General features: G+C 67.5%; 52 protein-coding genes (1 of these 52 only partly in view). 11 read left to right on the plus strand and 41 right to left on the minus strand.

The genetic code is table 11. The annotated features are described in order from the left end of the window. The first annotated feature begins 745 nt into the window (after window positions 1-745). On the plus strand, window positions 746-1,693 hold the full coding sequence (locus BM345_RS20895) for a fasciclin domain-containing protein (protein ID WP_093383101.1): 948 nt from the start codon (window positions 746-748) through the stop codon (window positions 1,691-1,693). A 337-nt stretch (window positions 1,694-2,030) separates the two neighbouring features. Here the strand turns inward: BM345_RS20895 and BM345_RS20900 are convergent, their stop codons facing one another. From BM345_RS20900 to BM345_RS20910, 3 genes are all read right to left on the minus strand, one after another. Then, complete coding sequence (locus tag BM345_RS20900) at window positions 2,031-3,086, minus strand: alpha/beta fold hydrolase (protein WP_093383104.1); 1,056 nt, start codon at window positions 3,084-3,086, stop codon at window positions 2,031-2,033. Between the two features lie 50 nt (window positions 3,087-3,136). Beyond that, complete coding sequence (locus BM345_RS20905; protein WP_093383107.1) at window positions 3,137-3,577, minus strand: DUF7673 family protein; 441 nt, start codon at window positions 3,575-3,577, stop codon at window positions 3,137-3,139. Between the two features lie 183 nt (window positions 3,578-3,760). Beyond that, on the minus strand, window positions 3,761-4,477 hold the full coding sequence (locus BM345_RS20910; protein ID WP_139237573.1) for a hypothetical protein: 717 nt from the start codon (window positions 4,475-4,477) through the stop codon (window positions 3,761-3,763). 110 nt (window positions 4,478-4,587) lie between these two features. On the opposite strand from BM345_RS20910, the gene BM345_RS20915 reads away from it, so the two are divergent. From BM345_RS20915 to BM345_RS20925, 3 genes are all read left to right on the plus strand, one after another. Then, window positions 4,588-4,836, plus strand: coding sequence for a hypothetical protein (locus BM345_RS20915; protein WP_093383112.1), 249 nt, complete (start codon window positions 4,588-4,590; stop codon window positions 4,834-4,836). Window positions 4,837-4,942: 106 nt separating this feature from the next. Next, on the plus strand, window positions 4,943-6,025 hold the full coding sequence (locus tag BM345_RS20920; protein ID WP_254789865.1) for a DnaJ C-terminal domain-containing protein: 1,083 nt from the start codon (window positions 4,943-4,945) through the stop codon (window positions 6,023-6,025). A 34-nt stretch (window positions 6,026-6,059) separates the two neighbouring features. Further along, window positions 6,060-6,707 carry an ABC transporter ATP-binding protein gene (locus BM345_RS20925; RefSeq protein WP_093383115.1) on the plus strand — a complete coding sequence of 216 codons (648 nt, stop codon included), beginning with the start codon at window positions 6,060-6,062 and terminating at the stop codon, window positions 6,705-6,707. 60 nt (window positions 6,708-6,767) lie between these two features. On the opposite strand, the gene BM345_RS20930 is transcribed toward BM345_RS20925, so the two are convergent. The 9 genes from BM345_RS20930 to pyrC form a co-directional block, all read right to left on the minus strand. Continuing rightward, the gene (locus tag BM345_RS20930) at window positions 6,768-7,469 is read right to left on the minus strand and encodes a glutathione S-transferase family protein (protein WP_093383118.1); all 702 of its coding nucleotides are present in this window, start codon (window positions 7,467-7,469) and stop codon (window positions 6,768-6,770) included. Window positions 7,470-7,577: 108 nt separating this feature from the next. Then, a complete protein-coding gene (locus BM345_RS20935) occupies window positions 7,578-8,594 on the minus strand; it encodes an RNA polymerase subunit sigma-70 (protein ID WP_254789867.1) in 1,017 nt (338 codons plus the stop codon). An 8-nt stretch (window positions 8,595-8,602) separates the two neighbouring features. Continuing rightward, a complete protein-coding gene (locus tag BM345_RS20940; protein ID WP_217654016.1) occupies window positions 8,603-10,189 on the minus strand; it encodes a long-chain-fatty-acid--CoA ligase in 1,587 nt (528 codons plus the stop codon). Window positions 10,190-10,323: 134 nt separating this feature from the next. Further along, a complete protein-coding gene (locus BM345_RS20945; protein WP_093383124.1) occupies window positions 10,324-11,055 on the minus strand; it encodes an alpha/beta hydrolase in 732 nt (243 codons plus the stop codon). Next, the gene (locus tag BM345_RS20950) at window positions 11,052-12,716 is read right to left on the minus strand and encodes an ATP-binding protein (RefSeq protein ID WP_093383127.1); all 1,665 of its coding nucleotides are present in this window, start codon (window positions 12,714-12,716) and stop codon (window positions 11,052-11,054) included. Before BM345_RS20950 ends, BM345_RS20945 begins: the two co-directional genes overlap by 4 nt. A gap of 200 nt (window positions 12,717-12,916) precedes the next feature. Continuing rightward, on the minus strand, window positions 12,917-13,792 hold the full coding sequence (htpX, locus tag BM345_RS20955; RefSeq protein ID WP_093383131.1) for a protease HtpX: 876 nt from the start codon (window positions 13,790-13,792) through the stop codon (window positions 12,917-12,919). A 33-nt stretch (window positions 13,793-13,825) separates the two neighbouring features. Beyond that, window positions 13,826-14,656, minus strand: a complete 831-nt coding sequence (locus tag BM345_RS20960; RefSeq protein ID WP_093383134.1) for a DUF3025 domain-containing protein — start codon at window positions 14,654-14,656, stop codon at window positions 13,826-13,828. Then, window positions 14,653-15,444, minus strand: coding sequence for an NYN domain-containing protein (locus BM345_RS20965; protein ID WP_254789869.1), 792 nt, complete (start codon window positions 15,442-15,444; stop codon window positions 14,653-14,655). The genes BM345_RS20960 and BM345_RS20965 overlap by 4 nt, the downstream gene beginning before the upstream one ends. After that, window positions 15,441-16,475 (minus strand): dihydroorotase, encoded by a 1,035-nt coding sequence (gene pyrC / locus BM345_RS20970; RefSeq protein ID WP_093383138.1) that lies wholly within the window; start codon window positions 16,473-16,475, stop codon window positions 15,441-15,443. The genes BM345_RS20965 and pyrC overlap by 4 nt, the downstream gene beginning before the upstream one ends. 216 nt (window positions 16,476-16,691) lie before the next feature. On the opposite strand from pyrC, the gene BM345_RS20975 reads away from it, so the two are divergent. The 3 genes from BM345_RS20975 to BM345_RS20985 are packed head-to-tail and all read left to right on the plus strand — an operon-like array spanning window position 16,692 to window position 19,625. Beyond that, window positions 16,692-17,258, plus strand: coding sequence for a TRAP transporter small permease (locus BM345_RS20975; protein WP_093383141.1), 567 nt, complete (start codon window positions 16,692-16,694; stop codon window positions 17,256-17,258). After that, a complete protein-coding gene (locus BM345_RS20980) occupies window positions 17,255-18,553 on the plus strand; it encodes a TRAP transporter large permease (protein WP_093383144.1) in 1,299 nt (432 codons plus the stop codon). The genes BM345_RS20975 and BM345_RS20980 overlap by 4 nt, the downstream gene beginning before the upstream one ends. A gap of 34 nt (window positions 18,554-18,587) precedes the next feature. Next, window positions 18,588-19,625: a DctP family TRAP transporter solute-binding subunit gene (locus BM345_RS20985; RefSeq protein WP_093383147.1), complete on the plus strand. Its 1,038-nt coding sequence runs from the start codon at window positions 18,588-18,590 to the stop codon at window positions 19,623-19,625. Between the two features lie 75 nt (window positions 19,626-19,700). Here BM345_RS20985 and BM345_RS20990 read toward each other — a convergent pair whose 3' ends face one another. The 6 genes from BM345_RS20990 to BM345_RS21015 all read right to left on the minus strand — a co-directional run bounded on the left by BM345_RS20990 (window position 19,701) and on the right by BM345_RS21015 (window position 28,927). Then, the gene (locus BM345_RS20990; protein WP_093383150.1) at window positions 19,701-20,177 is read right to left on the minus strand and encodes a VOC family protein; all 477 of its coding nucleotides are present in this window, start codon (window positions 20,175-20,177) and stop codon (window positions 19,701-19,703) included. A gap of 222 nt (window positions 20,178-20,399) precedes the next feature. Beyond that, a complete protein-coding gene (gene gdhA, locus BM345_RS20995; protein WP_093383153.1) occupies window positions 20,400-21,746 on the minus strand; it encodes an NADP-specific glutamate dehydrogenase in 1,347 nt (448 codons plus the stop codon). 108 nt (window positions 21,747-21,854) lie between these two features. Next, window positions 21,855-23,336 carry an efflux transporter outer membrane subunit gene (locus tag BM345_RS21000; RefSeq protein WP_093383156.1) on the minus strand — a complete coding sequence of 494 codons (1,482 nt, stop codon included), beginning with the start codon at window positions 23,334-23,336 and terminating at the stop codon, window positions 21,855-21,857. Next, on the minus strand, window positions 23,333-26,605 hold the full coding sequence (locus BM345_RS21005; RefSeq protein WP_093383159.1) for an efflux RND transporter permease subunit: 3,273 nt from the start codon (window positions 26,603-26,605) through the stop codon (window positions 23,333-23,335). Before BM345_RS21005 ends, BM345_RS21000 begins: the two co-directional genes overlap by 4 nt. A 91-nt stretch (window positions 26,606-26,696) precedes the next feature. Continuing rightward, window positions 26,697-27,923, minus strand: coding sequence for an efflux RND transporter periplasmic adaptor subunit (locus tag BM345_RS21010; protein ID WP_093383162.1), 1,227 nt, complete (start codon window positions 27,921-27,923; stop codon window positions 26,697-26,699). Window positions 27,924-28,060: 137 nt separating this feature from the next. Continuing rightward, window positions 28,061-28,927, minus strand: coding sequence for an alpha/beta hydrolase (locus tag BM345_RS21015; RefSeq protein WP_093383164.1), 867 nt, complete (start codon window positions 28,925-28,927; stop codon window positions 28,061-28,063). Window positions 28,928-29,118: 191 nt separating this feature from the next. Between BM345_RS21015 and BM345_RS21020 the strand changes: the two genes are divergently transcribed. After that, window positions 29,119-30,033 carry a LysR family transcriptional regulator gene (locus tag BM345_RS21020; RefSeq protein WP_093383167.1) on the plus strand — a complete coding sequence of 305 codons (915 nt, stop codon included), beginning with the start codon at window positions 29,119-29,121 and terminating at the stop codon, window positions 30,031-30,033. A gap of 19 nt (window positions 30,034-30,052) precedes the next feature. Here the strand turns inward: BM345_RS21020 and BM345_RS21025 are convergent, their stop codons facing one another. From BM345_RS21025 to BM345_RS21055, 7 genes are all read right to left on the minus strand, one after another. Continuing rightward, the gene (locus BM345_RS21025; RefSeq protein ID WP_093383170.1) at window positions 30,053-31,093 is read right to left on the minus strand and encodes an L-idonate 5-dehydrogenase; all 1,041 of its coding nucleotides are present in this window, start codon (window positions 31,091-31,093) and stop codon (window positions 30,053-30,055) included. Between the two features lie 19 nt (window positions 31,094-31,112). Beyond that, on the minus strand, window positions 31,113-32,393 hold the full coding sequence (locus BM345_RS21030) for a TRAP transporter large permease (RefSeq protein WP_093383173.1): 1,281 nt from the start codon (window positions 32,391-32,393) through the stop codon (window positions 31,113-31,115). Then, window positions 32,390-32,971, minus strand: coding sequence for a TRAP transporter small permease (locus tag BM345_RS21035; protein WP_093383176.1), 582 nt, complete (start codon window positions 32,969-32,971; stop codon window positions 32,390-32,392). The genes BM345_RS21030 and BM345_RS21035 overlap by 4 nt, the downstream gene beginning before the upstream one ends. An 89-nt stretch (window positions 32,972-33,060) precedes the next feature. Continuing rightward, the gene (locus BM345_RS21040; protein WP_093383179.1) at window positions 33,061-34,083 is read right to left on the minus strand and encodes a TRAP transporter substrate-binding protein; all 1,023 of its coding nucleotides are present in this window, start codon (window positions 34,081-34,083) and stop codon (window positions 33,061-33,063) included. Between the two features lie 79 nt (window positions 34,084-34,162). After that, window positions 34,163-35,311 (minus strand): galactonate dehydratase, encoded by a 1,149-nt coding sequence (gene dgoD, locus BM345_RS21045; protein ID WP_093383182.1) that lies wholly within the window; start codon window positions 35,309-35,311, stop codon window positions 34,163-34,165. Between the two features lie 13 nt (window positions 35,312-35,324). Beyond that, the gene (locus BM345_RS21050; protein ID WP_093383185.1) at window positions 35,325-36,575 is read right to left on the minus strand and encodes an enolase C-terminal domain-like protein; all 1,251 of its coding nucleotides are present in this window, start codon (window positions 36,573-36,575) and stop codon (window positions 35,325-35,327) included. 23 nt (window positions 36,576-36,598) lie between these two features. Beyond that, window positions 36,599-37,369 (minus strand): SDR family oxidoreductase, encoded by a 771-nt coding sequence (locus BM345_RS21055; RefSeq protein ID WP_093383188.1) that lies wholly within the window; start codon window positions 37,367-37,369, stop codon window positions 36,599-36,601. Between the two features lie 273 nt (window positions 37,370-37,642). On the opposite strand from BM345_RS21055, the gene BM345_RS21060 reads away from it, so the two are divergent. Continuing rightward, window positions 37,643-38,476 (plus strand): GntR family transcriptional regulator, encoded by an 834-nt coding sequence (locus BM345_RS21060; protein ID WP_093383191.1) that lies wholly within the window; start codon window positions 37,643-37,645, stop codon window positions 38,474-38,476. Window positions 38,477-38,500: 24 nt separating this feature from the next. Here BM345_RS21060 and BM345_RS30620 read toward each other — a convergent pair whose 3' ends face one another. The 10 genes from BM345_RS30620 to BM345_RS21105 form a co-directional block, all read right to left on the minus strand. Further along, a complete protein-coding gene (locus BM345_RS30620) occupies window positions 38,501-38,881 on the minus strand; it encodes an alpha/beta fold hydrolase (RefSeq protein WP_254789871.1) in 381 nt (126 codons plus the stop codon). Then, on the minus strand, window positions 38,881-39,456 hold the full coding sequence (locus BM345_RS30625) for an alpha/beta fold hydrolase (RefSeq protein WP_254789873.1): 576 nt from the start codon (window positions 39,454-39,456) through the stop codon (window positions 38,881-38,883). Before BM345_RS30625 ends, BM345_RS30620 begins: the two co-directional genes overlap by 1 nt. 13 nt (window positions 39,457-39,469) lie before the next feature. After that, window positions 39,470-40,207 (minus strand): amino acid ABC transporter ATP-binding protein, encoded by a 738-nt coding sequence (locus tag BM345_RS21070; RefSeq protein ID WP_093383195.1) that lies wholly within the window; start codon window positions 40,205-40,207, stop codon window positions 39,470-39,472. A 24-nt stretch (window positions 40,208-40,231) separates the two neighbouring features. Continuing rightward, window positions 40,232-40,900, minus strand: a complete 669-nt coding sequence (locus BM345_RS21075) for an amino acid ABC transporter permease (RefSeq protein WP_175545099.1) — start codon at window positions 40,898-40,900, stop codon at window positions 40,232-40,234. 1 nt (window position 40,901) lies between these two features. Beyond that, a complete protein-coding gene (locus tag BM345_RS21080) occupies window positions 40,902-41,657 on the minus strand; it encodes an amino acid ABC transporter permease (protein ID WP_093383197.1) in 756 nt (251 codons plus the stop codon). An 84-nt stretch (window positions 41,658-41,741) separates the two neighbouring features. Beyond that, window positions 41,742-42,638: a transporter substrate-binding domain-containing protein gene (locus BM345_RS21085; RefSeq protein ID WP_093383200.1), complete on the minus strand. Its 897-nt coding sequence runs from the start codon at window positions 42,636-42,638 to the stop codon at window positions 41,742-41,744. Window positions 42,639-42,813: 175 nt separating this feature from the next. After that, entirely contained in the window at window positions 42,814-44,265 is a 1,452-nt protein-coding gene (aspA, locus tag BM345_RS21090; RefSeq protein ID WP_093383203.1) for an aspartate ammonia-lyase, read from the minus strand. Between the two features lie 181 nt (window positions 44,266-44,446). Continuing rightward, the gene (locus tag BM345_RS21095; protein ID WP_093383206.1) at window positions 44,447-45,406 is read right to left on the minus strand and encodes a LysR substrate-binding domain-containing protein; all 960 of its coding nucleotides are present in this window, start codon (window positions 45,404-45,406) and stop codon (window positions 44,447-44,449) included. A 787-nt stretch (window positions 45,407-46,193) separates the two neighbouring features. Further along, on the minus strand, window positions 46,194-47,135 hold the full coding sequence (locus tag BM345_RS21100; protein ID WP_093383209.1) for a 2-hydroxyacid dehydrogenase: 942 nt from the start codon (window positions 47,133-47,135) through the stop codon (window positions 46,194-46,196). A gap of 17 nt (window positions 47,136-47,152) precedes the next feature. Further along, window positions 47,153-48,997 carry an ABCB family ABC transporter ATP-binding protein/permease gene (locus BM345_RS21105; protein WP_093383212.1) on the minus strand — a complete coding sequence of 615 codons (1,845 nt, stop codon included), beginning with the start codon at window positions 48,995-48,997 and terminating at the stop codon, window positions 47,153-47,155. A 41-nt stretch (window positions 48,998-49,038) separates the two neighbouring features. On the opposite strand from BM345_RS21105, the gene BM345_RS21110 reads away from it, so the two are divergent. Further along, a complete protein-coding gene (locus tag BM345_RS21110; protein ID WP_093383215.1) occupies window positions 49,039-49,461 on the plus strand; it encodes an acyl-CoA thioesterase in 423 nt (140 codons plus the stop codon). A 3-nt stretch (window positions 49,462-49,464) separates the two neighbouring features. After that, window positions 49,465-50,748: an alpha/beta hydrolase family protein gene (locus BM345_RS21115; RefSeq protein ID WP_093383218.1), complete on the plus strand. Its 1,284-nt coding sequence runs from the start codon at window positions 49,465-49,467 to the stop codon at window positions 50,746-50,748. Window positions 50,749-50,776: 28 nt separating this feature from the next. Here the strand turns inward: BM345_RS21115 and BM345_RS21120 are convergent, their stop codons facing one another. The 6 genes in view from BM345_RS21120 to BM345_RS21145 are tightly spaced (at most 30 nt apart) and all read right to left on the minus strand, a layout consistent with a single transcriptional unit that may run on beyond the window. Beyond that, window positions 50,777-51,541, minus strand: coding sequence for an enoyl-CoA hydratase (locus tag BM345_RS21120; protein ID WP_093383221.1), 765 nt, complete (start codon window positions 51,539-51,541; stop codon window positions 50,777-50,779). After that, window positions 51,538-52,152 (minus strand): 2-hydroxychromene-2-carboxylate isomerase, encoded by a 615-nt coding sequence (locus BM345_RS21125; RefSeq protein WP_093383224.1) that lies wholly within the window; start codon window positions 52,150-52,152, stop codon window positions 51,538-51,540. The genes BM345_RS21120 and BM345_RS21125 overlap by 4 nt, the downstream gene beginning before the upstream one ends. A 23-nt stretch (window positions 52,153-52,175) precedes the next feature. Next, window positions 52,176-52,925: an SDR family oxidoreductase gene (locus BM345_RS21130; protein ID WP_093383227.1), complete on the minus strand. Its 750-nt coding sequence runs from the start codon at window positions 52,923-52,925 to the stop codon at window positions 52,176-52,178. A gap of 30 nt (window positions 52,926-52,955) precedes the next feature. Then, window positions 52,956-53,774: an acyl-CoA thioesterase gene (locus BM345_RS21135; RefSeq protein WP_093383230.1), complete on the minus strand. Its 819-nt coding sequence runs from the start codon at window positions 53,772-53,774 to the stop codon at window positions 52,956-52,958. Between the two features lie 28 nt (window positions 53,775-53,802). Then, entirely contained in the window at window positions 53,803-54,699 is an 897-nt protein-coding gene (locus tag BM345_RS21140) for an alpha/beta hydrolase family protein (RefSeq protein ID WP_093383233.1), read from the minus strand. Between the two features lie 15 nt (window positions 54,700-54,714). After that, on the minus strand, window positions 54,715-55,875 hold the 3' portion of the coding sequence (locus BM345_RS21145) for an acetyl-CoA C-acyltransferase (protein WP_093383236.1). The gene runs 39 nt beyond the window's last position; 1,161 of the gene's 1,200 nt are visible here — the last part of the coding sequence; its start codon lies beyond the right edge, outside the window; its stop codon occupies window positions 54,715-54,717.

A 55,875-nucleotide genomic window follows, 5' to 3' on the forward strand; every position in this document is an offset into this window, starting at 1 on the left:
CAGGCAAGCCAGCCGCCCAGAACAGCCAAGCTGCTCATCTCCGTGCTCCTGCTCTTGCTGTCCCCGTAGGGAGGGAGGCATCCATTACATCTCCTGGGTGGCATGGAACGACAAAGGAATCTCTACGACCAGCAGCGTGCCGCCGCCGGGCGGCGCGAGAAAGCGATGACTGCCGCCGAGATGGCGCTCCTCCCGAGCGGTCAGAAACTGCTCTTGCTGCTCCGAACACGGATAAGGCCCTGCCCGAGCGCCTTTGCGTAAAGCTGCTTCGACAGACAGATAGCCGCAGACTGGCTTAGTCCGACCGATCCGTCAGAGGCTCGACCAGCGTTTGCTGCAGCGAGTCTTGATAGGCACTGGCGTCCAGCCGGACTCGATCACCAGCTTCTGATAGATCTCGCGGCTGGTCGTCCTCCAAAGCAAGGCTGCTGCGGCCGTTCGGATGAGACCTTGCGGGCGCGCTTCGCGGAGAACAGCGCATCGATCCGATTCTCCAGCATCTTTCGACGGCGATCTTCAAACGGCACGCCCCTCAAGCGCCCTGCGCACCAAGGATTGGCTCAACACGAACCGCCTCGCGGGAGCCTAGCGAAAAAGCGAGACCCTGAAGTCACCGCAAGCGCGGTGCGACGCCTTGCAGACTGTTACGTCCAGCGAAGTGATCTTCGCGAAATGGCGCTGCGTAAGAACCGCGCGACAGCTTGCGGCCCGAACTTTCCTTAACCACCACCCGAGGAGCTTTGCGATGAAAAAGACGATGAATCGTCGAGACCTGATCCTGTCGGCTACCGCGTTGGCAAGTGCCGTCGTACTGCCTGGATGCGGCGGAAGCGACGACATCGAGAATCGCCAGGACGTGGTCGATCTAGCGGCGTCCAAACCAGAGTTAAGCATCTTCGTCGAGGCCGTCGGCGCCGCCGGGTTGACCGCCACGCTCAAGGGCTCGGGGCCATTCACAGTGTTCGCGCCCAACAACGATGCCTTCGTGGCGCTGCTGGGCGAACTGGGCACCACCAAGGATGCCCTGTTTGCCGACAAGGCAACACTCACCGCCGTGCTGAAGTTCCACGTCCTGGATAAGCTGGTGGCCCGCGCCAACATTCCCTCGGGCAAGGCGATCGAGCCCATTAGCGGCGGATTCTTCAAGATCGACAAAGTGGGCGACGCCTACAACACGCAAGACGGGCGCAATCGCGCCGGACATGTTGTCGCCACCGATTCCTTCGCGCTCAACGGCGTGCTGCACGTGGTGGACCGCGTGCTCCTGCCAGCCAACAAAGACATCGTTCAGACGGCCCAGGGCACCCCGAGCCTGAGCATCCTGGTCGCCGCAGTGGCGGCTGCAGGCCTAGTGGACACGCTCAAGGGCTCCGGCCCATTCACCGTCTTCGCACCGACCAACGACGCGTTCGCAGCGCTGCTTACAGAACTGGGCGTCACCCAGGAAGCGCTGCTGGCCGACAAAGCAATGCTGACCAAGGTGCTGACCTACCACGTGGTGCCCAGCCGCGTGCTGAAGGCCGAGATTCCATTCGATACATCCATCGCGACCGTGCAAGGCTCGGCCATACGCATCAATAGCAATTTCCAGATCACCGACCAGCGCAACCGGGTGTCCAACATCACGGGCGCCGATGTGTTCGCGACCAATGGGGTGGTTCATGTCATCGGAAAGGTCCTCCTGCCCGCCTGACCGTCTACCTGCGAATACGACCAGGTGCAGTTGGATGTTGCGCAGGTCCTGCACCGTGGCCGAGTCAGGCGAGCGGTGCAGACGCCCGAAGCGGCCCCCGAAGTGATCGTGTCCATGATGGCGGCTGCGTTGATGGCGAGGCGGGATTGCCTCGCCATCAAGGGTGGCGCCAACCGGGTCACGGCATGTCTATGGGGTGCGCGAAGCGCCTACCGCGAGAGCGGGTTCGTTCGTCGCTGCGAGGCCGCCGAACATAGATACGTCGAGATGCAAAACCATCGGCGCGCCGTCGGCGATGCTCCGACCCGCCAAACGCCAAACGCCAAGCGCCCCCGGGCTACCGACGCTCACTCGCCTGCATGAACTCCTGCAGTTGCGTCTTCCAGAACCGGGCCATCCCGGTGGTCCCGTGGCCGCGGGTTTCGTCGCTTGCCGCAATGAGGAACAGGCGCCCGTCCTTCACCCGCTTCAGTTCGCGTTCCATGATGCCAAGCTCAGGCGGGTTGCGTTCGTCGTCAGCCGCATTGATCGCCAGCAGCGGGGCCCGGATGCGCTCCAGCCCGGGCGAGGCGTTGTAGTCGCGCGAGGAGTCCCACTGATAGAGGAAGTCGTTCGCGTCGGCCGTGAAGGGCGCGTTCATGCGCTGCTCGACCAGCTTGTCGGCCGCCTCGCGAGTCGGCGCCTGCTTCTGGTAGGCGAGCGTGCCGCCGATCGTCGTGATGCCGAAGAACACGTTCGCATAGCGCACCGCCTTCGGCTGCGTCGTGTAGTTGCCGCCGTTGTAGTCCGGGTCGTTGCGAATCGAGTCGACCAGCATCCGCCGCGTCATCCAGTTTCGCCCGGCCATCTCGGTCGGCTGGCAGGCCATCGGCACAAGCGCGTCCATCGAGTCGGGGTACTTCACGCCCCACAGCCAGGTGTGCATGCCGCCCATCGAGTTGCCGATGACAAGGCGCAGGCGCTTGATGCCCAGGCCTTCGGTGACCAGGCGGTGCTGCGCCGCCACCATGTCGTCGTAGTTGTAGCGCGGGAACTTCGCGCGCTGGCCATCCGACGGCTTTGCGGATTTCCCGTGGCCGATCGCGTCCGGAAGGATGATGAAATAGCGCTTCGCGTCCAGCGGCTGCCCTGCGCCGAAGAGCTCGCCCGCAAACTGCGGGTTGAGCATGGACGCCCCTGAGCCCGAAGTGCCGTGCAGCACCAGAACGGGCTCTCCGGACGGATCGCCGATGGTGGTGTAGTGGATGCGCATGTCCGCGATGACTTCCCCATTGGCGAAGCGAAAATCGCGTGCGATCCAGTCAGCTTCCTTCGGGGCGGGGTAGTCGGCGGCGATGGCGAGGCCCGCCGCCAGCGCAAGCACCAAACCGGCAAGCGGCTTCCAAAATGCCATGGTTGTCTCCTTTGTGGTTGTTAGAGATATGCAGGCCTGCGGCGAATTGCCTACGTCTGGTGTCCCTGCCAGACCCGCAGCGCCCGCGCCAGCCGTATGCCACCGCCATCGACCTGGTCGGCAAGCGACAGGCGGGCATGGCGGAAGGCGTCGATTACCGCCACCATGTCGTCACCCAGACCGAGCTCCAGTCCGCGCAGCCTGCGCAGGGACAGAGGCTCATCGCGCCAGACCGCCGCCAGCAGCTCGGCGGCAGCGCGCGCATGCGGGCTTTCGGGGAGTTCTGCCAGTTGCAGCAGTCGCTCGAAGGCTGCCAGGCCCCGTTCGGTCGCCTCGTGGGCGCATATTTCCTCGTCGAGCATGCGGGCTCGCTCGATCGTGGTTCCTTCATGGTCGACATGCGCGAAGTCGCCGGTGCCGGTGACCCGCTGCATGCGATTGATCTGCTCCAGCCTCGCCTGGTGCTGCAGCCTTCGCTCGCCCTGGTTCATGGCTTTGTCTCCTCGCGGCCTCCCGAGCAGGCCGCAGGATCGTGCTTTTACTCCAGCTCGGCCCCGGCGGTAAGAGGGTATTCCGCGCAGGCGCTGCTCATCTTGCGAAGCAGCCAGCCGACCGAGCCGAAGTCGGGATTGCAGTCTTGCCCAGGAATCTGCCTGATGGTTCCGGCGATCTGCCTACCCGCGCTTGGCATGACCAAGCAAACCCTTTGCGGCTTCTATCCGCAAAGCCATAGGCACCGATTCGTCGTTCATGACGGCTCTTAGAAAGCGCTCCGCGTCGGCTCCCCCTTGTTCGGAGGTGGGCATGTCGGGCAAGCCGGACAGCTTCAAGTCAGTTGGCACTTCTTCCATGACGCCAAGCTGGCTCAACGCGGCTTCGAAGGCAACTTGCCGGATCGGCTCGAGCGCGCGCAGAAGCGATGCCTGGCCTTCGCAGGTGGGAGGAAGATCCAGCCACGGCGTATCGGCGAACACCGAAGCCAAGTCGGGAGCGACGAACGCCGACCATCGATCCGGGCTGGTCTCCAGGGGCGGCGCGGACGGGAGTTGCGCCGCGTCGGCGATCAGACGCACGCGCGTCGCTGCTGTTTGCGGCAGATACCGTGCACGGAGGCCCTGCAGGAAAAGTTCGCCAGCACTCGGCATAGTCGGCGATGCGAGGGAGAACCACAGCTGCAGTGCGTCGACTCCTGAGACCGCGATGGCCGGCGGAGGAAGGCCGAGGTCCGATTGGACGCCCGTCCAGACCGAGGAAAGCTCGGCCCACCCCCCAGGTGGCCTCAGCTCCAACACCAGGACTCGAACGCCCTGGGCGGCCGCCGGAGCAGCGTCGTGCGCGGCGCTCGCACCCAAGCCGTACAGGCGATCGAGTTCCAACTGCAATGGCTTCATGCCGACATGCTAGTCGACCAGCCTCGCCCGATGTTTGGGAGTGCCCCGGCTTCCGGCGCCTTGGCCTGAGTCAGAGCAAGTCCGGCCTGCTTGGCAATGGACCGCCTCCGATGAACTGGGTGAGCATGGCGACGCCCCCGGGCGCCAACCTGTGGCTCTACTTCCGCTCGGTGAACGAGGCCGGGTTGCCCAAGCGCGCGACGACGAGCGACACCTGGGAGACCCAGGTGCAGGCGTGCTACGGCGGGCGTTGCCTCGTGCCCGGCACGTACAGCGCTCAGGTCCATTTCCGCTATGCGCCGGTCGGCGGCCCCGTCTACGAGATCTACTACCCGATCGTCATGGACGTCGTGCCCTGATACGCGGCTCACGCGCCACCCCCTCGGATAAAATTCATGGTTGATTCAGGCCGCCGCCTCCACGGGCTTCCTCGTGGACGGTGTCCCCTGGACGAAGTCTTTGGATTTGGACACCGACAACGCTTTCGCTGAACTGGGATTGGCGCCTGACGCGACCGAGCGCGAGGTGAAAGCGGCATGGCGTCGGCTTGCCTCGCAATGGCATCCGGACCGCAACGAGAGCGCCGGAGCCGTCGCCAGGATGCAGCGCATCAATCAGGCATTCGAGGAGATCCGCCGGGCCGGCTTCGCTGACCGGGCGAGCAGCGACGCCGACGCGCCTGCCGACACACCGGAGGGCAACACCCCCGACAAATCCAACGCCGATCAAGGCACAGCGGCATCCGGCGCGTCCGGCACGCAGCGGCGGGGCCGGACCCTGCACCGCAAAGTCAGGCTGACCCTGGAGCAGGCGGCCAGCGGTTGCATCAAGGTGCTGCGGGGCAAGCTGACCGACAACTGCGCCAGTTGCCACGGCGCCGGGCATCAGGTGCTGGGCGGAAACTGCGCCCGCTGCGGCGGGTCCGGTGCAATTCCCAAGCGCTCCTTCTTCGGCTGGCCCACCGGCGTGGCCGAGTGCGAGGCCTGCCTGGGCGGCGGCATCGCGAGGCAGGCTTGCGCGGCCTGCGCAGGCGTCGGAAAGATGGCGCCGCGCGACTACAAGATCAACGTTCGCATTCCGCCCGGCGTGCGCAATGGCGATCTGCTCCATGTCGACGGTCGGCGCGTGAGCGCCGAAGGCCCTCCGGCAGACGTCGAGATCCGCATCGAGGTGTCCAGCCACGCATTCTTCGAACTGGACGACGACGGCACCATCCGATGCGAGATGCCGATCGATGGATTCGCATGGATCGCCAATCGGCAGATCAAGGTGCCGACTGTCACCGGCTTCCAGGCGCTGCAGTTGAGTCGCGACCGGCTGTCCTACCGCTTGAAGGGCATGGGTTTCCCGGTGCAGTGCCGCGGCCCGAGTGCTGACCACCTGGTCACGCTCGTCCCGATCTTTCCGCAGCAGCTCAGCACCGATCAGCAGATCCTGCTCGACCAACTCTCGGCCACCACCTTGGGCGCCGGCGAGGAAGCCTTGGACGACCGCCTTCGCGCGTGGAACCGTGGGCTGCGCGGCTGGAAAGGCGGCAACGGGTCCTGACCGCCGGTGCGCGGAGTTGCTGTAGGGTTGCGACATGAACCCTTCGGCTTCCGCTTCCATTCTCGTGGTCGACGACCTGAGCTTCGCCTACCCGGGCCAGCCACCGATCGCATCCAGATGGAGCGCTTCGATTGGCGCCGGAGTGAGCCTGCTGTACGGCGACGACGGCAGCGGAAAGTCCACCATTCTTCGGATGCTTGCGGCCAATCAACCTGCCGGAGGGGGCCGGCTGACGCTGGCCGGTGCACGTCTTGATGCCGAGCCTGACGTCTACAAGCGGAAGGTGTTCTTCGTGGACCCGGAGACCGACGCATTCGACGCGGTCACGGCGGTGGAGTGTGCGTCGACGCTCAAGGCTGGTGATGCGCGCTTCAGCGAAGCAAGTTGGCAAGCGCTCGTCGATGGCTTCGCTCTGGCCCCGCATCTTGGCAAGCAGATGCACATGCTGTCGACCGGGTCGAGACGCAAGGTTTGGTTGGCGGCCGCGCTCGCTTCAGGACGCCCGCTGACATTGCTTGATGAGCCGACCGCCGCCCTGGACAGCGCGTCGATCCGATTCCTGTGGCGCGCGTTGGCTGAAATCGCCGAGGAGCGCACCCGTGCCATCGTGATTGCAAGCGCTGCGCGAATCGACTCGGTCCCGCTTTCCGGCTCGCTTGAGCTGCCACTTCGCTCGACATGACGCACCGGCCTGCGTAACAGGCGCGGCGGCCTTCGAACAATGGCCCCTCCTCCAGCGCATCTAGGCTCGGACGTCTGCTGCCCCGAAGTGTGCCAATTGGTCTTGATGCGCGCGGACGAAGCATGGTCGTGCCGTCGCACGCTCCAGGTAGTCGCGGCATGCGGGGAGCTTCGCCAACCCGTCGAACCGATCGACCAGCCGCAGCACGTCGGCCATCAGGATGTCGGCCACGGAAAAACTCCCCGCTAGCCAGGCGCACCCTGACAACACCGCCTCCATGTGCTGGAGGCGGGCATCGAGGAATGCCTGCAGCATCTTCAGTTCCTGCGATGCACCGCCCTCGCCCGCAAGCTTGAAGATCGACCATGGCAGGCTGGCCATCTCGACCGAGTTGAGCGCGGCAAACAGCCACTCCATGACGCTGCTTCTGGCTTGGCGATCGGCCGGCATCAGCGCCTCGCTGTATTGGCCAAGGTGAAGAAGGATCGCGCCGCTCTCGAATATCGAGAGGCTCCCGTCAGTCAGCCACGGCACCTGTCCAAACGGCTGATGCGAAAAGTGCCCGGGGCCGCGAGGGCCGAATGGCACGCTCTTCACCCGGTACGGCAACCCGGCCTCCTCCAATGCCCAACGCACGCGGATGTCGCGCACGTAGCCGCGTGGTGTTTCGGGAACCCAGTCGAAGGTGGTGAGGATCAACTCGCCGGGTCCGGTGCACTTGTCCTCGACGGAGGCCGGGCTGGCTTCATTGCGCGTGGTCATGGTGTTTCGTCTTTCTCTTGGGTGTTCCGCCGCCGCCGCGAAATGCGGGTTGCGCCGTACCGTCTTAGAGACAAGGCGAAGCCAAAACTCATCGCTGGGTCTGGCTGATCAGGTCACCTCCGACGACAAGTCGAACCGGCGATGGACAGCCGGATCCAGGAACGAGTGGATGCCGGCAATGCGGCCTGCCTTGAACGCAAGCACATTGACGGCGCCAAGCTGGAAGACCTCGGTTCCCGGGTGTTGCATGTAGCAGGCCAGACCGGGCTGGCCGTTCGCCCGGAGCCGGCGCAGGCGCCAGGGCGTCGCGAACATGCGCTCGGAGATGAACCTGGCCACCGATTCCCGCCCATCGAACCAGGCGGGCAGCGGCGGCATCGTGAAGCGCACATCTTCGGTGAGCAGGCTCACGAAGCCGGCCACGTCCCGCCTTTCCCAGGCGTCGATCAAGTCGCGCAGCAACTGGTCCACGCCGGTCGATTCGAGGGCCCCCAGCTCAACTGCCTGGGAGCTTTCAGGCATCTTGTCTTTCACCGACTTCTGCGCACGCTGGAGCGCGCTGTTCACCGATGCCGCCGTGGTTCCCAGCATGCGCGCCGTCTCGGCGGCCGAATACTCCAGAACCTCGCGCAACAGCAGCACGGCTCGCTGGGTGCCCGGAAGATGCTGCAGCGCTGCGATGAACGCGAGTGCCACGCTTTGTCGCAGCGCCGTGGTGTGACCGGGCTCTTCGTGCATGGCCTCTGCAAGCCACTCCCCGTCGGGCAACGGCTCGACCCATACCGGCCCGCCGAGCACTTGCCCAAGATCGGCGGTGCCGGCCAGCGGTGGGGAATGATCGGCAGACAGGAGCCGTCTCGGCCGCTGCGCGATGAAGCGCAGGCAAACGCGGGTGCTGATCTGATAGAGCCAGGTGCTCAGCGCGCTGCGTCCTTCGAAAGAGCCGATGCCACGCCAGGCCGCCAGCAAGCTCTCCTGGACGGCATCGTCCGCGTCCTGCGGCGATCCCAGCATTCGATAGCAGTGGACGTGCAGTCGTCGCCGCTGTGGCCTGATCAGTTCGTCGAAAGCAGAGGTGTCGCCTGCGCGAGCGCGCGCCAGGAGATCAGCTTCGCCGGCGTCCAATGGGCCGCTCAGACAATCTGGCGCTCTCGGCCGGCCCAATAGGGTTTGCGCAAGTCCTTCTTCAGGACCTTACCGGTCGGGTTTCGGGGCAAGGCGGCAACGACGTCGATGGACTTCGGGCACTTGAACGGCGCCAAGCGCTCGCGGCAGTAGGCAAGGACTTGCTCGACGTCGATGGCACTTCCAGGTGCCGCGACGGCCACCGCCTTGGGCACCTCGCCCCATTTCTCGTCCGGCACACCAATCACGGCGACATCGTCGATGGATGGATGCTCGGCGAGCACGCGTTCGATCTCGGCTGGATAGATGTTCTCGCCACCGCTGATGATCATGTCCTTGATGCGATCGGTGACGTAGATGTAGCCGTCGGCGTCCATGTGGCCACCATCGCCCGAGCGCAGCCAGCCGTCCGCCGTGAAAGCCGCGGCGGTGGCGTCCGGCTTTCCCCAATAGCCGCCCATGCGTTGTTCGCTTCGCACCCAGATCTCCCCTGGCTCGCCGGGCGCGACGGACTCGCCGGTGCCGGGGTCGCAGATCTTGATCTCGACACCATGGATCGGCTTGCCCGCCGATACCAGCCGGTGGGCGACGGTCGGGTCCGTGTGATCCTCCACCCCGAGCACGCTGACCACGCCGCATTCCTCGGTCATGCCGTAGACCTGCTGCATCACGCCGGGGAAGAGTGCGAGGGATGCCCGCATCACCGGCAGCGGCATCGGCGAGGCCCCGTACGACAGCGCCTTCAAGGCCGAGTAGTCGCGGTCGGCCGCGCCGGGGACCTTGTTCACCATGGCCATCAGTGCGGGCACCAGGAAGGTGTGCGTGATCTTCTCGGCTTCGAGCATCTCGAGCACGGCCGCCGGGTCGGGCAGCCGGAGCATCGCGATCCGGGCGCCCTGGCAGATCGCCACCAGGGAGTAGCTGGTGCCGCCCACGTGGTACAGCGGCATCGCGACCTGCACCCTTGCGTGCGGCCCCATGTCCTGGTCGACCGCGACGTTGTGCGCGTGCGCGAGCATTCCACGATGGGTGAGCATCGCCCCTTTGGGAAAGCCGGTCGTCCCCGATGTGTACAGCTGCACGAAGCAGTCATCGGGGTGGGCTGGCCGGGCCTTGGCCTCCGGCGCTTGGCCTGCAATCCATGCCTCGTATTCGTCATCGGGACCGCCGATGCGAATCACTCGCTCGACAGTCGGCAGCTGGTCGCGCAGCTGCGCGATGGCGCCCGCAAACTCGGGCCCGACGAAAAGAAGACGGGCCTGTGCGTCGTTGATCACGTAGACCATCTCGGGCGGCGCAAGCCTGAAGTTGACGATCGCGTTGGCGGTGCCGACCTGGGCGCACGCCAGCGTCAGTTCCAGGCACGACGGATGGTTGAAGTCGAGCACGGCGATCCGGTCGCCGGGGCGCAGCCCCGCTGCCCGTTGGGCTGCCGCGTTGCGTCGGACGCGCCCGGCCAGTTCGGCCCAGGTCCACTTCGACCCGCCGAAGCTGATGGCCACCTCATCGGGTCGTCGCGCCTCCCAACCGGCAAGGACTGCGGTGAAGTCCGTCTGGGTGGACATAGAGACCTCCTCGTCATCAGGGATCGCCATGGGAATTCCTCGATCGGGTGGATTCGGCGGCGCCCATTGTGGACGGCGCCAGATTGCTTTGGCAATCGGAAGCAACGCGGCTTCAGGAATCCGCCGTCCTCCTCCCCAAGGCCTCTTTCTGGCGCGAGATTGAATCAGTTGGGAGGTGGTGCCGTCGTTCCTGTTGCTTGGAGCCCGAGAAAAAATTCGACCGACCGCGCGACCACCCATGGCGTGATGACATGGTCACCGTCGAAGGGCTGCAGGGTCAGGTCGTACCCGCTTTCCAGCAGCCGTCGCGCATTCGTGTGGGCGCTGGTCTCGATGGGCAACTGGCTGTCGCTGCGCCCGTGCGCGAGGAACACCCGTGGCATTCCTGACTGCGTGAACGTGTTCATGAAACCCGCCGACATGCCGATCACGTGGCTGGCCACGTCGCCGTTCGTCAGGCCAAGCGACAGGGCGTAGCTGCCGCCGTCGGAGAAGCCGGCAAACGCAAGGCGCCCGGGGTCGACGTGGAAATGCTCGGCCACCCGGGACAAGGCTGCGTCCAGGCGCTCCAGGTCGGGGCCATGCCCGCCGATCACGATGTCCCAGGTCGGATACATCGACTGCGGCGCCAGCAGCAGGAAGCGCCGGGCTCGCGCATGGGCGACGAGATGCGGCAGCACGCGGTTGGCCTCGCCGCCCGCGCCGTGGAACATCACCAGCAGGGGCAGCGGCGTATCGGCGGGCAGATCCTCGGGGACCACCAGCACGGCCTCGCGCCCCTCGGCGAACGACAGGCCGTGGCGGCCGGGCGGCAGCGGGTCGGCCACGGGGGCAGCGCCGGGCCGGAACGTCATGCGGCCGGTCAGCGCGCCGCCGAGCAGGGAGGGGTCGATCACGATGCAGCCTTTGCTTCAGCCGACGACGCACAGGCAAGGCCCCGAAACACCGCGCACTGCGCGAACGCCTGTGCGGACAGCGGCAGGCCCATGCAGCGGCAGTACTTGCTCGTGAGCTTGAGCAGTTCCTTGATGTCGCGTCCGCTGGCATCGGCGTAGTCCACCACCAGCCTGTCGATCAGCGCGTCCGGCACGTCCACGCCCAGTTGGGCCGACAGCATGGACCACAAGCGGCGCGCATCCCCAGGGCCAGGCGGCTGGTAGCTGATCACTGCGATGCAGCGCGAGAGGATGGCCTCGTCGATGTCGTCGACCCGGTTGGTGGTCATGAAGAGAAGGCCACTGAAGTACTCCAGCGTGCGCAGGAACTCCGCGACGATGGCGTTGTGCTGCAGGTCGTTGCCGCGCCGTCGGATGTAGACGTCGGCCTCGTCCAGCAGCAGCACGCAGTCCCAGCGCGCTGCGCGCCGCAGGATCTGCGTCAGGCTGGCCTCGACCGAGCCGGCCGTGACGCCGAGTTGGCCCGAATGCACGCGGTACAGGGGCTTGCCGACCACCTCCGCATAGACCTCGGCGGTGAGGGTCTTGCCCAAGCCCGGCGCACCCTTGCACAGGATCGTGGTGCCGCCGGACTTGCCGGGAACGACATCCTCCAGAAGAAAGCTGCGATCGGCCGTGAGGATGTCGATCAGGTCGCGGTGCGCCTGCGGCAGCACCAGCCGCTCGCGCAGGCTGGGCTGGTACTTGTATTCCTGGACATTCTGTACATGGGCCCAGATGCTGCGGTGCCAGTCCAGGTGGAACAGGTGGAGATAGCAGTGCTGCGGAATGCGATCGAAGCCCGCGGCGATGCCGCTCTCGCGCCAGTATTGAGGGTCGGCGGCCATGTCGAAGCGGCGGTGCAGCAGTTCCTCTTCGTTCACGCAGCGGGCCGCCGCGCCGGAGGGCAGCCGGTGGAACCCCATCTCGCTGCGCGGGCCTTCACCGGGCGTCCAGGCACTGCCGCTGATGGTGAATTGGGCGCCGAACTGCGGCTGCAGCCTGGTGAAACAGGCCACCTGATGCTCGTACTCGCGCTTGAATTCGGCGCATTCCTTGTGGAAGCCATGCGCGGCGAACATGCCGGCGAGGGTGTGGCCGGCGAGGTCTTCGGTGTAGAAGCTCAAGCCCCAGGTCATGCCGGCGAAACGCAGTCGAGGCTCCGTGGGCAGTTCACGGCCCGCCGCCCGCAGCGTATTGGCCAGCAGCCCCACCACCACATAGGACTCGCCATCCGCCGGTTTCACCAGTCGCACCGAATGAACCAGCCAGGCCAGCAGCACCCCGTCCCGGCCGCGCTGGTACAGCCAGCCATCGATCAGGTCCCGCCCCAGCCACTCGATCAGCGCCGGCACCATCAGTTCCAGGCTGGCGATGGGGCGCACCGGCGGTTCGCCGTTGAGGTTGTCCAGCGCCAGCAGCTGAAACACCAGGTCGCGCGCGCCGGCGGCCCGGCTCAGCTGGTAGAGCAGGTTGAGCGAGTGGCCGTCGAAATGGTGGCTCGACACCACCCGGGTACCACTGCCGGCACCTTGCCCACCCAACTGAAGGCCCAGCGGCGATTGCGCGCCGACCTGGCCCTGCAGTGCGCCGGCAAGCAAGTCCGGTATCTCGAGTTCCATGGCGTCTCCTCTTTGCCACTCCCGACGATAGACAGGCCCATGGCCTTGGGCGCTTGACCTGGGTCAAGCTTCGCAAAGGATGTCGCCCTGCCCCACCCCCGAACGGATCGCGCATGAAAAAACGCCCCCTCATCGGTCGATGAGGGGGCGCTTCATCCAGATCAGGGGCCTCGCCAGCCCCTTTGAAACCCGGGTACCGCTCAGCTCGCGTTCTGCAGCGCCGCAATGCGCTGTTCGATCGGCGGGTGCGTGGAGAACAGCTTGCCGATGTTGCCGGTGATGCCCATGGCTTCCACCGACTTGGGCAGCTCGCCGGCCGGCAGGCCGCCCAGGCGCGCCAGGGCGTTGACCATGGGCTGGCGCTGGCCGCCCATCAGCTCGACCGAGCCGGCGTCGGCGCGGAACTCGCGCTGGCGTGAGAACCAGGCCACCACGATGGCGGCGGCGAAGCCCAGCACGATGTCCAGCACGACGGTGGTGATCATGTAGCCGATGCCGGGGCCGGACGAGCGGTCGTCGCCGCGGCGCAGGAAGCTGTCGACCGCATAGCCGATCACGCGCGAGAGGAACACGACGAAGGTGTTCATCACGCCCTGGATCAGCGTCATGGTGACCATGTCGCCGTTGGCGATGTGCGCCACCTCGTGGCCGATGACCGCCTCGACCTCGTCGCGCGTCATGTTCTGCAGCAGGCCCGTGGACACGGCGACCAGTGCCGAGTTCTTGAAGGCGCCGGTCGCGAAGGCATTCGGCTCGCCTTCGAAGATGCCCACCTCGGGCATGCCGATGCCGGCGCGGTCGGCGAACTTCTTGACCGTGCCGACGATCCAGGCCTCGTCGGGCGTCTGGGGGTTGTCGATCATGTGCAGGCCCGAGGTCCACTTGGCCATGGGCTTGCTGATGAGCAGCGAGATGATCGCGCCGCCGAAGCCCATGATGAGGGCGAATCCGAGCAGCGCACCGAGATTGAGGCCGTTGGCCGTCAGGAAGCGGTTGACGCCCAGCAGGCTGGCAACGATGCCCAGCACCGCGACCACCATGACGTTGGTCAGGACGAACAGAAGAATGCGTTTCAAGTTGGAATCTCCGTGGAGCTGCTTGTGTGCCGCTCAGATGGGGGCCGGACGGACCGCTTCAAGCTGGACGGGTTTGCAGGACATGCGGGTTGTTCTTTCTTCTGGGGTCCTGCGGGGACGAAATACCTCGGAATCATCATAAAAGGAAAAGTTCTCGTTTTCGGGGCACCAGCCGGGGATTCCCAGCACCGGCAGTGGCGCGAAAGGCTTGGTGGCCAGCCATTCCCGCGAGAAGGCCTTCTGCGCCGCCAGGGCTTCGAAGTCGGCACTCGCATTCCTCGATTCCTCGGGCAGGACCAGGACGTGGGCCGTCAGGTTCTTGCGCGGCGCGGCGGCGAGCTTTTCCAGCAGGGCATGGCCGAAGACTTCGACGCGCGCCTGGCGCCAGAGGCCGCGCTGCGTGACGAACAGGGCCTGCCAGTCGCGCGCCAGCAGTGCCCGCCAGAGGGCCGACGGCGCCGACAGGAAGGCGCCGTTCTCATCCAGCAGGGTCAGCGCATCGCGCAGCGGGCCACGGCGCGTGCCCACGCCTTCGCTCGCGATCTGCGCCGCCTGCACTTCGTTGAGCCGGCGCTTGATGCGCGGGTAGCGCAGCCAGGCCAGGCCGTTGAAGAGATCGTGCAGGTTGTGCCGGGTGGGCACGCCGCCGGTGCGGGCGATGAAGGCTTCGTAGGCCTCGCCTTCGGGCGCGGAATCGCCGGGCATGAAGCGAAGCGGGCCGGCCGTCAGGTCGACGGGCGATGGCATGGCGCCCAGCGCTTCATGCGCCTGCGCGCCAGCCGCGACGTGCGCCAAGGGCTTCGCCGCGACGCCGGCATAGGGCGTCCACCAGGGAGCGCCCAAATCCGGCAGCGGGAGGCTCATCGCAGCGAAGGGCCGACGTACTGGACCTTGTTGGGCTGCTTCTCGGGGCTCAGCACGAAGAGTTCCGGGTGCTTCTTGAAGAGCTTCTGCGAGCTACCGCTCTTGCTCAGCAGCTTGGCGCCGCGCAGGCCCTCCACCGCCACGTTGAGCTCGACACGCTGGCCGCCGCGCAGGGCGGGCACCACCTCGAGGATGCGCAGCACCTCTTCCGGCAGGACCGGCGCGGGCGTTGGCGCGGGTGCGTCGGCCGCCTTGCGCTTCCTGGCCGCTGGGGCCCGCTTCTTCGCCGGCGCCTTCGCAGCGGTGCTGCCACCGCCACCGCCACCGCCACCGCCACCGCCACCGCCGCTGCCGCTGTGGTGCTGCAGGTCGGTGAAGTGGTCGTACACGCCGCGCGTCTCGTCGCCCGTCTTGCCCTGCTGGCCGATGCCGCACACGCGGCAGCCCTTCTCGCGCAGGCGGATCACCAGCGGCGCGAAGTCGGAATCGGAAGAGACCAGGTAGATGAGTTGCGGCCGCTCGCTCACGGCCAGGTCCATGGCGTCCACGGCGAGTGCGATGTCGGTGCTGTTCTTGCCCGCGGCCAGGTTGACCATGGGCCGCACGCTCAGGCGCTTGAACAGCGACTGCTGCTTGAGCGCCGTCTCGGCATTGCAGTAGGCGCGGCGCACGTGCAGGTGGCCATGCTCGGCCATCACCTTGTGCACCGCCTGCTCGATCACGTCGGCCGAGACGTTGTCGGCGTCGATGAGCAGCATCACCCGTTGGCCGGCGCCTTCGTGGTTCACGACTGGAACCTCCAGGCCATCTGCTCGCCGCCGCACAGCGGCTTGAGCGTGGTTTCGCCGTAGGGCACTGTTTCGGGCACGGTCCAGCTTTCGCGCTTGAGGGTGACGGTGCCCTGGTTGCGCGGCAGGCCGTAGAAGTCGGCGCCGTGGAAGCTGGCGAAGCCCTCCAGCTTGTCGAGGGCGCCGGCGTTGTCGAAGGCCTGGGCGTACAGCTCCATGGCGTGCAGGCCGGTGTAGCAGCCGGCGCAGCCCAGGGCGTGCTCCTTCAGGTGCGCAGCGTGCGGGGCGCTGTCGGTGCCCAGGAAGAAGCGAGGGCTGCCGCTGGTGGCGGCTTCCACCAGCGCGACGCGGTGCGTCTCGCGCTTGAGCACCGGCAGGCAGTAGTAGTGCGGGCGGATGCCGCCGGTGAAGATGGCGTTGCGGTTGAACAGCAGGTGGTGCGCCGTGATGGTGGCGCCGGTGAAGCGGCCGGCGTCGCGCACGTAGTGCGCACCTTCTTTCGTCGTCAAGTGCTCGAACACGATCTTCAGCTCGGGGAAGTCCTTGCGCAGCGGGATCATCACGCGGTCGATGAACACCGCCTCGCGGTCGAACAGGTCCACGCCCGGGTCGGTCACCTCGCCATGCACCAGCAGCAGCAGGCCGTACTTCTGCATGGCTTCGAGCGTGGCGTAGGTCTTGCGGATGTCGGTCACGCCGGCATCGCTGTTGGTGGTGGCGCCGGCCGGGTACAGCTTGAGCGCCTTCACGCCCGCCTCACTGGCCCGCTGGATCTCCTCGGGCGGCAGCTTGTCGGTGAGGTAGAGCGACATCACCGGCTCGAAGGCGGCGCCCGCGGGCACGGCGTCCAGGATGCGCTGGCGGTAGGCAAGGGCCATCTCGGCGGTGGTCACCGGCGGGCGCAGGTTGGGCATGATGAGCGCGCGGCCGAATTGCGCGGCGCTGTGCGGCACCACGGCCTGCAGCGCATCCCCGTCGCGCACATGCAGGTGCCAGTCGTCGGGGCGGGTGATGGTGAGGGAGTCGGTCATGGGCGCGAATTGTCTCACCCGGCCTCCGGCCGACGGCGGCCCGCGCCTGTGGCTGAGCGGGCACACACTTGGTAAAGACCCGATGCCCGTTGTGGGCACCTCTCACTAACATGTGGCCGTGCCTTTCCTGTCGCGGCGCGCCGGTCCCCGGTGCCCGCCCTCCATGGCGCAACCCTGGTGCCATGGCCTTTCTGATTCGCTTCTCCGCCACGCTTCATGCCTCACACTGAAACCGGTGCCAAGCTGGATGCTGCCAGCCCGCTGCCCGACGAACTCCCCGGCCTGGACGAACCCACGCGCGTACCCCTCGCCATCGAGGACTGGGCCACGGTCGCCATCATGGGCCTGCTGGCCTGCATCACCTTCGCCAACGTGGTGGTGCGCTACTTCACCGATTCCTCCTTCGCCTGGACGGAAGAGTTCTCGGTCTTCCTCATGATCCTGCTTGCGATGGTGGCGGGGTCGGCCGCGGTGGCACGCGACCGGCACATCCGCATCGAGTACTTCGCCGAAGGCGGCTCCATGGCGCGGCGCAAGCGCCTGGCGCAGTTCGGCGCGCTGATGGTGGCGGTGCTCTTCCTGCTGATCGGCGGGCTGAGCCTGCGCATGGTGTGGGACGACTACCGCTTCGAGGAGACCTCGCCCGGCATCGGCGTGCCGCAGTGGTGGTATTCGGTCTGGCTGCCGATCTGCTCGCTGGCCATCGCGCTGCGGGCGCTGGGCCTCTTCGTCCGGCGCGGACGCAAGAGCAGCACGGCCAAGGACGGCGGCGCACAAGCATGATTCCCACGCTTCTCTTCGTCGCCTTCCTGGCGATGATGCTCCTGGGCGTGCCGATCGGGGCCGCCCTGGGCCTGGCGGGCGCGGCCTGCATCGCCCTGGCCAATGCCGATGCGCAATGGTTCGGCCTGCTGGCCGTGCCGCAGAACTTCTACGCCGGCCTGGGCAAGTACCCGCTGCTGGCCATTCCGATGTTCGTGCTGGTGGGCTCCATCTTCGACCGCTCCGGCGTGGCCTTGCGGCTGGTGAACTTCGCCATCGCCATCGTGGGCCGCGGTCCGGGCATGCTGCCGATGGTGGCCATCCTGGTGGCGATGTTCCTGGGCGGCATCTCCGGCTCGGGCCCGGCCAACGCCGCCGCCGTGGGCGCGGTGATGATCGCGGCCATGTCGCGCGCCGGCTACCCGCCCGCGTTCTCGGCCAGCGTGGTGGGCGCCGCCGCCGCCACCGACATCCTGATCCCGCCCTCGGTGGCCTTCATCGTGTACTCGGTGCTGGTGCCTGGCGCCTCGGTGCCGGCGCTGTTCGCCGCCGGCATGATCCCGGGCATCCTGGCCGGCCTGGCGCTGATCATTCCGGCAGTGTGGATGGCGCGCTCCAACAACATGGGTGCGCTGGAAGCCACCCTGCCCCGCCCGCCTTTCTGGAAGAGCTTCCGCGAAGCCACCTGGGGCCTGGCGGCGCCGGTGCTCATCCTCGGCGGCATGCGCGCCGGCTGGTTCACGCCCACCGAGGCGGCGGTGGTCGCGGTGTTCTACGGTCTGTTCGTCGGCATGGTGATCTACCGCACGATCAACGTGCGCGACCTGTTCGTCATCCTGCGCGAGTCGGGCGAGCTGTCCGCGGTGATCCTGCTGGTGGTGTCGCTGGCGGGCATCTTCGCGTACTCGCTTTCCACGCTGGGCGTGATCGATCCGGTGGCCAAGGCGATCGTCAACTCCGGCCTGGGCGAATACGGCGTGCTGTCGCTCCTAATCGTGCTGCTCATCACCGTGGGCATGTTCCTGGACGGGGTGTCGATCTTCCTCATCTTCGTGCCGCTCTTGTGGCCCATCGTGCAGCACTACAACTGGGACCCGGTGTGGTTCGGCGTGATCCTCACGCTGAAGGTGGCGCTGGGCCAGTTCACGCCGCCGCTGGCGGTGAACCTGATGGTGTCCTGCCGCATCGCCAACGTGCGCATGGAAGAGACCGTTCGCTGGGTGGGCTGGATGCTCTTCGCCATGTTCCTGGTGATGGTGGGCGTGATCGTCTGGCCGCAGCTGGCGCTGTGGCTGCCCCACAAGCTCGGCTACTAGTTTTTTTCGATTTTTCCAACAAGGAGACTTTCCAATGAAGTTCCGTCGCACCCTGCTGGGCCTGGCCGCCGTGGCCACCGCCCTGGCCACCTTCTCGGCCGGCGCGCTGGCGCAAGGCAGCTACAAGCCCGAGTACAAGATGTCGCTGGTGCTGGGCCCGCCGACGCCCTGGGGCCAGGCCGGCAAGATCTGGGCGGACCTGGTGAAGGAACGCACGCAGGGGCGCATCAACATCAAGCTGTACCCCGGCGTGTCGCTGATCCAGGGCGACCAGACGCGCGAGTTCAGCGCGCTGCGCCAGGGCGTGATCGACATGGCGGTGGGCTCCACCATCAACTGGTCGCCGCAGGTCAAGCAGCTCAACCTGTTCTCCATGCCCTTCCTGATGCCCGACTACGCGGCCATCGATGCGCTCACGCAGGGCGAGGTTGGCAAGGACATGTTCAAGATCGTCGAGAAGGCCGGCGTGGTGCCGCTGGCGTGGGGCGAGAACGGCTTCCGCGAGGTGACCAACTCCAAGAAGCCGATCAAGTCGCCGGAAGACTTGAAGGGCATGAAGATCCGCGTGGTGGGCTCGCCCATCTACTCGGACATGTTCACCGCCATGGGCGCCAATCCCACGCAGATGAGCTGGGCCGACGCGCAGCCGGCGCTGGCCAGCGGCGCGGTCGATGGGCAAGAGAACCCGCTGTTCCTCTTCACCGTGCTGAAGATGCACACGGTGGGCCAGAAGTTCGTGACCACCTGGGGCTACGTGGCCGACCCGCTGATCTTCGTGGTGAACAAGGAGATCTGGGAATCGTGGACGCCGGCCGACCGCGAGATCGTGCGCCAGGCCGCCATCGACGCGGGCAAGCAGGAAATCGCAATCGCCCGCAAGGGCCTCGTGGAGCCGGGTCAGCCGGTGCTCAAGGACATCGAAGGCATGGGCGTGACGGTGACGCGCCTCACGCCGGACGAGCGCGCCGCCTTCGTGAAGGCCACGCGCCCGGTGTACGACAAGTGGAAGAACACCGTGGGTGCGGACCTGGTGACGAAGGCCGAGAAGGCGGTGGCGGCACGGGGCAAGTGATGCGGATGCAAGGCCGTGCGCCTTGCACCCTGAGAAAGAAAGGGGCCCGCGGGCCCCTTTTTCCTTGCGCCGGAATCAGCCCCGGACGGCCGCCTCGATGGCCGCCACGTCGATCTTCTTCATCAGCATCATGGCGGCGAAGGCCCGCTTGGCCACCTCTCCGCCCTTAGCCATGGCGTCGGTCAGCACGCGCGGGATGATCTGCCAGCTGATGCCCCACTTGTCCTTGCACCAGCCGCACTGGCTCTCCTGCCCGCCGTTGCCGACGATGGCGTTCCAGTAGCGGTCGGTCTCTTCCTGGCTGTCGGTGGCGATCTGGAAGGAGAAGGCCTCGCTGTGCTTGAAGTGCGGCCCGCCGTTCAGGCCGATGCAGGGGATGCCCGCGACGGTGAACTCGACGGTCAGCACGTCGCCCTGCTTGCCGTCGGGGTAGTCCAGCGGCGAGCGCTGCACGGCGCCCATGCTGCTTTGCGGGAAGGTCTTGACGTAGAAGTTGGCGGCCTCTTCGGCGTCGCGCAAATACCAGAGACAGATCGTGTTCTTTGCGGTCATGGGCAAAACTCCAGGAGCAATCGTCGGTGATGAAGAGGCGACGGTGCTGTCCCGTGAAGCCGATGCCGGTGCGGGCCGCCGCGAAGATGCTGACACGTCGCGGCGCCCGTAGTTGAGCACCTCGTCCAGTCGCGAGGGGGCAGTATGGCGCAGGGTCGGCGGCCCCTCAAGCGCCGCCCGGCAGAGGGCGCCGCCGTGGTCGCCGGCCCCGCGCCGAGTCCGTCAGACCACGCCCTGCGCCAGCATCGCGTCGGCCACCTTGACGAAGCCCGCCACGTTCGCGCCCTGCACGTAGCTCACGCGCCCGCCCGCGGTCTCGCCGTGGTGCAGGCAGGCGGCGTGGATGCTCTTCATGATCTGCTGGAGCCGCGCATCGACTTCCTCGCGCGGCCAGGACAGGCGCAGCGCGTTCTGGCTCATCTCCAGGCCCGAGGTGGCCACGCCGCCGGCGTTGCTGGCCTTGCCCGGCGCATACAGCACGTCGTGCGCTTCCAGCACCTGGATGGCTTCCAGCGTGCTGGGCATGTTGGCGCCCTCGGCCACGCACAGCACGCCGTTCTTGACCAGCGCGCGGGCATCGTCGCCGTCCAGCTCGTTCTGGGTGGCGCTGGGCAGCGCGACCTGCACCGGCAGCAGCTTCCAGGGGCGTGCACCCTCGACATAGCGCGCGCCGGCCTGGGCCGCGTAGTCGCTCACGCGGCCGTGCTGGTCGTTGCGGATGTGCATGAGCAGCTGCAGCTTCTCCGGCGTGAAGCCGGCCTCGTCCACCGCGCAGCCGCCGGAGTCGGACACGGTGACCACCTTGGCGCCCAGGGCCATGGCCTTCTCGATGGTGTATTGCGCCACGTTGCCCGCACCGGAGACGGCCACGCGCAGGCCGTCGAAGGACAGGCCCTTGCGCTCGAGCATCTGCTGCGCGAAGTAGACATTGCCGTAGCCGGTGGCCTCGGGCCGGATCAGCGAGCCGCCGAAGGACAGGCCCTTGCCGGTGAACACGCAGTCGGCGCGGTTCGTGAGCTTCTTGACCATGCCGGCCAGGAAGCCGACCTCGCGCGCACCCACGCCGATGTCACCGGCCGGCACGTCGGTGTCGGCGCCCACGTGGCGGAACAGCTCGGTGGCGAAGGCCTGGCAGAAGCGCATCACCTCGGCATGGCTGCGGCCCTTGGGATCGAAGTCGGAACCACCCTTGCCGCCGCCCATGGGCAGCGTGGTCAGCGCGTTCTTGAAGGTCTGCTCGAAGGCCAGGAACTTCAGGATCGACAGGTTGACCGACGGGTGGAAGCGCAGGCCGCCCTTGTAGGGCCCGATGGCCAGGCTGTGCTGGATGCGGTAGCCGCGGTTGACCTGCACCTCGCCCTGGTCGTCCATCCACGAGACGCGGAACATGACGGTGCGCTCGGGCTCCACCAGGCGCTCCAGCAGGCTGTAGCCCTGGTACTTGGGATGGCGCTGGATGAAGGGCCACAGGCTGTGGATCACCTCGGTGACGGCCTGCAGGTACTCCCCCTGGCCGGGGTTGCGCTGGGCGATGTGGGCAAGGAAGGCGTCGGCGCTGCTGTACTTCATGGGCTGGCTGGATGGGTTTGCACGAAAAACGTGCATTCTCACCCAAGCATGAAGCACAGAAGGCACCGACTTGGCGCCTTCTTGCTCATTCGCACCAAACTGGCGCGATCAGGATTGGCCGCTGCGCGCGGGGCTCGCGCCTTCCTTGCTGACGCTCGTCGCCTCGCCCCAGCCGCCGCCCAGCGCCCGCACCAGCCCCACGGTCGCCTGGTATTGCAGCGCCTTCACGAGCAGTGCCTGCCGCCGGTTCTGCAGCTCGGTACGTCGGGCATCCAGCAGGTCGAGCTGGCCGATCGCCCCATTGCGGTAGCGCACGTCCGACAGGGACGATGCACGCCGCGCTGAAGCAACAGCCTGGTCCTGCACGGCCGATTGCTCGGCCAGCAGGCGCAGCGAAGAGAGCTGGTCTTCCACTTCCCTGAAAGCGACCAGCACCTGCTGCCGGTAGGCGGCCATCTGCTCGTCGAACTGCGCGTTGGCGCCCTGCACGCCGGCCTCGCGCCGGCCGCCGTCGAGGATGGGCAGCGACAGAAGCGCGCCCACGCCCCACGACCGCGCGGACCACTTGAGCAGGTCGCTCAGGTCGGGCGAGGCATAGCCGCCCGAGGCGGTCAGCGCGATGGTCGGGAACCACGCGGTCTGAGCCACGCCCACGCGCTCCTGCGCGGCCAGCACGGTCTTCTGCGCAGAGAGCACGTCGGGCCGGCGCGCCAGCATGGTGGACGGCAGGCCGGCCGGGATCGCCGGCAAGGCGGTCTTCCAGTCTTCCGCCGGCAGGCTGAAGGTGGAGGCCACCTCGCCCAGCACCACGGCCAGCGCATGCTCGACCAGCGCGCGGTTGCGCTCCACTGCCAGCGCGTCGGCCTCGGTGGCGGCCAGCTCGGTGCGCACGCGCGCCACGTCCAGCTCGCCCAGGTCGCCGGCGCGGTTGCGGCGCTCGGTGATGTCCAGCGTGTTGCGGTAGGCCTGCACCGTGTCGCGCATGATCTCGCGCTCGGCGTCCAGCGCACGCACCGCCAGGTAGAGCTGCGCCACCTCGGACTGCACCGCCAGGCGCGCACTCTGCAGCAGCGCTGCACGCGAATCGGCGTCCAGTGATGCGGCCTTGCTGGCACCGGCAAGGCGGCCGAACAGGTCCACCTCGTAGGAGGCGGCCAGGCCGGCGGTGAACAGGTTCGCGGGCTTGGTGCTGCCTTGCGCGCGGTCCAAGCCAGCGCCGCGGTTGGCCGAGGCGCCCAGGCCCACCTGCGGCGAGCGGTCGGAATCGACCTCGCGCGCCAGGGCGCGGGCCTGCGCCAGCCGCGCCGCGGCCTGCTGCACGTCGGTGTTGTTGCGGGCGGCGCGCTCGATCAGCTGGTCGAGCACCGGGTCGCTGAAGGCGCTCCACCAGCGCGCGTCGGCGGGCACCGCGGCCGGCGTTCCGGCCTTGGCCTGCGGGCCCTGCGCCTGTTCCTTGAACTGCACCTGCGTGTCCAGCTTCAGCTCGACCGGCGGCGGCGTGGCGCAGCCGGCCAGCACCAGGGCGGCCACCAGCGGCAGCCAGGTCCAGGAGATTCTCTTCTTGTTCATGCTCGTTGCTCCTTGCTTCATTCGTCCATGCCGCGCGGCGATGCCGGCTGCGGCTGAGGGCCATGGCCGCCACCGCTGCCGCCATGCGACGCGGCAGACACGTCGGCCGCGGGCGCGAAGGCTTCCTCGGTGTGCACTTCCTTGCCGTGCAGCTTGAGCGGCCGGTTGCCCGCCAGGCGGCGCAGCAGCACGTAGAACACCGGCGTGAGGAACAGGCCGAAGGCCGTCACGCCGATCATTCCGGCGAACACCGCCACACCCATGGCGCTGCGCATCTCGGCGCCGGCGCCGGAAGACAGCACCAGCGGCACCACGCCCATCACGAAAGCCAGCGAGGTCATCAGGATCGGGCGCAGGCGCAGGCGGCTGGCTTCCACCGCGGCCTGGAAGGGCGTGCGGCCGGCGAACTCCAGCTCGCGGGCGAACTCCACGATCAGGATCGCGTTCTTCGCCGACAGCCCCACCAGCACCATCAACCCGATCTGGGTGAAGACGTTGCTGTCCCCGCCCGAGAGCCACACGCCGGTCATCGCGGCCATGATGCCCATGGGCACGATCATGATGATGGCCAGCGGCAGCGTCAGGCTTTCGTACTGCGCGGCCAGCACCAGGAACACGAGCAGGATGGCCAGCGGGAACACGATCACCGCCGAGTTGCCCGCCAGGATTTCCTGGTAGGTCAGGTCGGTCCATTCGTAGTCCACGCCCTTGGGCAGCGTCTCGGCCGCGATGCGCTTGATCACGTCCTGCGCCTGACCCGAGGAATAGCCCGGCGCCGGGCCGCCATTGATGTCGGCCGTGAGGTAGCCGTTGTAGCGCATGGCACGCTCGGGGCCGAAGCTGGAATCCACCTTCATCAGCGCCGACAGCGGCACCATCTCGCCAGAGCTCGAGCGCACCTTCAACAGGCCCACGTCCTCGGCCCGTGCGCGGTAGGGCGCATCGGCCTGCACGCGCACGCTGTAGGTTCGGCCGAACTTGTTGAAGTCGTTGGCGTACAGGCTGCCCAGGTACACCTGCATGGTGTCGAAGATGTCCTGCACCGGCACGCCCAGCTGGCGCGCCTTGGTGCGGTCGATGTCGGCGTACAGCTGCGGCACGTTGACCTGCCAGCTGGTGAACATGCCCGTGAGTTCAGGCGCCTGGTAGGTCTTGGCCATGAAGGCCTGCACGGCCGCGTCCATGCCGGCATAGCCGACCGAGCCGCGGTCTTCCAGCTGCAGCTTGAAGCCGCCCGTGGTGCCCAGGCCTTCCACCGGTGGCGGCGGGAACATCACGATGAAGGCGTCCTGGATCTTGGCGAACTCGGCGTTGAGCTGCTGCGCGATGGCGCCGCCGCTTTGGTCACCACGCTTGCGCTCGTCGAAGGGCTTGAGCATGGCGAAGGCGATGCCCGAGTTGGAGCTGTTGGTGAAGCCGTTGATCGATAGGCCCGGGAAGGAGAGCGAGCCCTCGATGTTCGGGTTCTTGGCCATGACATCGCCCATCTTGCGGATCACCTCGTCGGTGCGGTCCAGCGTGGCGCCGTCGGGCAGCTGCGCGAAGCCGATCAGGTACTGCTTGTCCTGCGCCGGCACGAAGCCGTCGGGCACCGCCTTGAACAGGCCGAAGGTCGCGCCGATCAGCGCAAGGTAGACCACCATCATCAGCGCCTTGCGCGAGAGCACGCGCTTCACGCCGCCGCTGTAGGCCTCCGAGCCGCGATGGAAGAAGCGGTTGAAGCCGCGGAACAGCCAGCCGAAGGCGCGGTCCATGCCGCGGGTGAGCGCGTCCTTGGGTTCGTCATGGCCCTTGAGCAGCAGCGCGGCCAGGGCCGGCGACAGCGTGAGCGAGTTGATCGCCGAGATCACGGTGGAGATCGCGATGGTCACCGCGAACTGCCGGTAGAACTGGCCCGTGAGGCCGCTGATGAAGGCCAGCGGCACGAACACTGCCACCAGCGTCAGCGCGATGGCGATGATGGGCCCCGACACTTCGCGCATGGCACGGTAGGTGGCTTCGCGCGGCGCCAGGCCCGAGGCGATGTTGCGCTCTACGTTCTCCACCACCACGATCGCGTCGTCCACCACGATGCCGATGGCCAGCACCAGCCCGAACAGGGTCAGCGCGTTGATCGAGAAGCCCAGCAGGTGCAGCACGGCGAAGGTGCCGATCACCGACACCGGCACTGCCAGCAGCGGAATGATGGAAGCGCGCCAGGTCTGCAGGAACAGGATCACCACCAGAACCACCAGGGCGATGGCTTCCAGCAGCGTGTGCACCACCGAGTCGATGGAGGCGCGCACGAACTGCGTGGGGTCGTAGGCGATGCGGTACTCCAGGCCCTCGGGCATGAAGCGGGCCAGCTCGTCCATGGTCTTGCGCACGTCGGCCGAGATCTGCAGCGAGTTGGAGCCCGGCGACTGGAAGACGCCGATGCCCACCGCCTGCTGGTTGTCCAGCAGCGAGCGCAGTGCGTATTCGGAAGCGCCCAGCTCGATGCGGCCGATGTCGCGCAGCCGCGTGACGGCGCCGTCCCCGCCGGTCTTGACGATGATGTCGCCGAACTCTTCCTCGCTCTGCAGGCGGCCCTGCGCGTTGATGGACATCTGCAGGTCCACGCCCGGCAGGCCCGGCGATGCGCCGACCACGCCGGCCGCGGCCTGGATGTTCTGGCCGCGGATGGCGGTCACCACGTCGTTGGCCGACAGGCCGCGCTGCGCCACCTTCTGCGGGTCCAGCCAGACGCGCATGGCGTACTCGCCGCCGCCCCAGGCCTGCACCTGGCCCACGCCGTTGATGCGCGCCAGCCGGTCCTTGACGTTGAGCACCGCGTAGTTGCGCAGGTAGTTCATGTCGTAGCGGCCGTTGGGCGAGACCAGGTGGACCACCATCGTGATGTTGGGCGAACTCTTCACCGTGGTGATGCCCAGGCGCCGCACTTCCTCGGGCAGCCGCGGCTCGGCCTGCGAGACGCGGTTCTGCACCATCTGCTGGGCCTTGTCGGGGTCAGTGCCCAGCTTGAAGGTCACCGTCAGCGTCATCACGCCGTCGGTGGTGGCCTGGCTGCCCATGTAGAGCATGCCTTCCACGCCGTTGATGGATTCCTCCAGCGGCGTGGCCACCGTCTCGGCGATGACCTTGGGGTTGGCGCCCGGGTACTGGGCACGCACCACCACCGAGGGCGGGGCCACTTCGGGGTACTCGGAAATCGGAAGGCCGCGCAGGGCGATCAGGCCCGCCAGCAGGATCAGCACCGACAGCACGCCCGCGAAGATGGGCCGGTCGATGAAGAATTTGGACAGATTCATTTCTCTTCTCCTTTTTCGAGGGCGAGCGCATCCCCGGCGCCGCTCGGGCGCCTGTGCGTCGCTCTCAGGAATTCAGTCGGTCGTCAGTGGCTCAGTTCGTGGCGACCTTGTTGCCTGCGGCAGGGGCTTGCGCCACGTCCATCGGAACGTCCTTCGGCTCCACCGATGCGCCGGGGCGCACGTGCTGCAGGCCGTTGACCACGATGCGCTCGCCGGGCTTGAGGCCTGCGCTCACCACGCGCAGCCCCTTGGCAGGTGCGCCCACGGTGATCTCGCGGTACTCGGTCTTGTTGTCGCCGTTGACGACCATCACGAACTTCTTGCTCTGGTCGGTGCCGATGGCACGCTCGCTCACCAGCAGCACGGTGGCGGCCTTCACCTGGCCCATGCGGACGCGGGCGAACTGGCCGGGGATCAGGCTGCCGTCCTTGTTGTCGAAGGCGGCGCGCACGCGCACCGTGCCGCTCTTCGCGTCGACCTGGTTGTCGATCAACTGCAGCCGGCCTTCGAAGGGCGTGCCGTTGGTGGCGGCGGTGCCCATCTGCACGGGGATCTGGTCGATCTGGTTGCGCGAGCCGTTGCCCGGCAGTTCCTTCAAGGCCTTGCCGATGACCTGCTCGTCCACGTCGAAGCTGGCGTAGATGGGGCTCACCGAGACCAGCGTGGTCAGCACCGGCGCCGCGGCACCCGCGCCCACCAGGTTGCCCACGGTGACTTCGAGCTTGCCGATGCGGCCGGCCACCGGCGCCCGCACCTGGGTGTAGCCCAGGCTCAGGCGAGCGCTCTGCAGCGCGGCCTGCGCGGCGCGCAGGTTGGCCTCGGCCTCGCGCTTGGCATTGCTGCGCTCGTCCAGCTCGCGCTGGGCGATGGCCTGCTCGTTCCACAGGCGCGTGGCGCGCACCTGCTCGCTCTGCGTGTACGAGACGCGGGCCTGCGCGGCGGCGACCTGCGCCTCGGCGCGGTCTACCTCTGCGGCGTAGGGCGCGGGGTCGATGGTCACCAGCAGGTCGCCCTGCTTGACCAGCGCGCCTTCCTGGAAGTGCACGGCCTGCACGGCACCCGCCACGCGTGGGCGGACGTCGACGCGCTGCACGGCTTCGAGGCGGCCGGAGAACTCGTCCCAGGCGTTGATCTCGGTGGCCTCGACGGTGGCGACCGAGACCGGGATGGCCGGCGGCGCGGCGGGCGGTGCGCTGGCTTCGGCGCGCTGGCTGTTCAGGCCGAACACCGCCGAGGCCAGGGCCAGGGCGGCCGTCAGCGCGGTGAGGGTGGGCCACAGGCCCCGACGGGCCGTGTTGCGGATCTGTTGCTTGGTCATGGCTCTTCTCTTCCTTTTGGGTTCCATTCGGGATGCGACGGTCCTTCCGGCGCTGGTGGCGCCAGAAAGAATGTGTTCTTGTCGGGATCGGTCCGGCCTTCGGGCGCCGGTCGTCGGTGTCTCCGCCGACGGGGGAATCAGCTGGCGGGAGGCGGCGCTGCGCTGAGGAATTCGCGGAAGTGCTGCTTCACCGTCACCTCGCAGGGACATTCGCCGCTGGCGCCCTGCGCCAGCGACTCCTCCCAGCCGGCTGCACTGGGCAACACGATGCTGGTGACCGTATTGCCTGCTTCACGCAGGCGGGCGGCGTAGGCCAGGCCTTCGTCGCGCATGGCGTCGTCCTGGCCGACCACCACCAGGGTGGGGGCCAGCTGGCCCAGGCGCAGGGAGGCGCTGGGCACCGCATAGGGGTGCAGCGCGTCCTTGGGACGGCCCAGGTACTTGGCCCAGCCGGTGGCCCACTTGCAATGGACACCGTCGTCTTCCATGGCCTTGCGCAGCGACTCGGTGCCGGCGCAGGGGTCCAGCATGGGCGACAGCAGCACTTGCCCGGCCAGCGGCGGATGGCCGCGGTCACGGGCGATCAGGGCCATGCCCGCCGCCAGGTTGCCGCCGGCTTCCTCGCCCGCCAGGAAGATGCGGGCGTTCTTGCCGGCCAGCTTCGTGCGGTTCTTGAACAGCCACTCGAGCACGTCGAAGCCCAGGTCGATGGCGCCCGGGAACGGATTCTTGGGCGCCAGCGGATAGGCCAGCGAGAGCACCACCGCGCCACTGGCGGCCAGCAGGCGGGCAACCATGCGGCCGTCGTCCAACTCGCCGCAGACGAAGGTGCCGCCATGGAAGTGCAGCACCAGGGGGCTGCCGCCGGGCTGCTTCTCGCCGTAGATGCGCGCCGCCACCGGCTCGCGCCTGGGCAGGTCGATGCGGATGTCCTGCTCGGCCACGCCCCCTCCGGCCTGCGTGGGCAGGGTTTCGGCGGCGGTGGCGGGTGAGCGGGGCGACATGGGCAATCCTGGAAATGGAATGGTGGCAATCGATGGTCTGGATATTAGGACGCTTCGTTGTGTCAGAAACCCCTAATGAACACGTAAGTCTGTTTCTCCAGAAGGAACAATCAGGGGCTGTTGCCCGTGTGAGAATCCCGCTCCCTTCGGGGAAACCCCCAATCTCAAGGGCATGAGGAGAGCAAGAACAAATGGACCCCATCCTCGCCATGCGCGCTTTCGTGCGCGTCGTCGAATCCGGCAATTTCACCCGGGCGGCAGAGTCGCTCGCGCTGCCCAAGGGCACGGTGACCAAGCAGATCCAGTCGCTGGAGGAGCGCGTGCAGAGCAAGCTGCTCAACCGCACCACCCGGCGCGTCACGGTCACGCCCGACGGTGCGGCCTACTACGAGCGGGCGGCCCGGCTGCTCAACGACTTCGACGACCTGGAGTCGAGCATGACCAATGCGCAGGCCAGCCCGCAGGGGCGGCTGCGCATCGACGTGGGCTCGTCCACCGCGCAGCTGCTCATCATTCCGGCGCTGCAGAGCTTCTGCGACAAGTACCCCGACATCCAGGTCGACCTGGGCGTGACCGACCGGCCGGTGGACCTGCTGGGCGAGAACGTGGACTGCGTGATCCGCGCCGGCCAGCTGACCGACCAGTCGCTGGTGGCGCGGCGCATCGCGATGCTGCCCTTCATCACCGTGGCATCGCCCAGCTACGTGCAGCGCTACGGCACGCCGCAGCATCCCAACGAGCTGGAGAAGCGCCACCACGTGGTGGGCTACTTCTCGAGCCGCACGCGCCGCACCCTGCCGCACGAATTCAGGAAGGGCGAGGAGTTCATCGAGCTCACCCTGCCCTACCGGGTGTCGGTGAACGAGGCCAATGCGCACTTCAGCTCGGTGCTGGCCGGCTTCGGCATCTCGCAGGTGGTGCGCTTCCAGGCCGAGCCCTACATCGAGCGCGGCGAGCTGGTGCAGCTCTTGCCCGACTGGGACGTGGAGCCGCTGCCCATGTACGTTGTGTACCCGCCCAACCGGCACCTCAGCCCCAAGGTGCGCGCCTTCGTGGACTGGGCGGCGGAGCTGTTCGCCTCGTACCCGCACCTGCAGGGCAACTGAGGCGCCCTGCCTTTCTTTCCTAGTCGTCGAAGCTCAGCAGCACCTTCATCGCCTGCGAGCGGTCGGCCGCCAGCGCGAAGGCGCGGGCCGGGTCGCGGAAGCTCATGGTGGCGGAGATCAGCGGCTTGAGGTCCACCAGCTTCTTGTTGATGAGCTCGACCGCGGTGGCGTATTCCTCGTGGAAGCGGAAGCTGCCGCGCAGGTCGAACTCCTTGGCCACCACGGTGTTGAAGGGCAGCTGCATCTCGCCGCCCGACAGGCCCAGCTGCACCACGATGCCGCGCGGGCGCAGCACGTCGAAGGCGCTGCGCAGGGCGCGCTCGTTGCCGCTGGCCTCCAGCAGCACGTCGAACTGGCCCTTGTCGGCGGCGAAGCGCGCCAGCCCCTCGGGCTCGGTGCCCACGTTGATGACCTCGTCGGCGCCCACTTGCAGCGCCTTGCGCAGCGGATGCTCGCCCATGTCGGTGCCCACGATGTGCGCGGCACCGGCGCGGCGGGCCGCGATGATGGCCAGCGCGCCGATGGGGCCGCAGCCGGTGACGAGCACCTTGCGGCCCAGCAGCGGGCCGGCGCGCTGCACGCCGTGCAGGGCGACCGCCAGCGGCTCGGCCATCGCGCCTTCCTGGTCGCTCACGTGGTCGGCCAATTTGTACGCCTGCGTGGTGTCGATCACGATCTGCTGGCGGAACGCTCCCTGCACGTGCGGCATGCGCATGGCGCTGCCGTAGTAGCGCATGTCCAGGCAGTGGTTCTGCAGGCCCATCTGGCAGAAGCGGCATTGGCCGCAGGGCCGGCTGGGGCTGACGGCCACGCGCTCGCCGACGGCGAAGCCGCTCACGCCCGGGCCCACCGCCTCGATGGCGCCGGCCACCTCGTGGCCGAGCACCATGGGCTCCTGGATGCGCACGGTGCCGAAGCCGCCGTGCTGGTAGTAGTGCAGGTCGGAGCCGCAGATGCCGCCGCAGCGCACCCGCACCAGCATCTGGCCGGCTTCTAGCTCGGGGGTGGGCACGTCCTGCACGCGCAGGTCGCCGGGGGCATGGATCACGAGGGCTTGCATGTCGTTTCCTTGGGTTGTCTCAGCGCGTCATCCACTGCAGCGGCCACATCACGATCTGCGGGAAGACCACCAGCAGCATCAGCACCACGGTCTGCGCGAACATGAAGGGCAGCACGCCGCGGATGGCCCCGCTCATCGGTATGCGGGCGATGCCGCACACCACGTTGAGCACGGTGCCCACCGGCGGCGTCACCAGGCCGATGGCGTTGTTCATGATGAAGAGCACGCCGAAGTACACCGGGTCGATGCCGGCCTGCTTGAGCACCGGCATCAGCACCGGCGTGAGGATCAGCACGGTGGGCGTGAAGTCCAGCGCGGTGCCCACCACCAGCACCAGCATCATCAGCACGAAGGTGAGCAGCATCTTGTTGCCCATGATCGGCTCGACCAGCTCGGCCAGCTGCTGCGGGATGTTGGCGGTGGTGATCAGCCAGGCCGACACGCCGGCCGCCGACACCAGGAACATGATCACCGCGGTGGTCTCGGCAGCGCGCAGGACCAGCTTGAAGAGCTGGTTGAGCTGGATCTCGCGGTAGACGAACAGGCCCACCACCAGCGAGTAGACCGCGGCGATGACGGCCGCCTCGGTGGGCGTGAACCAGCCCATCTTCAGGCCGCCGACGATGACGATCGGCAGCACCATGGCCCACAGCGCGTCGCGCGTGGCCTTGCGGCGCTCGGCCATGGAGCGGCGCGGCTCGGCCTTGACCGGATCGCGCTGGATGGACCAGCGCCACGCGATCATGATCGCCAGGCCCATCAGCACGCCCGGCACGATGCCGGCGATGAAGAGCTTGGTGATCGACACGCCGCCGGTCACGCCGTACAGGATCATGCCGATGGAAGGCGGGATGACCGGCGCGATGATGCCGCCGCAGGCGATCAGCCCGCAGGAGCGGTTCACGTCGTAGCCGGCGTTGCGCATGAGCGGTACCAGCACCGAGGCCAGCGCCGCCGTGTCGGCCACCGCCGAGCCCGACAGCGAGGCCATGATGACCGCCGCCATCACCGCCACGTAGCCCAGGCCGCCCTTGATGTGGCCCACCCAGGACATGGCCATGACGATGATGCGCCGGGTCATGCCGCCGGCGTTCATGAACTCGCCGGCCAGCATGAAGAAGGGCACCGCCAGCAGCGGGAAGCTGTTGGCGCCGTCCCACATGTTCTGGATCACGATCTGCGGATCGGTCACCCCCATGTAGAACATCATGGCCAGGCCGCAGCCGATCAGGGCGAAAGCCACGGGCAGGCCCACGGCCATGAGGCCCAGGAGCGATCCGATGAAGACGAGGAGCGTCATGCGCGGCCTCCTTGCTGCTGCTTGCTCAGGTCTTCCTGCGCATGCATGGCCTCTTCCATGCCTTCCTCGTGCACCTCGATCAGCTCGTCGTCGGACACGTGACCCATCGCCAGGCGGATCAGGTTGGACAGGCACATGAAGCCGATGGCGGCCCCCGTGAGGTAGCTCACGCCGAACACCCAAAGCGTGCTGATCTGGGCCACCGGCGAGGCGGTGCCCTTGATGATGTCGTGCTGCAGCCAGGTGCCGTAGAAGATGTAGATGCAGCACACCAGCATCACCACCTGGCAGATGGCGAAGCACACGCGGCGGCCGGCGCGCGGCAGCGCCTGCACCAGCATGTCCACGCCCAGGTGCGCGCGCCGGCGCATGCCCACGATGGCGCCCAGGAAGGTCAGCCAGACGAAGGCGTAGCGGGGGATCTCTTCCGAGATGTCGATGCCGGTGTTGAAGAACAGGCGCAGCATCACGTTGCCGAACACCATGACCAGCATGACGACCATGCACAGGACCATGACGACCTCGAGCGCGCGGATGAGCGCGTCGGCGATCGTCTTCAATGACTGGGCGGCGGACATGTCACCCCTCCTTCTCTTCTCTTGCCGTTGGACTTGTTGCTGTATGCGGCAGCCGCGCGGCCCGTGCCGCGCGGCGGTAGCGCCTGCGCTTACTTGGCGGCGCGGGCCTTGTCGATCTCGGCGTAGAAGCCCTTGACGAAGTCCTCGCCGATCACCGTCGAGTACTTGGCCACCACCGGCTTGACCTTGTCCTGGATGCGCGCCAGCTCGGCCGGGCTGACGTTGTTCACCGTCACGCCTGCCGACTTGAACTCACCCACCACCTTGAGGTCGCCCTCGTCCAGCAGCTTGCGCTGGTACAGGCCCGCTTCGGTCGCGGCCTTCTGCACGCCTTCCTTGTCCGCCGGCGAGAGCGAGTCCCAGAACTTCTTGGAAGCCACCATCGCCACCGGCGTGTAGACGTGGTTGGTCACCGAGATGTACTTCTGCACTTCCTGCATCTTGTTGGCGTACATGTGCAGCAGCGGGTTTTCCTGGCCGTCCAGCGCCTTGATCTCCAGCGCGGGGAACACTTCGGAGAAGGCCATGGGCACGGCGTTGGCACCGATGGTCTTCCAGGTGTCCAGTGCCACCGGGTTGGCCATGACGCGGATCTTCAGGCCGCTCACGTCTTCCAGCTTGTTGACCGCGTGCTTGCTGTTGGAGAGGTTGCGAAAGCCCATGCCCGTCCAGGTCAGGCCCACCAGGCCGGTGGGTTCGATCTTCTCGAAGATCTTCTTGGACGAAGCGCCGTCGAGCACCGCGTAGACCTCCTTCTCGTTCTGGAACATGAAGGGCAGGTCCCACACCTGCACTTCCTTCACGCGGGTCGACAGCGGCGCCAGGGTGCCGATGTACAGCTCCTGCGTGCCGGCCTGCGTGGCCTGCAGCTGCTTCTCATCGCTGCCCAGCAGGGCGCTGGAGTAGACCGTGACCTTGACGTTGCCCTTGGTGTAGGTGCTGGCCAGTTCCGCGAACTTCTTCATCGCGATGGCTTGCGGGTGGCTGTCGGGCATGGCGTGGCCGAGCTTGGCCTTGACCTCGGCCTGCGCGGCCGAGCCGATGCCCAGGGCGAGCGTGGCCAGGGCCACGGCGGCGAGGCGGCGGCTGACGGGGAAGAACTTGTTGTGCATGGATGTCTCCTTGGTTTGACGAGAGAAGCGCAGCGAGGCCGCGCGACAGGGGTTGTTGATCGGATCGGTCGTGGTGCGGCTACCACTCGGCGACGCTGCCGTCGGCATGGCGCCAGACGGGGTTGTGCCAGTCGGGGGCGTTCTTCGCGGCGTGGCGCACGCGCTCTTCGTCGACCTCGACACCCAGGCCGGGCCTGGGCAGCGCGGCGATGCAGCCGTCCTGGATGCGGAAGTCCTCGGGGTTGCGGACGTAGTCCAGCAGCTCCGCGCCCTTGTTGTAGTGGATGCCCATGCTCTGCTCCTGCAGCTGGGCGTTGTGCGCGACCATGTCCACCTGCAGGCAGGCGGCCAAGGCCACCGGGCCCAGCGGGCAGTGCGGCGCCAGCGCCACGTCGTAGGCCTCGGCCATGGCGGCGATCTTGTGGCACTCGGTGATGCCACCGGCGTGCGAAAGGTCGGGCTGCGCGATGGCGATGCCACCGGCCTCGAACACCTTCTTGAATTCGAAGCGCGAGTACATGCGCTCGCCGGCCGCCAGCGGAATGGAGGTTGACGCGGCCAGGCGCGGGTAGTACTCGGCCTGCTCCGCGAGCACGGGCTCTTCGACGAACAGCGGCCGGACCGGCTCCAGCGCGCGCAGCAGCGACTTGGCCATGGGCGCGGCCACGCGGCCGTGGAAGTCCAGGCCGAAGTCCACCTTGTCGCCCAGCAGCTCGCGCACCTTCTCCACCTTGGCCACCGCGGCGCTCACCGCGCGCGGCGAGTCGAGCATGCGCATCTCCTCGCAGCCGTTGAGCTTGAAGGTGTCGATGCCGGCCGCCAGCAGCTGCTCCATCTGGCCGACGATGTCCGCGGGACGGTCGCCGCCCACCCAGCTGTAGACCTTCATGCGCTCGCGCACCTTGCCGCCCAAGAGCTCGTACACGGGCACGCCCAGCGACTTGCCCTTGATGTCCCACAGCGCCTGGTCGATGCCGGCGATGGCGCTCATCAGCACCGCGCCGCCGCGGTAGAAGTGGCTGCGGTACATCGTCTGCCAGTGGTCGTTGATGCGCGAGGGGTCCTGGCCGACCAGCGTCTCGCACAGCTCGTGCACCGCCGTCTCGATGGTGCGCGCGCGGCCTTCCAGCACCGGCTCGCCCCAGCCGTTGATGCCCTCGTCGGTCTCGATCTTGAGGAACATCCAGCGCGGCGCGACGCGGAAGGTTTCGAAGCGGGTGATCTTCATGGCGACACTTGGATCAAGGCAGTTGCAGGGCGCCGTCCATGCGGCGGGTCTGGGTCCAGGTGGTGACGGCCGCCTCGCAGGGGTACTTCGCGGCCTCGCGCTCGTCCAGCTCGATGCCCAGCCCGGGCTTGTCGTTGGCGTACACGTAGCCCTGGTCCAGCTCGGGCAGGCCGGGGAAGACGTCGAGCAGCGCGCCGCGCGGGCCGCGCAGTTCCTGGATCACGAAGTTGGGCGGCTCGATGCCGGACCACTCCTGCACGCCCAGGTTGGGCGCCGCCAGGTCGATGTGGATGTTGGCCGCGTGGCCCAGGGGCGACATGTCGCCCGGCCCGTGCCAGGCGATGCGCACGCCGAAGCCCTCGGCGAACTGCGCCAGCTTGCGCGCCGGCGTGATGCCGCCGATCTGGCTGATGTGCACGCGCAGGAAGTCGACCAGCCGCTCGGTGATGAGCCAGCGCCACTCGGCCGGGTTGTTGATGAGTTCGCCCTGCGCCAGCGGCGTGCTGGTGGCCTCGCGCAGGCGGGGCATCCAGGCCGCGTCTTCCAGCGCGATCGCGTCTTCCAGGAACAGCAGCTGGAAGGGCTCGAGCGCCCGTGCGAGATGGATCGCATCGGCCGGCGCCAGGCGCTCGTGCACGTCGTGGCACAGCGCCAGGTCGTAGCCCAGCTGGTTGCGCAGGCCCTCGAACAATTCGATGGTCTCGCGCACGTAGCGGCGTCCGTCGAGGTAGATGCCCTCGGCCGCGCCGCGCGGCGTGCCGGCCGGGGCCGGGCCGAAGCCCTGGCCGCCGTAGCCGCCCATCTGGCAGCGAACGTGCCGGATGCCCTGCTCGCGGTACTGCGCGACCTTCTCGCACAGCTGCTCCAGCGTGGGCGCCTCGGCATGGCGATAGACCGGCACGCCTTCGCGCACCTTGCCGCCCAGGAGCTGGTACAGCGGCATGCCGGCCATCTTGCCCTTGAGGTCCCACAGCGCCATGTCGATGCCGGAGATGGCGTTGTTCTCGATCGGGCCGTTGCGCCAGTAGGCGTTCTGGTGCATGAGCTGCCAGAGTTCCTCGATGGCGCTGGCGTCGCGGCCCACCAGCAGCGGGCGCAGGTACTGCTCCACCACGCACTGCACCGCCAGGTGGCGGTAGGCGAAGGTGGCGCAGCCCAGGCCGAACAGGCCCGGCTGGTTGGTCAGCACCTTGACCACCAGCAGGTTGATGCCCTCGGGCGCGGTCGCGATGACCTGCACGTCGGTGATGCGCGTGGTGCTCATGCCGTTCTCTTGCGGTCCTGCCTTCAGAGCACGGCCAGCATGCCGCCGTCCACGTAGATGATCTGGCCGCTGACGTAGTCGGACGCTGCAGAGGCCAGAAAGATGGCCGCGCCGCCCAGCTCGCCCGGCTGGCCCCAGCGGTTGGAAGGCACGCGACGCTTCACCCAGCCGTCGAAGTCGGGGTTGTTGATCAGCGCCGCGTTCATCTCGGTGGCCATGTAGCCGGGGCCGATCGCGTTGGCCTGGATGTTGTGCGGCGCCCATTCGGCGGCCATGGCGCGGGTCAGCATCTTGATGCCGCCCTTGGCTGCCGTGTAGGGCGACACCGTGGGACGCGCGGCTTCGCTCATCAGCGAGCCGATGTTGATGACCTTGCCGCCCCGGCCGCGCGCGATCATGCGGCGCGCCGCTTCGCGGCTCACGATGAAGGCGCTGGTGAGGTTGGTGTGCAGAACGCGCTCCCACTCGGGCAGCTCCAGCTCCACCAGCGGCTTGCGCAGCTGGATGCCGGCGTTGTTGACCAGGATGTCGACCTCGACGCCCGCGGCGTCCAGCGCTTCGAAGGCGGCTTTCACGGCAGCCTCGTCGCCGACGTCGAAGGCGGCCTGCTCGACCTGGTGGCCCTGGGCGCGCAGCGCTTGGGCAGCCTGCGCCAGCCGGCCCGCGTCCACGCCATTGAGCACCACGCGAGCGCCGGCCTCGGCCAGCGCAGTCGCCATCGCATGGCCCAGGCCACGGGAGGAGCCGGTCACCAGGGCGCAGCGGCCCGCCAGGTTGAACAGGGGATGGGACATGCGCGCTCCTTCGCAAGGCCGCGGCGCGCCGGGGCGGGCCGCGAGGGGTGTCTGGGCTGGCGAAGCGGGACCGGATCAAGAAACCGGTTTCGGACGCCGGGGAGCCGCAAGCGTATTGTGATATTTCACTAAATGTCTCAGTGTTTTCCCTCTCTTCCCAGGCACGGCCCGAGTCGCGAGAGTGCAGCCCTGGCGCGGTGTTTCAGTCACACTTGTTGACATACCAGCTGCGCATGGCGCGCCGCCGGACCACATCCACCTCCTCAACTGCACATGGCCTCGACCTCTCCCAAACCACGCCGACGCAACGGGGCCGTCGCGCCGGCGCGCGCCAAGGCCCAGGCGGCGGCACGCATCGTCGAGGCCGATCCGGCGCGCCGGCATGCCGCGGTGAGCCTGGCGGACCGCGCCTACGAACGGCTGGAGGAACTGCTGGTGTGCTGCGAGCTGCAACCCGGGCGGTTCATGGCCACGCACGAACTGCAGGCCATGGTGGGCTTCGGCCGCACGCCGGTGCTGCAGGCGGTGACCCGGCTGGCGGCCGACACGCTGGTCGCAGTGACGCCGCGCCACGGCCTGCGCATCGCGCCCATCGACCTGGGCCGCGACCGCGTGCTGCTCCGGTTGCGACGCGACATGGAGCGCTTCGTGATCCGCTTGGCGACCGAGCGCTCTGGTGCCTCGCAGCGCAACCAGATGCTGCACCTGCAACGCCAACTGGTGGAGCACCGCGAGGGCATCACGCTGCAGCAGTTCAACCAGGTGGACCGGCGCATCGACCAGCTGGTGCTGGCCGCTGCCGGCGAGCCCTTCGTGGAAAGCACGCTGCGGCCGCTGCACACCATCTTCAGGCGCATTGGCTGGATCTTCCACATGCGCACGCCGCAGGGCGTGGACCTGGCCGGCACGGTGGACGCGCACATCGCCGTGCTGGACGCGGTGGCGGGCGGCCGGGCCGAGGCGGCCATCGCCGCGTCGGACCGCCTCATCGACTACATGGAGTCGATGTTCGAGGTGCTGGAGCGCGAGGTCTCCCCTGCCCTGCTCGACAGCAGCCTGGGCACGCTGGACGACACCTTCGCGCCGGGCAGCATCGCGCTGGCCTGAGCGCAAAGGCGGGCGCGCGGCGCTTCAGCGGCGCTGCGCGAGGAAAGCCTGCACCGCCCCAACGGTCGCTGCCGGGTCTTCCTCCTGCGGCACATGGCCCAGGCCTTCGAAGATCTTCAGCTGGCTGCCCGCGATGTCCTTGTGGAAGCGCGCGGCCTGCTCCGGCGGAATGAGGCGGTCGCGCGATCCCCACAGGATCAGCGTAGGCTGTCGCACCTGGACGATCTGCGCGGACAGGTCTTCGCGCTGCACCTCGCGAAAGCGCTGCCCCAGCGCCTGACGGTTGCCTTCGCGCAGCGTGAGCTCGTAGTAGCGGTCGACCAGCTCCGGCGTGACGCGCGAGGGATCGCCATAGACATTGCGCGCACTGGCCTCGATCAAGCGTCGCGGCAGCACGTTCTGCATCAAGGGCGCCAGGGCCGGGACCTGCGCGATCCTGAAGCCGATGGCACCGACAGCGCGGTGATCGGGTAGCCGCTCGGGTCCACCAGCACCAGCGCCGACACGCGCGCGGGATGGTCCACCGCCGTCTTCCAGGCAATGCCGCCGCCCAGCGAATTGCCGGCCAGCACCGCCTGCTTCACCTTCAGGTGGTCGAGCACCTGCGTCACGAAGCGTGCATAGCAAGCGAGCGTGTAGTCGGCATCCGGCGCCGGGCCGGTCAGCCCGAAGGCCGGCAGGTCGAAGCGGATCACGCGGCGCGTCGGCTTGAGCGCATCGGCCCAGCCATCCCAGGTGTGCAGGCTGGCCGAGGTGCCGTGTATGAGCACGATAGGCAGCGGATCGTCGCGCGGCCCCTCGTCGCGCAGGTGCACGTCCATGCCCTCGATGCGCACGAACTGCGAGGGCGGCGGCGCCCAGCGCGCCTTGAGCGACTGCACCGGACGGTCCGGCGCCCACGCGACAGCGACCAGCGCCGCAACCGCCAAAAGAAAAAGGGCCAGCACGAGGCCGGCCCATTTCAGCGTCCTGCGCAGCACGCGGTTCCCGTGCTCAGTGCTGCAGGATCTTGTTGAGGAAGTCCTTGGTACGCGGCTGGCGGTTCTCGGGGTGGCCGAAGAACTCGTCCTTGGAGCAGTCTTCCAGGATGCGGCCGCCCACGTCGATGAAGATCACGCGGCTGGCCACCTTGCGGGCAAAGCCCATCTCGTGCGTGACCACCATCATGGTCATGCCTTCCTTGGCCAGGCTCACCATCACGTCGAGCACCTCGCCCACCATCTCGGGGTCCAGCGCCGAGGTGGGCTCGTCGAAGAGCATCACGATCGGGTCCATGCTCAGCGCGCGGGCAATGGCCACGCGCTGCTGCTGGCCGCCCGAGAGCTGGCCGGGGAACTTGTCCTTGTGCGCCATCAGGCCCACGCGGTCGAGCATCTTCAGGCCGCGGACCTTGGCGTCGTCCGCGCTGCGGCCCAGCACCTTCACCTGCGCGATGGTCAGGTTCTCGGTGACCGACAGGTGCGGGAACAGCTCGAAGTGCTGGAACACCATGCCCACCTTGGAGCGCAGCTTGGGCAGGTTGGTCTTGGGGTCGTGCAGCGGAACGCCGTTGACGGTGATCTCGCCCTTCTGGAAGGGCTCCAGCGCGTTCACCGTCTTGATGAGCGTGGACTTGCCCGAGCCCGAAGGGCCGCACACCACCACCACGTCACCCTTGGCGATGCTGACCGAGCAGTCGTTGAGCACCTGCACCGGGCCGTACCACTTGGAGACGTTCTTGATATTGATCATTTGTTCAGCCATGACTTTTCCCTCTCAGCGAATGATGGCGATCTTCTTGTGGATGCGTTTGACCACGTAAGAAAGCGAGTAGCAGATGATGAAGTAGACGACAGCGGCGAGCAGGTACGACTCGACCGGGCGGCCGAAATTCTTGCCCGCCGTCTCAAAGCCCTTGAGCAGGTCGTAGGCGCCGATGGCATACACCAGCGAGGTGTCCTGGAACAGGATGATGGTCTGCGTGAGCAGCACCGGCAGCATGTTGCGGAAGGCCTGCGGCAGGATCACCAGCTTCATCTGCTGGCCGTAGGTCATGCCCACCGCCTGCGCCGCATGGACCTGGCCGCGCGGTATCGACTGGATGCCCGCGCGCATGATCTCGCTGAAGTAGGCCGCCTCGAAGGCGATGAAGGTGATCACCGCCGAGTACTCGGCGCCGATGGGCCGACCGATGACGAAGGGCACCAGCAGGAAGAAGCCCAGGATCACCATCACCAGCGGCACGCTGCGCATGCCGTTGACGTAGATGGCCGCGGGCATGTCCAGCCACTTCTTGCCCGACAGGCGCATCAGCGCCAGCAAGGTGCCGAAGAAGATGCCGCCCAGGGTGGCCACTGCCGTGAGGATCACGCTGAAGTAGAAGCCCTTCAGCACGAAGCTCGTGATGACGTCCCAGTTGTAGAAGCCGAAGTCGAGATTCATCATGTCAGTGGCCTCCCGTTCCGCCTGCGGCAACGAAGCCGGGGACACGAGATTTCTTCTCGATGTAGGCCATGATCCGGTTGATGACCAGCGCCGAGAAGGCGTACAGGATCACCACCCCGATGTAGATCTCCATGTTGCGCGAGGTCTCTTCGCCGGCCTGCAGGTAGAACTGCGTCAGCTCCGCAATGGACACCGCGAAGGCCACCGAGGAGTTCTTGAAGATGTTCATCGACTCGCTGGTCAGCGGCGGCAGGATGATCCGGTAGGCCATCGGCAGGATCACGTAGCGGTAGTACTGCGGCGTGGTGAAGCCCATCGCCATGCCCGCGTAGCGCTGCCCCTTGGGCAGGGCCTGGATGCCCGAGCGAACCTGCTCGGCAATGCGCGCCGAGGTGAACAGGCCCAGCGCCACCACCACCAGGAGAAAGGGCGGCAGCCCGCGCGCGACCGGGAAGAGCGCCGGCACCACGTGGTACCACAGGAAGATCTGCACCAGCAGCGGGACGTTGCGGAAGAGCTCCACCCAGGCGTTGCCGAATCGCACCAGCCACGGGTTGTCCGGCAGGGTGCGCATGATGCCGATGAGCGAGCCGGCGATCAGCGCGATCGCCAGGGCGCAAAGCGACACCGACACCGTCCAGCCCCAGGCCGACATCATCCAGTTGAGATAGGTGTAGGCGCCGCCGGTGCCGAAGCACCCCGGGACGATCTCCCCGTCGATCGTGTCTTTGCAGAATACTTGCCAGTCCCATGCCATGGGGGCACTCCTCGCTGTCGTTGTTGCTTCAATAAACAAACGCCCGCCTCGAGGGGCGGGCGCTTGTCAGTCGGTCATGCCGGATTACTTCTTGACGTAGTCTTCCATCGGCTTGTTGTTCGGGCTGGCCCAAGCTGCCTTGGTGGCATCCGACAACGGCAGGTTCAGGGCCGTGTTGGTCGGCGGGATCGGCTGCATGAACCACTTGTCATACAGCTTGGCCAGCGAGCCGTCCTTGATCTGGCGGGCGATGGATTCGTCCACGGCCTTCTTGAAGGCGTCGTCGCCCTTGCGGACCATGCAGGCGATGGGCTCGACCGACAGCTCGGGGCCGACGATGGCGAATTCCTTCGGGTTCTTGGACTTGGAGATGTTGGCGGCCAGGATCGAGCCGTCCATCACGAAGGCGTCGGCGCGGCCCGACTCGAGCAGCAGGAAGCTGTCGGCGTGGTCCTTGCCCATGACTTCCTTGAAGTCGATGCCCTGTGCGCGCTCGTTCTTGCGCAGCGTCTGGACCGAGGTGGTGCCGGTGGTGGTGGCCACGGTCTTGCCGTTCAGGTCCTTCAGGTCCTTGATGCCCGAGTTGGCCTTGACGGCGATGCGCACGACTTCCACATAGGTGGTGGAAGCGAAGTCCACGTCCTTCTGGCGGGTGGCATTGTTGGTGGTGGAGCCGCACTCCAGGTCAACGGTGCCGTTCTGAACCAGGGGGATGCGGTTCTGCGAGGTGACGGGCACGTAGTTGATGGCGAGCTTCTTGCCGGCGGCCTTGCTCAGGTCGTCAACGATGCGCTCGCCCATTTCGGTGTGGAAGCCCACGTACTTGCCGTTGCCCAGGGTATAGGACAGGGCGGACGAATCACGAACGCCGAGGGCGATGGCGCCGCTGCCCTTGATCTTGGCCAGCGTGTCGTTCGCCTGTGCAAAGGCGCTGCCCATGGCCAGCGCGGTGACGGCGAGAGCGACGAGTTGTTTCTTCATGCGGATCACTCCTCAGTTAACGAATGGATACGAAAAGCCAAATTCTAGACAACTGCATTGTGGGGCGTACCGGGTTCAACCCGGTGCGCCGCATGCACTGTCTTCGAATTCGCGTGGCGGGCAACACGCCGCCTTGGTGCGAACCCGCCGCGCGCAGGCTGCTTGTAACCGAATCCTAAGCAGTCTTTGTGCCCGAGGGCGCCATGCCGGGGTGCACGGGTGCGACCAATCGCACAGGTTGCGTGAGTTTCTCTGGCACCAGCAGCGCGTCCATCTCGGCGCGGGTCATGATGCCCAGTTGCTCGGCCACCTCGTCGATCGCGCCACCGGTGGCCAGCGCCGTCTTGGCGATGAGCGCGGCCTTCTCGTAGCCGATGAGCGGGTTGAGCGCCGTGACCAGCGTGACCGATTCGCGCACCCGCTTGGCCAGGAACTCGCGGTTGGCCTCGATGCCTTCCACGCAGTTCTTCTGCAGCGTGCGGCAGGCGTGGCTGAGGTGGGAAATGCTCTTGAACAGGCTCCAGCCCATGATGGGCTCGAAGGCGTTGAGCTGCAGTTGCCCGGCCTCGGAGGCCATGGTCACCGTCACGTCGTTGCCGATGACCTCGAAGGCCACCTGGTTCATCACTTCCGGGATCACCGGGTTGACCTTGCCCGGCATGATCGACGAGCCCGCCTGCCGCGCCGGCAGCCGGATCTCGCCGAAACCCGCCTGCGGCCCGCTGGAGAGCAGGCGCAGGTCGTTGCAGGTCTTGCTGAGCTTGGCCGCCACGCGCTTGAGCACGCCCGACAGCTGCACGAAGGCGCCGGTGTCCTGCGTGGCTTCCACCAGGTTGGCCGCCTGCTTCAGCGGCACGCCGGTCTGCTCGGCCAGGTACTGGCAGGCCAGGTTGGCATAGCCGTGCGGCGCATTGATGCCGGTGCCGATGGCGGTGGCGCCCAGGTTGATTTCCTCGATGAGGGCGCGCGCCTCGCGCAGGCGCTGCTCGTCCTCCTCGATCATCACGGCGTAGGTCAGGAACTCCTGGCCGAGCGTCATGGGCACCGCGTCCTGCAGCTGGGTGCGGCCGATCTTGAGGATGTCCCTGAACTCGTGCGCCTTGGCCTCGAAGCTGCCGCGCAGCTGAACCATGGCCTCGATTAGGCGGTCGATGGCGAACCACAGCGACAGGCGCACCGCCGTCGGGTAGACGTCGTTGGTGCTTTGCGAGGCGTTGACGTGGTCGTTGGGATGCAGCACCTCGTAGGCCGCCTTGGGGTGGCCCATCTTCTCCAGCGCGAGGTTGCAGATCACCTCGTTGGCGTTCATGTTGGTGGAGGTGCCGGCCCCGCCCTGGATCACGTCCACCACGAATTCGTCCAGCAGCTTGCCGTCGGCGATGTCGTCGCAAGCGGCCATGATCGCGTCGGCCCGCTCGCGGCTGATGGCGCCCAGGTCGGCGTTGGCGCGGGTGGCCGCCTTCTTCACATGGGCCAGTGCGCGCACCAGGTCCGGCATGGCGGAGATGCGGGTGCCGGAGATGGGGAAGTTCTCGACCGCGCGGGCGGTGTGCACGCCCCAGTAGGCGGCGGCGGGGATCTTCCGCTCGCCCAGAAAATCGTGCTCGGTCCTGAATCGGGATTCCATGTGCGGCTCCGGTTGGATAAAAAAATGCACGCCACACGGCGTGCACTCAATCAATCGACGACAAGTTTGCGTGACAGCGAAACTGCGGCGAACTGTATGCCTGTCACCCAATCCGCGCCAATGCCTGATGCAAGCAGGGTTATGCGCTCGCCGCATAGTTGCTGCACTGCACAAGAAACCTTCAGGTGGTAGCGGAGGCGGCCTTCAGGTAGTTCCAGAGCGCGGCCGCCGAGCCCTTGGGCTGCGCGCCCGGCGCCGCCTTGCCGCCGGGGGCCGGCAGTGGGCGCTGGCGGTACGCGCGGATTTCCATGGTGGCTTCGAGCCGGTCGATCTCCGGCGGCAGCGCGCTCACCAGCTTTCGCGAGCGCAGCTCCTTGCGCACCGCGCTGTGCGGCAGGAAGGCGATGCCGTGGCCTTCCAGCGCCATGGCTTTCAGGCCCTCGGCCATGTCGGTCTCGTACACGCGGTCCAGGTGCATGGCCACGGGCGAGTCCTTGAGCAGCTGGTCGACGATGCGGCCGAGGTAAGCGCCGGGCGCATAGCCCAGGTAGGGAAGCGGATGGCCGGCGCTGCCCGGCAGGCAATAGCGCGGCGCGCCTTCGGCATCGGGCCGAACCCAGGGCGCGACCACCTCCTGGCCCAGGCTCACCATCTCGTAGCGGGTGGCATCCAGCTCCAATGGCACCGAGGGATGCTGGTAGACGATGAGCAGGTCGCAGCCGCCTTCGACCAGCCGGTGCACCGCGTCATGGACGTTGAGCGCGATGAGCCGACTCTTGAGGGTGCCGAAGCCTTCTTCGCGCAGTTGCGTGACCCAGGCCGGGAAGAAGGTGAAGGCCAGCGTGTGCGGCACTGCGAACTCCACCACGTCCTGCCCGGCCGTCGAGTGGCCGCGCAGCATGGCGCGCGTGCTCTGCAGGCCCTGCAGGATCTCGATGGCCTGCGCGTACAGGGTCTGGCCGGCGGCCGTGAGCCGCGTGGGGTAGGAACTGCGGTCGACCAGGTCGGCGCCGGCCCAGACCTCCAGTGCCTGGATGCGGCGCGAGAAGGCTGGCTGCGTCACGTGGCGCAGCTGGGCCGAGCGGCTGAAACTGCGCGTCTCGGCCAGGCTCACGAAATCTTCCAGCCACTTGGTTTCCATGGCGGGGGATTATGGCGAGGGCGTTCCTCGGCGTTTTGTTGGGTTCTTCCCTGCGCGTCCTATTGGGCGTCCGCCCGGTCTGCGCTGCCCGCCGGTGGCCGCCACTGGGCCGGTCGGCGCTGCGCGCCGACTCCCCTGCGGTGCTCGCGAAGCCGGCCGCACTGTGGAACTCGCTACGCTGCTGCGCAGCTGCGCTCAGACAGCCACAGTGAGTCAGATGTCGAAGCGTGCAAGGTGCCCTTGCACGCAGGCCGGCTCCACTGCGCTCCTCGGCGGCCCAGAGGCGACCACCGGCGGACAGCACAGACCGGGCTCAGGGGGGTGAACGAACGACCTGAACTTTGCTCGCCCGAAACCGATACGGAGTTATCGCTGAAGCGCGACAGAGACCGACACAAAACGGTCGCCGAAGGCGTGACAGGAACCGACACGAAGCGATTGCTGAAGCCCAACAGAAACCGGCACAAAGGGTTTAATTAACGCGCGCCAGAAACTGTCACACCGTTCCCACTGCGTCGGTGGGCGGTGCGCGCCGGGCGGCGCCTCGATGTCGCCGAGGCGCGCAGCGGGGGCGGCCTGCACGCAAGGGCACCTTGCGTGCTTCAACATCTGACTCACCGTGGCTGTCTGAGCGCAGCTGCGCAGCAGCGTAGCGAGTTCCACGGTGCAGGCCGCCTCCGCGAGCACCGCAGGGAAGCCCCGAAGGGGCCGACATCGTGGCGCCGCCCGGCGCGCACCGCCCGCCGACGCAGCGCCCACGAACTGTCCCACCGACGCGCCCAGAGGATCAGACAGGCGACACCACGCCCCGCCCCGAAAAGTGCCCTTCGGCGTTGGCCATGAAACGGTCCACGCTCGCCTGCGTGGCCTCGGGCGACCAGCCGGCCAGGTGCGGCGTGAGCAGCACGTTGTCCAGGCCGATGAGCGGCTCGGGACGCTTGGGTTCGCTCTCGTACACGTCCAGGCCTGCGCCCGCGATGCGCTTCTCGCGCAGCGCGGCCGCCAGCGCCTCGGTGTCGACCACGCTGCCGCGCGAGATGTTGACCAGGAAGCCTTGCGGGCCCAGCGCATCGAGCACCTGCGCGTTCACCACGTGGCGCGTGGCCGGGCCGCCCGGCGTGGCGCACACCAGCACGTCGCACCACTCGGCCAGCGACTGAAGGCTGTCGAAGTAGCGATGCGTCGCGCCCTCGCGCGGCTTTCGGTTGTGATAGCCCACCTCCATGTCGAAGCCGAAGGCCCGCCTGGCGATCTTCTGACCGATGGTGCCCAGGCCGAAGATGCCCAGTTTCTTGCCCGACACGTTGGGCGGTTGCGGAATCGATTCGCGCCACACACCCGCGCGGCACTGGATGTCCAAAGTGCGCATGCCGCGCACGATGCCGATCAGCAGGCCGAAGGCATGGTCGGCAACGCAGTCGTCGTTGGTGCCGGCGCCGTTGGCGGTGGCGATGCCGCGCGACTTCAGCAGCTCCAGCGGCAGGCCCTCGTAGCCCGCGCCCATGCAGCACACCAGTTCCACGTTGGGCATGGCGGCCATCTCTTCCGGCGTGATGCCGATCACGCCGATGGTCAGCAGCGCCCGGAAGCGCGCGCCCTGCTGCGCCACGGCGGCCGCGCGCAGCTCGGCGGTGGGGGCATAGACGATGTCGTACACGGCCGATATCTGCGCCTGGTGCGCGGGCGAAAGGCTGTTGAGGATCAGCAGGGGAATCTTGTTGTCGGTCATTTCGGAAATTGTGGCTTTCAGAGGATCTGCGGCGCCTCGATCTTCTGCAGCGCCCACATCTGCGCATAGCGGCCCTGGCGGGCGAGCAGTTGGGCATGGGTGCCGCGCTCGACGATCTCGCCGGCCTCCAGCACCAGGATCTCGTGCGCGTCGACCACGGTGGACAGCCGGTGCGCGATCACCAGCGTGGTCTTGTTGCGCGAGGCGCTCTTGAGCTCGGACTGGATCGCGCGCTCGTTGGCCGAGTCCAGCGCCGAGGTCGCTTCGTCGAAGATCAGCACCGGCGGGTTTTTCAGAAGCGTGCGGGCGATGGCCACGCGCTGCTTCTCGCCGCCTGAGAGCTTCAGGCCCCGCTCGCCCACCGTGGTCTCGTAGCCCTTGGGCGTGGCCATGATGAAGTTGTGGATGCGCGCCGCCTTGGCCGCCGCCACCACTTCGTCGTGCGTGGCGCCGGGGCGGCCGTAGGCGATGTTGTATTCGACCGTGTCGTTGAACAGCACCGTGTCCTGCGGCACGATGCCGATGGCCTGGCGCACGCTGGACTGCGTCACCTCGCGGATGTTCTCGCCGCCGATGCGGATGGTGCCCTGCTGCACGTCGTAGAAGCGGTACAAGAGGCGAGCCAGCGTCGACTTGCCCGAGCCCGAGGGCCCCACCACCGCCACCGTCTTGCCGGCCGGGATCTCGAAGCTCACGTGCTTGAGGATGGGCCGGGCCGCCTCGTAGGCGAAGCTCACGTCCTCGAAGCGCACGGTGGCATCGCCGCTGTCGTGCGCGCGCAGGGGCTGCGCGCCGGGCGCGTCGGCCACCTCGCGCTCGCGCTCGAGCAGGCCGAACATCTTGTCGAGGTCAGTCAGGTTCTGCTTGATCTCGCGGTAGATCACGCCCAGGAAATTGAGCGGGATGTACAGCTGGATCATGAAGGCGTTGACCATCACCAGATCGCCCAGCGTCATGTGGCCATCGACCACGCCCTGCGTGGCGCGCCACAGCATCGCCACCAGGCTGACGGCGATCAGCAGCTGCTGGCCGGTGTTGAGCATCGACAGCGTGGTCTGGCTCTTCACCGCGGCGCGGCGGTAGCGCTCCAGGTTCTCGTCGTAGCGCTTTGCCTCGAACTCCTCGTTGTTGAAGTACTTGACCGTCTCGTAGTTCAGGAGCGAATCGACGGCCCGGGTCTGCGCCTTGGAGCCCAGCTCGTTCATCGTGCGGCGAAAGTGCGTCCGCCACTCGGTCACCGTCACCGTGAAGAAGATGTAGAACACCAGCGCCACGCCGGTGATGACCGCGAACCACGGGTCGAAGCGCACCGACAGGATCGACAGCACCAGCACCAGCTCGATCAGCGTGGGCACGATGCTGTAGAGCGAATAGGAGATGAGCGAATGCACCGCCTGCGTGCCGCGCTCGATGTCGCGCGTCATGCCGCCGGTCTGGCGCTCCAGGTGGAAGCGCAGCGACAGCGCATGCAGGTGCCGGAACACCTCCAGCGAGATGCGGCGCGAGGCGCCCTCAGTGGCCTTGGCGAAGACCAGCTCGCGCAGCTCGGTGAACAGCGAGGTGGAAAAGCGCAGCAGGCCGTAGGCCAGCAGCAGGGCCGCCGGCACCACCAGCAGCGCGCGCGGATCGCCGGGCTTGATGGTCATCGCGTCCACCAGGTGCTTGAGCAGGATGGGCACGCCGACGTTGGCGACCTTGGCGCCAATCATGAAGAGCAGCGCGAAGACCACGCGCCACTTGTAGTGCCAGAGGTAGGGAAAGAGCCGCGCCAGCGTGGCGGCGTCGGAACGTTCGGCCAGCGGCGCACCGGGCACCGGACTGGCATGGGAGGGGGATGGGAGGACTTCGCCGCTTCGACGCATGAGGGACAATCGTGGGATTCGTTTTCCCACAGATTGTGCCCATGTCCACCATTTCCAGCGCCAAGCTGTCTCCCACCCTGAAGAGCCTGCCGGCCGACATGGAGCTGGTGCTCAAGGTGATCCCCTTGCCGGCGGACTGCAACGCCAACGGCGACATCTTCGGCGGCTGGGTGATGGCCCAGGTCGACCTGGCCGGCTCGGTGATCCCCGCGCGCTACGCCAAGGGCCGACAGGCCACGGTGGCGGTGAACGAGTTCGTGTTCAAGCAGCCGGTGCGCCTGGGCGACATCCTTTCCTTCTATTCCTCGCTGGTGCGCGTGGGCCGCACCTCGGTCACCGTCAAGGTGGAGGTGTTCGCCGAACGCTTTCTCGCCCAGGGCGAGTACATCAAGGTGACGGAAGCCACGCTGACCTACGTGGCCATCGACGAGACCGGGCGGCCGCGGGCGATCGAGAAGGACTGAGCCATGCGGCGCGCCATCTCCGCGCTCGCCTTGGCGCTCGTGTTCGGCTGGACGGGCAGCGCCGAGGCGCAGACGGCATGGCCAGCCTACATGCCCCAACTGGCCGCAGGGCCGTCAGAAGGCGATCTTGTCGCAGTCTTGCCTTCGGACGTGAAGGTGCTGCCCCCCGACGCGTCGCTCTCGCCTGCCAGGGCCCGGTGGAGCGGTGTCTGGAAGGGTTGGGCCTGCTTCGGCCGGGCTTGCGACGTCCAGGTCGCCGTGGAGCAGGTGTCCGAGCAGCAGGCGACCTTGGCCTATGCCGGTGCCAACGCCGTGCAGGGCCAGATCACCGACCGTGTCGAAGGAAGGTTTGTCGGCGATGAATTCCATGCACAGCTGCGCACGCGCTCCAGGCTGGTGCTTCGACTGCGAGAGGACGGGGACATGGAGATGTCGCTCTGGGACCCGCAGGACAAGCTGCTTTCGGCGGGTGTCCTGACGCAGAAGCCTTTTCGCTACGAGCGGCGCGTCAGCCGCGTTCCCACGCCCTGGATCGAGGACGGCAAGCCGCTGACGCTGGAGTTGGTGAGCTACCTGCCGCCCGGCGGCGGCAAGGGTCCGCTGCCCACGCTCATCTTCAACCACGGCTCCACCGGCGAAGGCAACAAGCCGGAGTGGTTCAAGCAGACGGCCACCAGCCCCGAAGTCGCGCAGTACTTCGTCGACAGGGGCTGGCAGGTGCTGATGCCGCAGCGGCGCGGCCGCGGCAAGTCCGACGGCCTGTACGACGAAGGCTTCGAGCCCGACCGTTCCCGCTATGCGTGCAAGGCCGAGCTTTCATTGCCCGGCGTCGACCGGGCGGTGGCTGACCTCGACGCGGTGATGGCCCATGTGAAGACGCTGCCGGGCGTGGACACGAAGCACTTGATGATCGGCGGCATCTCGCGCGGCGGCGTCCTCTCCGTCGTCTATGCGGGCAAGCGGCCGGACAGCTTCGAGGGAGTCGTCAATTTCGTGGGCGGCTGGGTTGGCGAGCGCTGCGGCTATGCGGACCGCGTCAACCCGGTGCTGTTCCGGCAAGGCGCGGCGTTCAAGGGGCCGGAGCTCTGGCTGTACGGCGACAAGGACCCGTTCTATTCGCTGGACCACAGCCGCAAAAACTTCGAGGCCTTCGAGGCGGCCGGCGGCAAGGGGAGGTTCATGACCTACTCGCCTCGGCCCGGCCAGATCGGGCACTTCATCTCCCAGTCACCCAGTCTCTGGACAGCTGCCATGGATGACTACCTGAAGGAAGTGGACCGGCACTAGGCCTGCCGGCCACCCCTGGGGCCCGCCTTCAGACCTTGCTGAAGTCCGGCTTGCGCTTTTCCATGAAGGCCGTGAAGGCCTCGCGCGCCGCCGGCTCGCGCAGCATGCGGCCGAAGCTCTGGCCTTCCTCGCCCATGCGCTCGACCAGCTGGGCCTGCTGGCCCTTCTTCATCAGGCGCTTGGTCTCGACCAGGGCCGACAGCGGCTTGGCCGCCATCTTGCGCGCCTGCTTCTGGGCGAAGTCGTTGCATTCGGTGGGCGGCACCACGCGGTTGACCAGGCCCACCTCGAGCGCGGCCTCGGCCATGAAGGGCTCGCCCAGCAGCAGCGCCTCGGCGGCACGGTGGTAGCCGAACATCTGCGGCGCCAGCACGCTGGAGGCGAACTCGGGGCACAGGCCCAGGTTCACGAAGGGCATCGAGAAAGCCGCGTTGTCGCCGGCATAGACCAGGTCGCAATGGAACAGCATCGTGGTGCCGATGCCCACCGCCGGGCCGCAGACCGCCGCCACCACCGGCTTCGGAAAGCCCGCCAGCGCGCGCATGAAGCGGAACACCGGCGAGTTCTCGGTGGAGGGCGGCGCATTGAGGAAGTCGCCCAGGTCGTTGCCGGCGCTGAAGATGGTGGCGTCGCCCTGGATCAGCAGGGTGCGCACCGCGTTGTCCGCGGCCGCCTGCTCGACGGCATCGGCCAGCGCGGCGTACATCGCGGCGGTGATCGAGTTCTTCTTCTCGATGCGGTTGAAGGTGATGGTGGTCACACCGGCTTCGGTGTGGACAAGGATGTCGCTCATGATGAGGTGCTCTCTTGGTTTGAAACGAGGGCTTCGCGCACGAAGTCCAGGCGATCCTGGCCCCAGAACATCTGGGTGCCGACGAACATGGTGGGCGCGCCGAACACGCCGCGCGCCACGGCTTCCTCGGTGACGGCGCGCAGGCGGTCCTTCACGTCCTGCTGCTGGGTCAGGGCGAGGATTCTCGCGGCATCGAAACCGGCCTTGTGCAACACGGCCCCGACGGTGGCGGGGTCGTTCATGTTGCTGCCCTCGACCCAGATGGCGCGAAAGACCGCATCCACGTAGTCGCCGAAGCGCGCCGGCTCGTGCAGCTGCATGCCGACCGCGCCGCGCATCAGCAGCAGCGTGTTGATGGGGAAATGCGGGTTGTGCTCGAAGGTGATGCCAAAGCGCGCTGCGCAGCGCTGCAGGTCGGTCATCACGTAAGGGCCCTTGGCGGGCACTTCCACCGGCGAGCGGTTGCCGGTGGCCTGGAACACGCCCCCCAGCAGCATCGGCTTCCACGCCAGCGTTGCGCCCACCTCGGCGGCGATGCGCGGAAGCTGCGTGTAGGCGATGTAGGCGGCGGGGCTGCCGAAGTCGAAATAGAACTCGACGGTCTTGCTCACTTTGGATGTCTCCTCGATCTCTGTCAGAACTTCTCGGACCAGGGGCGCAGGTCCAGCTCGTGCGTCCAGGCGTCGCGCGGCTGGCGGTGCAGCATGGCATAGGTGTCGGCGATGTGCTCGGGGTTGAGGATGCCGTCCTGGTCCTTCAGCGCATAGCGCTCGGGGAAGTTGCTGCGGATGAACTCGGTGTCGATGGCGCCGTCCACCACCACGTGCGCGACGTGGATGCCCTGCGAGCCCAGCTCGCGGGCCATGCTCTGGGCCAGGGCGCGCAGCGCCATCTTGGCGCCCGAGAAGGCGGCGAAGTTGGCGCCGCCGCGCATCGACGCGGTGGCACCGGTGAAGAGGATGGTGCCGCGGTGCCCGCTGGCCGGCATGGGCCGCGCCGCCATGCGCCTGGCCACCTCGCGCGCATTGAGGAAGCCGCCGAAGCAGGCCATCTCCCACACCTTGAAGTACTTGCGTGCGGTCTCGGTGAGGATGCTCTCGGGCACGTTGGCGCCGATGTTGAACACCAGCACCTCGATGGGCCCGACCTCGGCCTCGATTTGCTCGATGAGAGCAACCACCTCCTCTTCCTTGCGCGCGTCGCTGGCGAAGGCGCGGGCGCGGCCGCCCTCGGCCTCGATCTGCGCGACCAGCGGCTGCAGCTTGTCCAGGCTGCGGCGGGTGACGCAGGCGACGTAACCCTCGCGGGCGAAGCGGCGGGCGATGGCGCCGCCGGTGGCGTCACCGGCGCCGACGATCAGGGCGGCCTTGGCGGTCGAAGTCATGGGGCTGTTCCTTAAAGACGCGGCTTCGCGCTATTCCTTGTAATAGACGATCTGGTTGCTGGTGGCCAGCAGTTGGCCGGCCTCGCTCCACAGATGGGCGCTCTGGTCGAAGTAGCCACTGAAGAACTGCTGCGCATGCGCGCGCCCCAGCAGGTAGCCGGTGCCCACTTGCGCCAGCAGCTTCGCATCGGCGTGGAAGTAGGTGGTGAGGGACACGGTGCCGGCCGGCACACGGGTTGCGCGGCGCAGCCACACGCGCGGGAAGAACATGTCGCTCATGGCGGCCAGCGAGGCGAAGTCCAGCGGCCGCTGCGGCGATTCGCGCAGCCACACCCGGCTCTCGCTGTGGGTGCCGCTGCCGTCCCATTCGGTGGGCGGCTTGCCGCTGATGGGGCGCATCTCGTACTGCGACAGCCAGGCCACGCCCTGCGGGCCAATGGAAACGCGGTCCACGTCCGCCGGGCGCGGCACCTCGGGCATGGGCAGGTCGCCTGCGCCCCATGTCTCGCGCCGCAGCGCGGTGAACACGGTGCCGGTGGTGTTGATCTGGCCGTTCTGCGAGATGCTCACGGTCCAGTGCTGCGTGGAGCGGTTGGTGCGCACCGGGGTGGCCTGCACCTCGAAGGCGCCCGCCTCGATGGCAGCGGCGAAGTTCACGGTCAGCGCCACCGGCTCGCCCAGCAGGTCGGGATGCTGCAGGACGGACTGCAGAACGACGGCCGCGGTGGCGCCGCCGAAGGGGCCGACCATGTTCCAGTACTCGGGGCTGGTCTGCCCCGTGAACAGGCCCGACTGCAGGTCGCTGTGCGCCAGGCGCAGGGCCTGGTCGAAGGGATGTGGATGGCTCATGGGGCGCAGTGTGCGTCCGACCCTCCGCTCAGGCAGTCGTCTTTGTGACGCCGCCTTGCTGCACTGCGGCGAGCGCGCCCAGGCGCGAAAGCCGCTCGAGCAGGCCGGGCCACAGGCTCTGGCTAAACTGCTCGCGAAAGAATCCGAAGTGGCCGATGCGCCGCGCCTGCACGTCGGCCGGCGCAATGCGCTCCATCTCCGTGGGAGCACCCGGGTAGAAGCTCAGCAGGCTGCGGGTGCCGGCCTGGGTCATCAGTTCGTCGTCGGTCATCGACAGCGCCAGCACCGGGAAGCGCACGCGGGCAAAGCTGCGCGCGGCCAGTTCGCCCTCGGCGCCCACGCTGTAGCGGGGGTGCAGGCACCACTTGCGCCACTGCAGGATCACGCCGCGCGGCAGGTCGCCGACCTTGCGCAGCCTGCGGCCGGGGAAGTAGCCCCAGATGCGCGTGGCCAGCGGCACCAGCACGAACCAGAAGTACAGCACGCTGCGCTTGAGCCTGGGCGCGTTCTCGCGCCAGTAGCCGCTGCCGGCGGCGATGCTGACGAGGCCATCGACCTGCTCGGGCTTCTGAAGAAATCCTGGCAGCTGCGCGCCCAGGCTGTGCCCCAGCAAGTACAGCGGCTGCCCCGGCCGCGCTACTTTGGCGGCGTCGATCACCGCTTCGTAGTCGCGTGCCCAGTCGAAGAGATCGGCCTTGACACTGCGCAGCGGCGCGCCGTCCAGCGAATCGCCGCTGCCACGGTAGTCGAAGGTCCAGACTGCGTGCCCCTGCTGCGCCAGCCAGGTGGCGAAGGGCTCGTAGAAGGATTGGCGAACGCCCATGGCCCCGCCAATGACGATGCTGGCGCGCGATGCGCCTTCGGGCTCGTAGCGGCGCACGGCGATGCGCGCGCCCTCTTCCACCTGCAACGTCTGCGTCTGCATGCCGCCTCCTTCGCGTCAAACGCGCTCGAAGATCCCTGCGGCGCCCTGCCCCATCCCCACGCACATCGTGACCATGCCGTACTTCAGGTTCTTGCGGCGCAGCGCGTGCACCACCGTGGCCGAGCGGATGGCGCCGGTGGCACCCAGCGGGTGGCCCAGGGCGATGGCGCCGCCCATCGGGTTGACCTTGGACGGGTCCAGGCCCAGCGTGTTCAGCACCGCCAGCGATTGCGCGGCGAAGGCCTCGTTCAGCTCGTACCAGTCGATGTCCTCGTGCTTCAGGCCGGCATAGCGCAGCGCTGCGGGAATTGCCTCGATCGGGCCGATGCCCATGATCGCCGGCGGCACGCCCTTGCTCGCGAAGCTCACGAAGCGGGCCAGCGGCGTCAGGCCGAACTGCTTCACGGCCTTCTCGCTGGCCAGGATCAGCGCGCCGGCGCCGTCCGAGGTCTGCGAGCTGTTGCCGGCCGTCACCGAACCGCGCGCCGCGAACACGGTGCGCAGCTTGGCCAGGCCTTCGATGCTGGTGTCGGGGCGCGGGCCTTCGTCCAGCGTGACGATGCGGCTCTTGGCGATGGCCTCGCCCGTCTCCAGGTTGGCCGTGCGGTCGGTCACCTCGATGGGGGTGATCTCGTCCTTGAACTCGCCAGCCTGCTGCGCGGCGATGGCACGCTGGTGCGACTGCAGGGCGAAGGCGTCCTGCGCCTCGCGGCTCACCTTCCACTGCTGCGCCACCTTCTCTGCCGTCAGGCCCATGCCGTAGGCGATGCCCACGTCGCCGTCGCGCTCGAAGATCGAGGGCGAGAGCGAGGGGGCGTTGCCCATCATGGGCACCATGCTCATGCTTTCCACGCCGGCGGCGATCATCACTTCGGCCTCGCCCACGCGGATGCGGTCGGCGGCCATCTGCACGGCCGAGAGGCCCGACGCGCAGAAGCGGTTCACCGTGATGCCGCCGATGGAAGTCGGCAGGCCGGCCAGCACCGCGCCGATGCGCGCCACGTTCAGGCCCTGCTGCGCCTCGGGAATGGCGCAGCCGCAGATGATGTCCTCGATGGCCTTCGGGTCCAGGCCCGGCGCCTGGGCGAGGGCCGCCTTCAGCGTGGTGGCCAGGAGGTCGTCCGGGCGGGTGTTGCGGAAGTAGCCGCGGTGCGAACGGCCGATGGGCGTGCGGGT

The organism is Variovorax sp. OV329 (assembly GCF_900114785.1).
Taxonomy (GTDB): Bacteria; Pseudomonadota; Gammaproteobacteria; order Burkholderiales; family Burkholderiaceae_C; genus Variovorax.

Bases quoted from the DNA above. Each gene is read 5' to 3' on its own strand.
- BM345_RS20895 (WP_093383101.1), top strand. From the start codon at position 746: ATGAAAAAGACGATGAATCGTCGAGACCTGATCCTGTCGGCTACCGCG.
- BM345_RS20900 (WP_093383104.1), bottom strand. From the start codon at position 3,086: ATGGCATTTTGGAAGCCGCTTGCCGGTTTGGTGCTTGCGCTGGCGGCG.
- BM345_RS20905 (WP_093383107.1), bottom strand. From the start codon at position 3,577: ATGAACCAGGGCGAGCGAAGGCTGCAGCACCAGGCGAGGCTGGAGCAG.
- BM345_RS20910 (WP_139237573.1), bottom strand. From the start codon at position 4,477: ATGAAGCCATTGCAGTTGGAACTCGATCGCCTGTACGGCTTGGGTGCG.
- BM345_RS20915 (WP_093383112.1), top strand. From the start codon at position 4,588: ATGAACTGGGTGAGCATGGCGACGCCCCCGGGCGCCAACCTGTGGCTC.
- BM345_RS20925 (WP_093383115.1), top strand. From the start codon at position 6,060: ATGAACCCTTCGGCTTCCGCTTCCATTCTCGTGGTCGACGACCTGAGC.
- BM345_RS20930 (WP_093383118.1), bottom strand. From the start codon at position 7,469: ATGACCACGCGCAATGAAGCCAGCCCGGCCTCCGTCGAGGACAAGTGC.
- BM345_RS20940 (WP_217654016.1), bottom strand. From the start codon at position 10,189: ATGGCGATCCCTGATGACGAGGAGGTCTCTATGTCCACCCAGACGGAC.
- BM345_RS20950 (WP_093383127.1), bottom strand. From the start codon at position 12,716: ATGGAACTCGAGATACCGGACTTGCTTGCCGGCGCACTGCAGGGCCAG.
- BM345_RS20960 (WP_093383134.1), bottom strand. From the start codon at position 14,656: ATGAGCCTCCCGCTGCCGGATTTGGGCGCTCCCTGGTGGACGCCCTAT.
- pyrC (WP_093383138.1), bottom strand. From the start codon at position 16,475: ATGACCGACTCCCTCACCATCACCCGCCCCGACGACTGGCACCTGCAT.
- BM345_RS20975 (WP_093383141.1), top strand. From the start codon at position 16,692: ATGCCTCACACTGAAACCGGTGCCAAGCTGGATGCTGCCAGCCCGCTG.
- BM345_RS20980 (WP_093383144.1), top strand. From the start codon at position 17,255: ATGATTCCCACGCTTCTCTTCGTCGCCTTCCTGGCGATGATGCTCCTG.
- BM345_RS20985 (WP_093383147.1), top strand. From the start codon at position 18,588: ATGAAGTTCCGTCGCACCCTGCTGGGCCTGGCCGCCGTGGCCACCGCC.
- BM345_RS20990 (WP_093383150.1), bottom strand. From the start codon at position 20,177: ATGACCGCAAAGAACACGATCTGTCTCTGGTATTTGCGCGACGCCGAA.
- gdhA (WP_093383153.1), bottom strand. From the start codon at position 21,746: ATGAAGTACAGCAGCGCCGACGCCTTCCTTGCCCACATCGCCCAGCGC.
- BM345_RS21000 (WP_093383156.1), bottom strand. From the start codon at position 23,336: ATGAAGCAAGGAGCAACGAGCATGAACAAGAAGAGAATCTCCTGGACC.
- BM345_RS21005 (WP_093383159.1), bottom strand. From the start codon at position 26,605: ATGAATCTGTCCAAATTCTTCATCGACCGGCCCATCTTCGCGGGCGTG.
- BM345_RS21010 (WP_093383162.1), bottom strand. From the start codon at position 27,923: ATGACCAAGCAACAGATCCGCAACACGGCCCGTCGGGGCCTGTGGCCC.
- BM345_RS21015 (WP_093383164.1), bottom strand. From the start codon at position 28,927: ATGTCGCCCCGCTCACCCGCCACCGCCGCCGAAACCCTGCCCACGCAG.
- BM345_RS21020 (WP_093383167.1), top strand. From the start codon at position 29,119: ATGGACCCCATCCTCGCCATGCGCGCTTTCGTGCGCGTCGTCGAATCC.
- BM345_RS21025 (WP_093383170.1), bottom strand. From the start codon at position 31,093: ATGCAAGCCCTCGTGATCCATGCCCCCGGCGACCTGCGCGTGCAGGAC.
- BM345_RS21030 (WP_093383173.1), bottom strand. From the start codon at position 32,393: ATGACGCTCCTCGTCTTCATCGGATCGCTCCTGGGCCTCATGGCCGTG.
- BM345_RS21035 (WP_093383176.1), bottom strand. From the start codon at position 32,971: ATGTCCGCCGCCCAGTCATTGAAGACGATCGCCGACGCGCTCATCCGC.
- BM345_RS21040 (WP_093383179.1), bottom strand. From the start codon at position 34,083: ATGCACAACAAGTTCTTCCCCGTCAGCCGCCGCCTCGCCGCCGTGGCC.
- dgoD (WP_093383182.1), bottom strand. From the start codon at position 35,311: ATGAAGATCACCCGCTTCGAAACCTTCCGCGTCGCGCCGCGCTGGATG.
- BM345_RS21050 (WP_093383185.1), bottom strand. From the start codon at position 36,575: ATGAGCACCACGCGCATCACCGACGTGCAGGTCATCGCGACCGCGCCC.
- BM345_RS21055 (WP_093383188.1), bottom strand. From the start codon at position 37,369: ATGTCCCATCCCCTGTTCAACCTGGCGGGCCGCTGCGCCCTGGTGACC.
- BM345_RS21060 (WP_093383191.1), top strand. From the start codon at position 37,643: ATGGCCTCGACCTCTCCCAAACCACGCCGACGCAACGGGGCCGTCGCG.
- BM345_RS30620 (WP_254789871.1), bottom strand. From the start codon at position 38,881: ATGCAGAACGTGCTGCCGCGACGCTTGATCGAGGCCAGTGCGCGCAAT.
- BM345_RS21070 (WP_093383195.1), bottom strand. From the start codon at position 40,207: ATGATCAATATCAAGAACGTCTCCAAGTGGTACGGCCCGGTGCAGGTG.
- BM345_RS21075 (WP_175545099.1), bottom strand. From the start codon at position 40,900: ATGATGAATCTCGACTTCGGCTTCTACAACTGGGACGTCATCACGAGC.
- BM345_RS21080 (WP_093383197.1), bottom strand. From the start codon at position 41,657: ATGGCATGGGACTGGCAAGTATTCTGCAAAGACACGATCGACGGGGAG.
- BM345_RS21085 (WP_093383200.1), bottom strand. From the start codon at position 42,638: ATGAAGAAACAACTCGTCGCTCTCGCCGTCACCGCGCTGGCCATGGGC.
- aspA (WP_093383203.1), bottom strand. From the start codon at position 44,265: ATGGAATCCCGATTCAGGACCGAGCACGATTTTCTGGGCGAGCGGAAG.
- BM345_RS21095 (WP_093383206.1), bottom strand. From the start codon at position 45,406: ATGGAAACCAAGTGGCTGGAAGATTTCGTGAGCCTGGCCGAGACGCGC.
- BM345_RS21100 (WP_093383209.1), bottom strand. From the start codon at position 47,135: ATGACCGACAACAAGATTCCCCTGCTGATCCTCAACAGCCTTTCGCCC.
- BM345_RS21105 (WP_093383212.1), bottom strand. From the start codon at position 48,997: ATGCGTCGAAGCGGCGAAGTCCTCCCATCCCCCTCCCATGCCAGTCCG.
- BM345_RS21110 (WP_093383215.1), top strand. From the start codon at position 49,039: ATGTCCACCATTTCCAGCGCCAAGCTGTCTCCCACCCTGAAGAGCCTG.
- BM345_RS21115 (WP_093383218.1), top strand. From the start codon at position 49,465: ATGCGGCGCGCCATCTCCGCGCTCGCCTTGGCGCTCGTGTTCGGCTGG.
- BM345_RS21120 (WP_093383221.1), bottom strand. From the start codon at position 51,541: ATGAGCGACATCCTTGTCCACACCGAAGCCGGTGTGACCACCATCACC.
- BM345_RS21130 (WP_093383227.1), bottom strand. From the start codon at position 52,925: ATGACTTCGACCGCCAAGGCCGCCCTGATCGTCGGCGCCGGTGACGCC.
- BM345_RS21135 (WP_093383230.1), bottom strand. From the start codon at position 53,774: ATGAGCCATCCACATCCCTTCGACCAGGCCCTGCGCCTGGCGCACAGC.
- BM345_RS21140 (WP_093383233.1), bottom strand. From the start codon at position 54,699: ATGCAGACGCAGACGTTGCAGGTGGAAGAGGGCGCGCGCATCGCCGTG.